Origin of the sequence: Kitasatospora sp. NPDC058444, from assembly GCF_042721415.1 — a bacterium.
GTDB lineage: Bacteria > Actinomycetota > Actinomycetes > Streptomycetales > Streptomycetaceae > Kitasatospora.
The window spans coordinates 1-57,671 of the sequence record NZ_JBHXLL010000005.1 but is presented as its reverse complement, the minus strand read 5'-3'; the positions used below and the strand labels follow the sequence as shown (position 1 = coordinate 57,671).

General features: G+C 76.8%; 11 protein-coding genes (1 of these 11 running past the window's edge). 7 read left to right on the top strand and 4 right to left on the bottom strand.

Annotated elements, in window-relative coordinates:
• The 3 genes in view from ACFWP2_RS07995 to ACFWP2_RS07985 are tightly spaced (at most 19 nt apart) and all read left to right on the top strand, a layout consistent with a single transcriptional unit that may run on beyond the window.
• A protein-coding gene (locus ACFWP2_RS07995; protein WP_380449409.1) for a type I polyketide synthase crosses the window boundary here: on the top strand, positions 1-13,389 show its 3' portion. Its footprint begins 3,063 nt before the window's first position; only the last 13,389 of its 16,452 coding nucleotides appear in the window; its start codon lies beyond the left edge, outside the window; it ends in the stop codon at positions 13,387-13,389.
• Positions 13,386-18,032, top strand: a complete 4,647-nt coding sequence (locus ACFWP2_RS07990) for an SDR family NAD(P)-dependent oxidoreductase (RefSeq protein ID WP_380449408.1) — start codon at positions 13,386-13,388, stop codon at positions 18,030-18,032. The genes ACFWP2_RS07995 and ACFWP2_RS07990 overlap by 4 nt, the downstream gene beginning before the upstream one ends.
• A 19-nt stretch (positions 18,033-18,051) precedes the next feature.
• The gene (locus ACFWP2_RS07985) at positions 18,052-29,001 is read left to right on the top strand and encodes a type I polyketide synthase (protein WP_380449407.1); all 10,950 of its coding nucleotides are present in this window, start codon (positions 18,052-18,054) and stop codon (positions 28,999-29,001) included.
• Positions 29,002-29,056: 55 nt separating this feature from the next.
• Here ACFWP2_RS07985 and ACFWP2_RS07980 read toward each other — a convergent pair whose 3' ends face one another.
• The 4 genes from ACFWP2_RS07980 to ACFWP2_RS07965 all read right to left on the bottom strand — a co-directional run bounded on the left by ACFWP2_RS07980 (position 29,057) and on the right by ACFWP2_RS07965 (position 32,741).
• On the bottom strand, positions 29,057-29,695 hold the full coding sequence (locus ACFWP2_RS07980; protein ID WP_380449406.1) for a response regulator: 639 nt from the start codon (positions 29,693-29,695) through the stop codon (positions 29,057-29,059).
• Positions 29,692-30,927, bottom strand: coding sequence for a sensor histidine kinase (locus ACFWP2_RS07975; protein ID WP_380449405.1), 1,236 nt, complete (start codon positions 30,925-30,927; stop codon positions 29,692-29,694). The genes ACFWP2_RS07980 and ACFWP2_RS07975 overlap by 4 nt, the downstream gene beginning before the upstream one ends.
• 112 nt (positions 30,928-31,039) lie before the next feature.
• Positions 31,040-31,768, bottom strand: coding sequence for an ABC transporter permease (locus tag ACFWP2_RS07970; protein WP_380449595.1), 729 nt, complete (start codon positions 31,766-31,768; stop codon positions 31,040-31,042).
• Positions 31,769-31,823: 55 nt separating this feature from the next.
• Positions 31,824-32,741: an ABC transporter ATP-binding protein gene (locus ACFWP2_RS07965; protein WP_380449404.1), complete on the bottom strand. Its 918-nt coding sequence runs from the start codon at positions 32,739-32,741 to the stop codon at positions 31,824-31,826.
• A gap of 272 nt (positions 32,742-33,013) precedes the next feature.
• Here ACFWP2_RS07965 and ACFWP2_RS07960 point away from each other — a divergent pair, with 272 nt between their 5' ends.
• The 4 genes from ACFWP2_RS07960 to ACFWP2_RS07945 form a co-directional block, all read left to right on the top strand.
• Positions 33,014-34,252, top strand: a complete 1,239-nt coding sequence (locus tag ACFWP2_RS07960; protein ID WP_380449403.1) for a cytochrome P450 — start codon at positions 33,014-33,016, stop codon at positions 34,250-34,252.
• Positions 34,253-34,352: 100 nt separating this feature from the next.
• On the top strand, positions 34,353-35,384 hold the full coding sequence (locus ACFWP2_RS07955) for an ATP-binding cassette domain-containing protein (RefSeq protein ID WP_380449402.1): 1,032 nt from the start codon (positions 34,353-34,355) through the stop codon (positions 35,382-35,384).
• Complete coding sequence (locus ACFWP2_RS07950) at positions 35,384-36,223, top strand: ABC transporter permease (protein ID WP_380449401.1); 840 nt, start codon at positions 35,384-35,386, stop codon at positions 36,221-36,223. The genes ACFWP2_RS07955 and ACFWP2_RS07950 overlap by 1 nt, the downstream gene beginning before the upstream one ends.
• 340 nt (positions 36,224-36,563) lie before the next feature.
• Positions 36,564-57,671, top strand: a 21,108-nt coding sequence (locus tag ACFWP2_RS07945) for a type I polyketide synthase (RefSeq protein WP_380449400.1), incomplete at its 3' end; no start/stop codon positions are given.

The window sequence follows — 57,671 nt, the reverse complement described above, 5'->3', positions numbered from 1 at the left end:
GAGCGCGGCGCCGTCCAGGTCCAGGTGGCCGTCGGCGCCGCGGGCCCGGACGGCCGGCGCACCGTCTCGGTGCACGCCCGCCCCGAGGAGCGGGCCGACGGCACCTGGCCGGACGGGCCGTGGACCCGGCACGCGACCGGCGTGCTGGCCCCCGTCGACGACGGCGCGGCGGCCGAGCCGGCCCCCCGGCAGTGGCCCCCGGCCGACGCCGACCCGGCCGACGTGGACGCCGTGTACGAGCTGCTGGAAGCCGCCGGACTGGCGTACGGCCCGGCCTTCCGCGGCCTGACCGCCGCCTGGCGGCACGGCGACGCCATCCTGGTGGAGGCCCGGGCCGGTGAGCCCGAGGAGGCCCGCCGCTACGGCCTGCACCCGGCACTGCTGGACGCCGTCCTGCACGCGCTCGCGGCCCGTTCCACGGCCACCGGGGGAGCCGCGGGCACCGCGCTCACCGCCGGACTGCCGTTCTCCTGGGCCGGCGTCGCCCTGCGGGCCTCGGGCGCCCCCGGCCTGCGGGCCCGGATCACCCCGCTGGGCGAGGACGCGCTCTCCCTGGCGGCCTGGGACGGCGACGGCCGACCGGTCGTCACCGTCGAGCGCCTCGTGCTGCGCGCCGCCGCCCCCGCCGGGCCGTCCGCCGACACCGCCGGGCTGTACCGGGTGGACTGGCGGCGCCTGACCGACGCGGGCGCGAACGTCGCCGTGCCCGCGGACCTCGCCCTGCTGGACGCCGAGGACGCCCTGGCCGAAGCCGTCGACCAGGACGGCCACGTGCCGGGCGTCGTGGTGCTGCCCTGCCCGGCCGGCTCGGCCGAGGCGGCCGTCACCCGCGTCCTGACCGTGCTCCAGGACTGGCTGGCCGACGACCGCTTCACCGCCTCCCGGCTGGTGGTGCTCACCCGCGACGCGGTCGCCGCCGCCCCCGGGGACCCGCTCGCCGACCCGGCCGGCGCGGCCGCCTGGGGCCTGGTGCGCACCGCGCAGACCGAGCACCCCGACCGCTTCGTCCTGCTGGACGCCCCCACCGGGGCGCCGGTGCCGGCCGAGGCGCTGACCGCCGCCGTCGCCTCCGGCGAACCCCAGCTGGCGCTGCGCGACGGCGCACTCGCCGCCGCCCGCCTGGTCCGCGCGGCCCTACCCGCCGGCCTGCCGGCCCCGGCCGGCGCCGGGGCCTGGCGGCTGGACACCCGGAACCCGGGCACCCTGGAGGCACTCGAACTGCTGCCGGTCGACCCGGCCGCACCGCTCGCCCCCGGCACGGTGCGCCTGGGCGTGCGCGCGGCGGGCCTGAACTTCCGCGACGTGCTGGGCGCGCTCGGCATGTACCCGGGCGAGGTCGTGCTCGGCGGCGAGGCCGCCGGCGTGGTGCTGGAGGTCGGCCCGGACGTCGACGGCCTGCGGCCCGGCGACCGGGTGTTCGGCCTCTGCCCGGCCGCGTTCGGCCCCACCGCCGTCACCGACCACCGGCTGCTCGCGCCGATGCCCGCGCACTGGTCCTTCGCCGAGGCCGCGGCCGTCCCGATCGCCTACGCCACCGCCTACTACGCCCTGGTCGACCTGGCCGGCCTGCGGGCCGGCGAGTCGGTGCTGATCCACGCCGCCGCGGGCGGCGTCGGCACCGCCGCCGTCCAGGTCGCCCGGCACCTGGGCGCCGAGGTCTACGGCACCGCCAGCGCGGCCAAGTGGGACGCGGTGCGCGCCCTCGGCGTCGCCGCCGACCGGATCGCCTCCTCCCGGGACACCGGCTTCGCCCGGCGCTTCGCCGAGGCCACCGACGGCCGCGGCATGGACGTGGTGCTGGACTCCCTGGCCGGCGAGTTCGTCGACGCCTCGCTCGGCCTGCTGCCGCGCGGCGGCCGCTTCCTGGAGATGGGCAAGACCGACGTCCGCGACCCGGAGGAGGTCGCCGCCCGCCACCCCGGGGTGCGCTACCAGGCCTTCGACCTGATCGAGGCCGGGCCCGAGCGGATCGGCGAGATCCTCACCACCCTGCTGGAGCTGTTCCGCGCCGGCGAGCTGCGGCTGCCGCCGCTGCGCGCCTGGGACCTGCGCACCGCCCCCGAGGCGTTCCGCCACCTCAGCCAGGCCCGCCAGATCGGCAAGGTCGTCCTCACCGTGCCGCGCGCCTTCGACCCGGAGGGCACCGTCCTGGTCACCGGCGGCACCGGCGGCCTCGGCCGGGTGCTCGCCGAGCACCTGGCCGCCGTCCACGGCGTGCGCCACCTCACCCTGCTCAGCCGGAGCGGCCCCGCCGCCGAGGGCGCCGCCGCGCTCACCGAGGCGCTGGCCGGACACGGCGCGCAGGCCGAGCTGATCGCCTGCGACACCGCCGACCGGGACGCGCTCGCCGCGGTGCTGGCCGGGCTCACCCGCCCGCTGACCGGGGTGTTCCACCTGGCCGGCGTGGTGGACGACGCCGTGGTCACCGGCCTGACCCCGCAGCGCGCCGCCGCCGTCCTGCGCGCCAAGGCGGACGCCGCCGCGCACCTGGACGAGCTGACCCGGCCCGCCGACCTGGCCGCGTTCGTGCTGTACTCCTCCGCCGCCGGCACCCTGGGCAGCGCCGGACAGGCCGGCTACGCCGCCGCCAACGCCTACCTCGACGCCCTCGCCCACCGCCGCCGCGCCGCCGGGCTGCCCGCGCTGTCGCTGGCCTGGGGCGCCTGGCAGGACACCGCCGGCATGACCAGCCGGCTCACCGGGGCCGAGCGCGAGCGCATCGCCCGCTCCGCCTTCCCGCCGCTCTCCGTCGAACGCGGCCTCGCGGCCCTGGACGCGGCGCTCGCCCTGCCCCACCCGGCGCTGGTCCCCACCGAGCTGGACCAGGCCGCCCTGTCCGCCGCCGCGGGCTCGCTGCCGCCCCTGCTGCGCGAACTCGTCCGCGGTGGCACCCGCCGCGTCGCCGGCGCCGACCCGGCCGCCGCCGGTTCGGCCCTCGGCCGCCGGCTGGCCGGACTCGGCGCGGAGGACCGGGCCCGGCTGCTGCTGGAGCAGGTGCGCGGCCAGGCCGCCGCCGTGCTCGGCTTCGCCGGTCCCGAACTGGTCGACCCGAACCGGGCGTTCAAGGAGCTCGGGGTCGACTCGCTGACCGCGGTCGAGCTGCGCAACCGGCTCGCCGCCGCCACCGGCCTGCGGCTGCCGGCCACCCTGGTCTTCGACAACCCGACCCCGGCGCTGGTCGCCGAGGAGCTCGGCCGCGAACTGCTCGGCGAGGCCGAGGCCGAGGCCCGGCCCGCGGGCGCCGGCTCCGCTCCCGCCCCGGCGGCCGCCTCCCCGGCCGACGACCCGCTGGCGATCATCGGCATGAGCTGCCGGCTGCCCGGCGGCGCCGACACCCCCGAGGGCCTGTGGCGGATCGTCAGCCAGGGCGTGGACGCCATGACCCCGGTGCCCGCCGACCGCGGCTGGGACCTCAGCGCCTTCCCGGAGGGCTTCGCGGACGGCCTCGACGGCGGCTTCGTCGAGGGCCTGGCCGACTTCGACCCCGCCTTCTTCGGCATCAGCCCGCGCGAGGCGCTGGCGATGGACCCCCAGCAGCGGCTGCTGCTGGAGACCGCCTGGGAGGCGATCGAGAGCGCCGGGATCGACCCGACCACGCTGCACGGCAGCCCGACCGGCGTCTTCGTCGGCAACGCCACCACCGGCTACAGCGTCGGCGCCACCGAGGTGCCCGAGGGCATCGGCCCGCACCTGATGCTCGGCACCGCCGCCTCCGTCACCTCCGGCCGGGTCGCGTACACCCTCGGCCTGGAGGGCCCGGCGCTGTCCATCGACACCGCCTGCTCCTCCTCGCTGGTGGCGCTGCACATGGCGGGCGAGGCGCTCGGACGCGGCGACTGCTCGCTCGCCCTGGTCGGCGGCGTGACCCTGATGGTCGTGCCGACCATGTTCGTCGAGGGCACCCAGGGCGGCGCGGTCTCCACCGACGGCCGCTGCAAGGCCTTCGCCGCCGCCGCCGACGGCACCGGCTGGGGCGAGGGCGCCGGCATGCTGCTGGTCGAGCGGCTCTCCGACGCCCGCCGCAACGGCCACCGGGTGCTGGCCCTGGTCCGCGGCACCGCCGTCAACCACGACGGCGCCAGCAACGGGCTGACCGCCCCCAGCGGCCGGGCCCAGCAGAAGGTCATCCGGCAGGCGCTGGGCGCCGCCCGGCTCGCCCCCGGCGACGTCGACGCCATCGAGGCGCACGGCACCGGCACCGAGCTGGGCGACCCGATCGAGGCCCGGGCCCTCCAGGCGGTCTACGGCCGGGACCGGGAGGCCGACCGCCCGGTCTGGCTCGGCTCGGTCAAGTCCAACATCGGGCACACCCAGTCCGCGGGCGGCGTCGCCGCCGTGATCAAGATGGTCCAGGCGCTGCGGCACGACCTGCTGCCCGCCACCCTGCACGTGGACGAGCCGACCCCGCACGTGGACTGGTCGGCGGGCGCGCTGCGCCTGCTCACCGAGCCGGTGGCCTGGCCGCGCGGCGGGCGCACCCGCCGGGCGGGCGTCTCCTCGTTCGGCATGAGCGGCACCAACGTCCACGTGATCCTGGAGGAGGCGCCGGAACCGGCCGAGGCCCCGGCACCGCCGGCCGCCCCGTCCCTGGCCGGCGCCCCCACCCCCTGGCTGCTGTCCGCCCGCGGCGAGGCCGCGCTGCGCGCCCAGGCCGCGCGGCTGGGCGAACACCTCACCACCCGGCCGGAACTGACGATCCATCAGGTCGCTGCCGCGCTGGCGTCCAGCCGCTCCGACTTCGACCACCGCGCGGTGCTGATCGCCGACGACCGCGAGGGCTTCACCGAGCTGCTGACGGCGCTCGCCGAGGACGGGACGGCGGAGGGCCTGGTGCGCGGGGTCGCCGCCGCCGGCGGCCGCACCGTGTTCGTCTTCCCCGGCCAGGGCACCCAGTGGGCCGGCATGGCCGCCGAACTGCTGGAGACCTCCGAGGTCTTCCGCGACTCCGTCCGGGCCTGCGACGCGGCCCTGGCCCGGTACGCCGACTGGTCCGTGGAGGACGTGCTGCGCGGCGCCGAGGACGCCCCGCCGATCGAGCGGATGGACGTCGTCCAGCCCGTGCTGTTCACCATGATGGTGTCGCTGGCCGCGCTCTGGCGCTCGCACGGCATCACCCCCGCCGCCGTGGTGGGGCACTCCCAGGGCGAGATCGCGGCGGCCCACGTCGCGGGCGCGCTCACGCTGTCCGACGCGATGCGGATCGTCGCGCTGCGCAGCAAGCTGCTGCTGGCCCTCGCCGGCCAGGGCGCCATGGCCTCGGTCTCGCTGCCCGAGGCCGAGGTGGCCGCCCGGATCGAGGCCTCGCCGGGCGAGCTGCACATCGCCGCCGTCAACGGCCCGCGCTCGATCGTGGTCGCCGGCGACCCGGAGACCGTCGACGGGTTCGTCGAGGCGCTGATCGCCGACGGCGTCCGGGTGCGCAAGGTCCGGGTCAACGGCGCAGGCCACTCGCCGCAGGTCGAGCCGCTGCGCGAGGCGGTGCTGGAGCAGCTGGCCGGCATCGAGCCGCGGCCCGCCCGGACGGCCTTCTACTCCACCGTGACCGGCGGCGCGCTCGACACCACCGAGCTGGGCACCGCCTACTGGTACCGCAACATGCGCGAGCCGGTCCGGTTCGCCCACGCCGTCCGCTCCCTGCTGGAGGACGGCTACCGCACCTTCGTCGAGTCCAGCCCGCACCCGGTGCTCGGCCCCGGCGTGCAGGAGGCGGCCGAGGAGCTCCCGGGCACCGGCGAGGTGACCGTGGTCGGCACCCTGCGCCGCGACGAGGGCGGCCCGGCCCGGTTCCTGCGCTCGCTCGCCGAGGCGCACGCGCACGGCGCCCGCCCGGACTGGTCCACCGTCCTCGGCGGCGCCCCGGCCACCCCCGTCGAGCTGCCCACCTACGCCTTCCAACGGCAGCGCTACTGGCTCGACCTCCCGTCGGCCCGGGACGCGGCCGCCGGCGACGCCCTGCGCGACCCGGCCGAGGAGCGGTTCTGGGCGGCGGTCTCCGAAGCCGACCCGGCCGGACTGGCCGAGGCGCTCGGCGTGGACGACCCGGACGCCCGCGCCGCGCTGGCCGCCGCCGCGCCCGCGCTGCCGGTGCTCTCCTCCTGGCGGGCCCGCCGCCGGGACGGCTCCACCATCGACAACTGGCGCTACCGGGTGCGCTGGCGGCGCATCGCCCGCACCGACGGCGCCGAGCTCTCCGGCACCTGGCTCCTGGTCACCCCGGGCGGGCAGGACGACCCGGCCGCCGCGTTCTGCGCCCGCGCGCTCGGCGCCCACGGCGCCCGCGTGGTGACCGTCTCGCCCGCCGCCGACGACCCCTCCGGCCACGGCCTGGGCGAGCTGATCGCCGGGGCGACGGCCGAGGAACCGGCCGGCGTGCTCTCCCTGCTGGCCCTCGACGAGGAGACCCACCCGGACCACCCGGTGCTCTCCCGCGGACTGGCCCGCACCCTCGCCCTGCTCCAGGCCGTCGAGGCGACCGGCGGCACGGCACCGCTCTGGCTGGTCACCCGGGGCGCGGTCTCGGTCGGCAGCACCGACCCGCTGACCCGCCCGGAGCAGGCCGGCGCCTGGGGCCTCGGCCTGACCGCCGGCCTGGAACTGACCGGCCGTCGGATCGGCCTGCTCGACCTGCCCGCCGAGGCGGACGAACGCGCCCGGGCCCGGCTGGCCGCCGTGGTCCACGGCGGCACCGGCGAGGACCAGGTGGCGCTGCGCGCGGCCGGCGTCTTCGGCCGCCGGATGGTCCGGGCCCCTCGTGAGGACGCCCCGGGCGCGGGCGGCTGGCAGCCCCGCGGCACCGTCCTGGTCACCGGCGGCACCGGCGCGGTCGGCGGCCGGGTGGCCCGCTGGCTGGCCCGGGCCGGCGCCGAGCGTCTGGTGCTGGCGGGCCGGCGCGGACCAGATGCCCCCGGAGCCGCGGAGCTGGCCGCGGAGCTGACCGCGCTCGGCGCCGAGGTCCGGATCGAGGCCCTGGACGTCGCCGACCGCTCCGCCGTCGCCGCCCTGCTGGCGCGGCTGCCGGAACTGACCGCCGTCGTGCACGCGGCCGGCGTCGCCCAGAGCACGCCCGTGCTGCACACCGACGTCGCGGAACTGGCCGCCACCCTGGAGGCCAAGGTCGCCGGCGCCGTCCACCTGCACGAACTCGCCGGGGACGGTCTGGAGGCCTTCGTCCTCTTCTCCTCCGGCGCGGCCGTCTGGGGCGGCAGCGGCCAGGCCGCCTACGCGGCCGCCAACGCCCGCCTGGACGCGCTCGCCCAGTACCGGCGCTCGCTCGGGCTGCGCGCCACCTCGGTCGCCTGGGGCGGCTGGGGCGGAGGCGGCGGCATGGCCACCGGCGAGGCGATGGCCGTCCTCGGCCGGCGGGGCCTGGCCCTGATGGACCCGCAGCTCGCGGTCACCGCGCTCGGCCAGGCGCTCGCCGACGACGAGACCCTGCTGACCGTCGCGGACATCGACTGGGCCGCCTTCACCCCGGCCTACAGCGCCGCCCGCGAGCGGCCGCTGATCGGCGAGATCCCCGAGGCCCGGGAGGCGCTCGCCGACTCCGGGCCGCAGGGCGCCGCCGAGGGCGGGGCCGAGGGCGAGTTCGCCCAGCGGCTGGCCGCCCTCCCCGAGGGCGAGCGCGGCCGGGTCGTCCTCGACCTGGTCCGCACCCACACCGCCGCCGTGCTCGGCTACCCCGGGCCCGGGGACGTCGAGCCCGCCCGGGCGTTCCGCGAGGTCGGCCTGGACTCGATCATGGCGGTCGAGGTCCGCAACCGGCTGCGCACCGCCACCGGGCTGCGGCTGCCGGCCACCATGGTCTTCGACCACCCGACGCCGGCCGCCGTCGCCGACCACCTGGCGACCCTGCTGCTCGGCGCCCCGGCGGCCGCGGCCCGCGGGCCGGAGCAGCACGCGGCCCCGGCGGACGACGACCCGATCGCCATCGTCGGCATCGGCTGCCGCTTCCCCGGCGGCGTCCGCTCCCCGGAGGACCTGTGGGAGCTGGTCCTGGCCCGCCAGGACGCCGTCACCCCGTTCCCCACCGACCGCGGCTGGGACCTGGACGCGCTCTACCACCCCGACCCGGACCGGCCCGGCACCTCCTACGTCCGCGAGGGCGGCTTCCTGGACGGCGCCGGCCACTTCGACGCCGAGTTCTTCGGCATCAGCCCGCGCGAGGCGATCACCCTGGACCCCCAGCAGCGGGTGCTGCTGGAGGCGGCCTGGGAGGCGCTGGAGCGCGCCCGGATCAACCCGGCGACGATGGCCGGCGCCAAGGCCGGCGTCTTCGTCGGCACCTCCTTCCAGGGCTACGGCGTGGACGCCCAGGACGGCATCGCCGCCTCGGAGGGCTTCTTCCTGGCCGGGACGGGCACCGCCGCGGTGTCCGGGCGCCTGGCGTACACGCTCGGCCTGGAGGGCCCGGCGGTCACCGTGGACACCGCCTGCTCGTCCTCGCTGGTGGCGCTGCACCTCGCCTGGCAGGCCGTGCGCAACGGCGAGTGCACGCTGGCCCTGGCCGGCGGCGTCACCGTGCTGCCCACCCCGGTCTCCTTCACCGAGTTCAGCCGCCAGCGCGGCCTGGCGCCGGACGGCCGCTGCAAGGCCTTCGCCGCCTCCGCCGACGGCACCAACTGGGGCGAGGGCGTCGGCGTGGTCGTCCTGGAGCGCCTCTCGGAGGCGCGCCGCAACGGGCACCCCGTCCTCGCCCTGTACACCGGCTCGGCGACCAACCAGGACGGCGCCTCCAACGGCCTGACCGCCCCCAACGGCCCGTCCCAGCAGCGGGTCATCCTGCAGGCGCTGGCCAGTGCCGGGCTGCGGCCGACCGACATCGACCTGGTCGAGGCCCACGGCACCGGCACCTCGCTCGGCGACCCGATCGAGGCCCAGGCCGTGATCGCGACGTACGGTCAGGACCGCCCCGAGGACCGGCCGGTCGGGCTCGGCTCGCTGAAGTCCAACATCGGGCACACCCAGTCCGTCTCCGGTGTCGCCGGCGTGATCAAGACCGTGATGGCGCTGCGCGCCGGCGTGCTGCCGCCGACCCTCTTCGCCGAGGAGCCGACCCCGCACGTCGACTGGAGCGCGGGCCGGGTCGAACTGCTGACCGAGGCCCGCCCCTGGCCGCGGACCGAGGGCCCGCGCCGGGCCGGCGTCTCCTCCTTCGGCGGGACGGGCACGAACGCCCACGCCGTCCTGGAGCAGGCCCCGGAACCCGAGGAGGAACCGCGCCAGGACCGCGAGGCCGGGGCGCTGCCCTTCGTGCTCTCCGCCCGCGGCCCGCAGGCCCTGCGCGAGCAGGCCGAGCGGCTGCTGGCGCACCTGGACGACGAGCCCGCCGCGGACCTCGCCGACCTCGCCTACTCGCTGGCGACCACCCGCACCCCGTTCACCGAGCGCGCCGTGGTGCTCGCCGCCGACCGGGCCGAACTGCGCGACGGCCTCGCCGGCCTGGCCCTGGGCCGGACCCCCGAGGGCACGCTGACCGGCTCGGCCGTGGACGGCCGCACCGTGTTCGTCTTCGCCGGCCAGGGCGCCCAGTGGGCCGGCATGGCCGCCGACCTGATGGAGTCCTCGGAGGTCTTCGCCGAGCACCTCGCCGCCTGCGACGAGGCGCTCGCCCCGTACACCGACTGGTCGCTGGTCGACGCGGTGCGCGGCGTCGAGGGCGCGGCCCCGCTGGACCGGGTGGACGTGGTGCAGCCGGCCCTGTGGGCGATGATGGTCTCGCTCGCCGCCGTGTGGCGCTCCTGGGGCGTCGAACCGGACGCGGTGATCGGCCACTCGCAGGGCGAGATCGCGGCCGCCTGCGTGATCGGCGCGCTGTCCCTGGAGGACGCCGCCCGGGTGGTGGCCGTGCGCAGCCGGGCCCTGACCGCGCTGTCCGGCACGGGCGGCATGGTCTCGGTCGCGCTGCCCGCCGCGGGGGTCGAGGAACGGATCGCCCCGTGGGCGGGGCGGATCTCCGTCGCCGCCGTCAACGGGCCCTCCTCCACGGTGGTCTCGGGCGAGACCGCGGCCCTGGAGGAGTTCCTCGCCGCCGGCGAGGCGGACGGGGTCCGGGTCCGCCGGATCGCCGTCGACTACGCCTCGCACTCGGCCCAGGTCGAGGCTGTGGAGGAGCGGATGGCCGCGGAGCTCGCCGGGATCACCCCGCGCCCCTCGGCGGTCTCCTTCTACTCCACCGCGCTCGGCCGCTGGACGGACACCGCCGAGCTGGACGCCGGGTACTGGTACCGCAACCTGCGCAACCCGGTCGGCTTCGAGCAGGCCGTGCGCGCCGTCGCGGCCGAGGGCTACCGGCACTTCGTCGAGGCCAGCCCGCACCCGATGCACACCGTCGGCATCCAGGAGACCCTGGAGGACCTGGACGAGGCCGTCACCGGCGGCGGCGCCGTGGTCGGCTCGCTGCGGCGGGACCAGGGCGGCCTGGACCGGCTGCGGACCTCCGCCGCCGAGGCGCACCTGCGCGGCCTGGCCGTGGACTGGGCGCGGCTGCTCGACGGCCTCGGCGCCCGCACCGTCGACCTGCCCACCTACGCCTTCCAGAGCAAGCGCTACTGGCTCGGCGGCTCCGGGGCCGGCGGCGGTGCCGCCCGGGCCGGCACGGCCGGGCTGGGCGCCACCGGGCACCCGCTGCTCGGCGCCGCCGCCGACCTGGCCGGGCTGGACGCCGTCCTGATGACCGGCCGGCTCTCCCGCCGCTCCCAGCCCTGGCTGGCCGACCACGCCGTGCTCGGCACCGTCCTGCTGCCCGGCACCGCCTTCGTCGAGATCGCGGTGCAGGCCGGCGAGCAGGTCGGCTGCGGCCACGTCGAGGAGCTCACCCTGGAGACCCCGCTGGTCCTGCCGGAGGACGGCGGAGTGCGCCTTCAGGCCGTCGTCCAGGCCCCGGACGCCGGAGGCCGCCGGACGCTGAGCGTCTACTCCCGGCCGGACGACGGCACGGCCCCCGGCGCCGGTACTGACGGCTGGACCCGGCACGCCACCGCGACCCTCGCCCCGGAGGCCCCCTCCCCGGCGTTCGACCTCGCCCAGTGGCCGCCGCGGGACGCCGCCGCGATCGACCTCGGCGGCTTCTACCAGGAGCTGACCGCCCGCGGCTACGCGTACGGCCCGACCTTCCAGGGCCTGCGCGCCGCCTGGCGCCGCGACGAGCAGATCTTCGCCGAGGTGGCCCTGCCGGAGCCGGGCCCCGACGCCGAGCGCTTCGGCGTCCACCCGGCGCTGCTGGACGCGGCACTGCACGGCATCGGCATGCTGCGGGCGCTGCGCGAGTCCGAGCGCGGTGAACGGGCCCGGGCCGAGCTGCCGTTCGCCTGGCGCGGAGTCGGCTGCCACCAGCGGGGCGTCACCTCGCTGCGGGTCCGGCTGGCCTTCGCCGAGGGGGACGGGATCACCCTCCAGGCCGCGGACGACACCGGGCTGCCCGTCGCCTCCGTCGAGGCGCTGGTCTCCCGGCCGGTCCCGGACGACCTCGGCACCGCCCCGGCCCCCGGGCAGTCGCTGTTCCAGGTCGAGTGGACCGCGGCCGACCCGGCCCGGACCACCGCGCCCGGCCGCCTGCTGCTGGCCGGTGACGACCCGTCCGGGATCGCCGAGCGGCTCACCGCCGCCGGGGCCCCGGCCGAGCGCCACCCGGACCTCGCCGCGGTGGCGGCGGCGCTCGGCGGCTCCGACGAGCCGGCGACCGTCCTGGTCCCGCTCACCGGCACCGCCGGCGGCGACCCGGTGGAGGCGGTGCGCACCGCCACCCACAGGGCGCTGGCACTCGCCCAGCAGTGGCTCGCCGACGACCGCTTCGGCACCTCCCGCCTGGTGCTGGTCACCCGGGGCGCCGTCGCGGCCGATCCGGCCGAGGCCCCCGGCGACCTGCCCGCGGCGGCGGCCTGGGGCCTGCTGAAGTCCGCCCAGTCCGAGCACCCCGGCCGGTTCGTGCTGCTCGACGAGGACGGCCACGAGTCCACCGCCCCCGCGCTGCTCGCCGCGCTGGGCACCGACGAACCCCAGGCCGCGCTGCGGGCCGGCGCCGTCCGCGTTCCGCGGCTGGCCCGACTGTCCGTACCGGCCCCGGCGCAGACGCCGGTGTTCGACCCGGACGGCACCGTGCTGATCACCGGCGGCACCGGCACCCTGGGCCAGGCGCTGGCCCGCCACCTGGTGACCGAGCACGGCGTCCGGCACCTGGTGCTGGCCGGCCGGCGCGGGCCGGACGCCCCCGGCGCCGCCGAACTCGTCGCCGAACTGGCCGACCTGGGCGCCGCCGCCGAGATCGCGGCCTGCGACGTGGGCGACCGCACGGCGGCGGCCGCGCTGCTGGCCGGCATCCCGGCCGAGGCCCCGCTGCGCGCCGTCGTGCACGCGGTCGGCGAACTGGACGACGGGGTGCTCGTCGGGCTCGACCCGGCGCGCGTCGACCGGGTCCTGCACGCCAAGGTCGGCGGCGCGCTGCACCTGGCCGAGCTGACCCGCGGCACCGGGCTCTCCGGCTTCCACTTCTTCTCCTCGGCGGCCGGCACCTTCGGCGGCGCGGGCCAGGCCAACTACGCCGCGGCCAACGCCTTCCTGGACGCCTTCGCCCAGGCCCGCCGGGCGGAGGGGCTCGACACGGTCTCCTTCGCGTGGGGCCCGTGGGCGCAGCCGACCGGGATGACCGGGAACCTCACCGAACTGGACGTCAACCGGGTGCGCCGGCTCGGCATGACGCCGGTGTCCACCGCGGAGGGACTGGCGCTGTTCGACGCGGGTCTGGCCGCCGGCACCGCCGTGGTCGTGCCGATCAACCTGAACACCGCCGCGCTGCGGACCCAGGGCCTGCTGCCCCCGCTGCTGCGCGGGCTGATCCCCGCGGCGCCGGCGGCGTCCGGGACGGGCGGGCCCGCCGCGGCCGCGGCCGGCGACGGGAACCTGTCCGAGCGGCTGTCCGGGCTCTCCGACCGGGAGCGGCTGGAGGCACTGCTCGACCTGGTGCGCACCCAGGCCGCCACGGTGCTCGGCCACGATTCGGCGGGCTCGGTCGGCGCCGAGCGGGGCTTCCTGAAGGTCGGCATGGACTCGCTCACCGGCGTCGAACTGCGCAACCGGCTGGCCCTGGCCACCGGGTTGCGCCTGCCGGCGACGCTGATCTTCGACTACCCCACGCCGCTGGACCTGGCGCGCCACCTCCGGGACGCGCTCGCCCCGGCGCCGGCCGCCCCGGCCGCGAGCGCCCTGGATGAGCTGGCCAGGTTCGAGGAGGCCCTGAAGACCGTCGGAACCGACGAGTCCGAGCGGGCCGCGGTCGGCCGACGGCTGCGTGAACTGGCGGCCCGCTTCGGCGAGTTCGGCACCACCGACAGTGCGGCGAGCCTGCAGACGGCCACCGCGGAGGAGCTGTTCCAGATCCTCGACCAGGCGCAGTGAGATCCGGGGGAGACGAGATGAGCGCGACCAGGGAAGAAGAGCTGCTCAGGTACCTGCGCCAGGCCACGGCCGCACTGCAGGAGACCCGCCAGGAGCTGCGCGAGGCGCACGAGAAGGCCCGGGAGCCGATCGCGATCGTCGGGATGGCCTGCCGGCTGCCCGGCGGGATCGCCACCCCGGAGGAGCTGTGGCGGCTGGTCGCCACCGGCGGCGAGGGCCAGTCGGGGCTGCCCACCGACCGCGGCTGGAACCTCGCGGAACTCGGCGGCGACGGCACCCGGCAGGCCGGCTTCGTGCACGAGGCGGGCTGGTTCGACCCGGCGTTCTTCGGCATCTCGCCGCGCGAGGCGGTGGCGATGGACCCGCAGCAGCGGCTGTTCCTCGAAGCCTCCTGGGAGAGCCTCGAGTACGCCGGACTGGACCCGGAGCGGCTGCGCGGCAGCCGGACCGGGGTGTTCGCCGGGATGATGTACCACGACTACCTCCCCGGCGGGGCCGAGGGCAGCGAGGCCTACCTGGGCACCGCCACCGCCGGCAGCGTGGTCTCCGGCCGGGTCGCGTACGCCCTCGGCCTGGAGGGCCCGGCGGTCACGATCGACACCGCCTGCTCCTCCTCGCTGGTCGCCCTGCACCTGGCCGTGCAGGCGCTGCGGGGCGGCGAGTGCGACCTGGCACTGGCCGGCGGGGTGACCGTGATGGCCGCGCCCGAGGTGTTCGGCTCGCTGGGCGGCGGGCAGGGCGTGGCTGCGGACGGCCGCTGCAAGTCCTTCGCCGCCGCCGCGGACGGGATGGGCTGGGCCGAGGGCGCCGGCGTGCTGCTGGTGGAGCGGCTCTCCGACGCCCGGCGGCTCGGGCACGAGGTGCTCGCCGTGGTCCGGGGCAGCGCGGTCAACCAGGACGGCGCCTCCAGCGGGCTGACGGCGCCCAACGGCCCGTCCCAGCAGCGGGTGATCCGGGAGGCGCTGGCCGCCGCCGGCCTGTCGGCCGCCGAGGTGGACGCGGTGGAGGCGCACGGCACCGGTACCCGGCTCGGCGACCCGATCGAGGCCCAGGCCCTGCTGGCGACGTACGGCCAGGGCCGGCCGGAGGGCAGTCCGCTGCTGCTCGGCTCGGTCAAGTCCAACCTGGGGCACACCCAGGCGGCGGCCGGTGTGGCGGGTGTGATCAAGATGGTGCTGGCGATGCGCCACGGCGTGCTCCCGGCGACCCTGCACGTGGACGAGCCGACGCCGCTGGTGGACTGGTCGGCGGGCGCGGTGGAGCTGGTGACCGAGGCCCGGCCGTGGCCGGAGGCGGACCGTCCGCGCCGGGCGGGGATCTCCTCCTTCGGGGTGAGCGGCACCAACGCCCATGTGGTCATCGAGCAGGGCGAGGCCCCGGTGGCCCCCGAGCCGGTGAGCGTCCCGGCGCTCGTCCCCTGGCCGCTCTCGGCCCGGACGGCCGACGGCCTGCGGGCCCAGGCGCGCCGGCTGCGGGCCTTCGTGGCCGCCACCCCGGAGGCCGGCCCGGTGGACGTCGGGCGCGGACTGCTCGCCCGGACCGCCATGGAGCACCGGGCGGTCCTGCTCGGCGGCGACCGTGAGGCGTTCACGGCCGCGCTCGACGCGCTGGTCGCGGGCGAGGCGGCGGGCGAGGGGCGGACGGCGTTCCTGTTCACGGGGCAGGGTGCGCAGCGGGCGGGCATGGGCGCGGGGTTGTACGAGGCGTTCCCGGTGTTCGCGGACGCGTTCGACGCGGTGTGCGCGGAGCTGGACCCGCTGCTCGGGCGGTCGGTGAAGGACGTGGTGTTCGAGGGCGCCGAGGATCCGGACCGTACGGTCTGGGCGCAGGCCGGGCTGTTCGCGGTCGAGGTGGCGTCGTACCGGCTGCTCGAATCCTGGGGCGTGGTCCCGGACGTGCTGCTCGGGCACTCGATCGGCGAGGTGGCCGCGGCGCACGTCGCCGGGGTGTTCTCGCTGGCGGACGCCTGCGCCCTGGTCGCGGCGCGCGGCCGACTGATGGACGCGCTGCCCGAGGGCGGTGCGATGCTGGCGGTGGAGTCCACCGAGGCCGAGGTGCGGGCCGAGATCGGCGAGCGGCTGGACGTCGCGGCCGTCAACGGGCCTGCCGCGGTGGTGGTTTCGGGACCGGTTGAGGCGGTGGAGGAGTTCGCGGCGCGCTGGTCGGCCGAGGGCCGCAAGACCCGTCGCCTGACCGTCTCGCACGCCTTCCACTCGGCCCTGATGGAGCCGATGCTCGACGAATTCGCCTCCGTGCTGGCGAAGTTGACCTTCACCGAGCCGGACATCCCGATCGTCTCCACCCTGACCGGCGGCCTCGCCGAACCCGGACTGCTCACCACCCCCGACTACTGGCTCCGCCAGGTCCGCGACGCCGTCCGCTTCGCCGACGGCGTCCAGGCCCTGGGCGGACAGGACGTGACCCGCTTCGCCGAACTCGGCCCGGACGGCGTGCTGTCCGCGATGGCCCGACAGGCCGGGGCCGAGGGCACGTTCGCGCCGCTGCTGCGCCGTGACCGCCCCGAGTCCGAGACCGCCCCGGCCGCGCTCGGCGCGCTCTGGACCTCCGGGGCGGCCGTGGACTGGCCGGCCGTGTACGCCGACTGGGGCGGGCACCGGGCGCTGCTGCCCCGGTACGCCTTCGACCGGCAGCACTACTGGGCGCCGCCGCCCCTCGCACGCCACTCCGCCCGGCCGGAGGAGCGCTCCGACGCCTGGCGCTACCGGATCACCTGGAAGCCGCTGCCCACCGCGGCCGTTCCGCCGCTGCTGTCCGGCAGTTGGCTGGCCGTCCTGCCCGCCGGGGCCGCGGAGCCCGCAGCCCCGGGCGCCGACCTGGCCGAGGCCTGCCTGGCCGCCGTGGAGCGGGCGGGCGCCCGCGTGGTGCGGACCACGACCGGGCGGCTCGCCGACGACCTGCCCGGGATCGCGGACCTGGCCGGGGTGTTGGCCTTCCCCGGTACGGCCGCCGACGCCGACCCCGTCGCGGACGCCCTGGACCTGATCGACGCGCTGGCCGCCTCCGACCGGCGGGTGCCGCTCTGGTGGGTCACCTCCGGCGCGGTGACCGTCCGCGAGGAGGAGACCGTCCGGCCCGGCCACGCCCGGATCTGGGGCCTGGGCCGGGTGGTCGGCCTGGAACTGCCCCGGCTGTGGGGCGGGCTGGTGGACGTCGGCGGTCCGGCCGGGCCGGTCCTCGGCGACCGGCTGGCCGAGGTGCTGTCGGGCACCGAGGACCAGGTCGCCGTCCGCGCCACCGGCGCCTTCACCCGCCGGCTGGTCCCGGCCGGCACCGGGTCGGTGACGGCCGACCCGGTGCCCGCCGCCACCGCCAACGCCGCCGGCACCGTACTGATCACCGGCGGCACCGGCGCGCTGGGCGCCGCCGTGGCGCGCCGCCTGGCCGGGCAGGGCGTCCCGCACCTGGTGCTGGTCTCCCGCCGGGGCCCCGCGGCGCCCGGTGCCGCCGAGCTGGTCGCCGAACTGGAGGCGCTGGGCGCCCGGGTGACCGTCGCCGCCTGCGACACGGCGGACCGGGCCGGGATGGCCGGGGTGCTGGCCGCCGTCCCGGCGGAGTTCCCGCTGAGCGGCGTGGTGCACGCGGCCGGCGTCGGCGACCCGACGCCGTTCGGAGCCACCGCGCGCGCCGAGTTCGCCGCGATCGTGGACGGCAAGGCCGAAGGCGCGGCCTGCCTGGACGAGTTGCTGGGCGACACCCCCCTCGAGTACTTCGTGCTCTTCTCCTCCATCGCCGGCGTCTGGGGCAGCGGCGGGCAGTCCGCGTACGCGGTGGCGAACGCCGCGCTGGACGCGCTCGCCGTCGACCGCCGGGCCCGCGGGCTGGCGGCCACCTCCGTCGCCTGGGGCCCGTGGGCCGGCGAGGGCATGGCCGCCGACGCCGACGCCGAGGAGTTCCTGCGCCGCCGGGGCCTGCGGCCGATGGCCCCGGACCTCGCCCTGGACGCGATGGACACCGCGGTCCGGACCGGCGACGTCTGCGTGACCGTCGCGGACGTGGACTGGCCGGCCTTCGTGCCCGGCTTCACCGCCTACCACCCGCAGCCGCTGATCGAGGACGTGCCCGAGGTGCGGCAGGTCCTCACCGGGGCCGCCACCGGCGGCCCGCAGGACGGCACCGCGCTGCGCGAGCGCCTCGCCGGGCTGTCCGGCGAGGACGGCCGCGCCCTGCTGCTGGAGACCGTGCAGCAGCAGGCCGCACTGGTCCTCGGCCACAGCGCGGCCGGGGCGGTCGCCGCCGACCGGGCCTTCCGCGACCTCGGCTTCGACTCGCTCACCGCGATCGAACTGCGCGACCGGCTGACCTCGGCCACCGGGCTGGCCCTGCCGGCCACCCTGATCTTCGACCACCCCACCCCGCGTGAGCTGGCCGAACAGATCACGGCCGAACTGCTCGGCGACGACGCCCCGGACGCCGACGAGGAGGAGCGGCTGCGCCGCGTCCTGCTCACCGTCCCGATGTCCCGGCTGCGCGAGTCCGGACTGCTGGAGCCGCTGCTGCGGCTCGCCCCGCAGGAGTCCGCGCCCGCCGCCGAGGACGCCGCACCCGTGACCGCCATCGAGTCGATCGACGAGATGGACGGCGAAAGCCTGCTGAGGCTGGCCCTCGGCGAACGTGATTCCTGACCGCAGTACGGAGCTTGCGATGGCCTCTACCCAGGACTATGTCGAAGCGTTGCGAGCTTCCCTCAAGGAGACGGAGAAGCTTCGCGCGCGAAACCGGGAACTGACCGCCGCGGTCAGTGAACCCGTCGCGATCGTGTCGATGGCGTGCCGCTACCCCGGCGGCGTCTCCTCGCCGGACGACCTCTGGCGGCTGGTCGAACGGGCCGGCGACGCGATCGCGCCCTTCCCCGAGCAGCGCGGCTGGAACGCGGACGGCCTCGGCGCGGACGCCGCGGCCAGCGACCTCGCCGCCCAGGGCGGCTTCCTCGACGGCGCCGAGCGCTTCGACGCGGCGTTCTTCGGGATCTCCCCGCGCGAGGCCCTCGCCATGGACCCCCAGCAGCGGCTGCTGCTGGAGAGCGGCTGGGAGGCCTTCGAACGGGCCGGGATCGCGCCCGACACCGTACGCGGCAGCCGGACCGGGGTGTTCGTCGGCGCGACCTCCTCCGGCTACGGGGTCGGTGCGGCCGACGCCGACCAGGGGTACGTCCTGGCCGGCGGGGCGACCAGCGTGCTCTCCGGCCGGGTGGCGTACACGCTCGGCCTGGAGGGCCCGGCGGTCACCGTGGACACCGCCTGCTCCTCCTCGCTGGTGGCCCTGCACCTGGCCGTCCAGGCGCTGCGCGCCGGTGAGTGCACGCTGGCGCTGGCCGGCGGGGTGACGGTGCTGACCAACGCGGAGGTCTTCCACGCCTTCAGCGCCCAGCAGGGCCTGGCCTCGGACGGGCGCTGCCGCTCCTTCGGCGCCGGCGCGGACGGCACCGGCTGGGGCGAGGGCGTCGGACTGCTGCTGCTGGAGCGGCTCTCGGACGCGCGCCGCAACGGGCACCGGGTGCTGGCGGTGGTGCGGGGCAGTGCGATCAACCAGGACGGCGCCTCCAACGGGATGACGGCGCCGAACGGGCCCGCGCAGCGCCGGGTGATCCGGCAGGCCCTGGCCACCGCGCGGCTCGCCCCGTCCGAGGTGGACGTGGTGGAGGCGCACGGCACCGGCACGAAGCTGGGTGACCCGATCGAGGCGCAGGCGCTGCTGGCGACGTACGGTCAGGACCGGTCGTCCGAGCGGCCGCTGTGGCTGGGCTCGATCAAGTCGAACATCGGGCACACCCAGTCGGCGGCCGGCGTCGCGGGTGTGATCAAGATGGTGCAGGCGATGCGGCACGGGCTACTGCCCGCCACTCTGCACGCCGAGCAGCCGACGCCCCATGTGGACTGGTCGGCGGGTGCGGTGGAGCTGCTGACGGAGGCCCGGCCGTGGCCGGAGGCGGACCGTCCGCGCCGTGCGGGCGTGTCCTCCTTCGGGATCAGCGGCACCAACGCCCACGTCATCCTGGAGCAGGGCGACCCGCTGCCCGCGCCGCAGACGGGCGGCGCCCCGGGCACGACGCTCTGGCCGGTGTCCGCGAAGACCCCGGACGGGCTGCGCGGACAGGCGCGGCGGCTGCGCGACTTCCTGGCGACCGGGCCCGACCTGGCGGCCGCCGGGCACGCGCTGGCCGTCACCCGGGCGGGGCTGGAGCACCGCGCGGTGGTCCTCGGCGACACGGCCGCCGTCCTCGGCGAGGGGCTGGCGGCGCTGGCCGCCGGCGAGCCGTCGGCGCTGGTGGTCTCCGGTGACACGGCCGAAGGTCGGACGGCGTTCCTGTTCACGGGGCAGGGTTCGCAGCGGGTCGGCATGGGCCGGGAGCTGTACGAGGCCTTCCCCGCCTTCGCGTCGGCGTTCGACGCGGCCTGCGCGGAGCTGGACCCGCGGCTGGACCGGCCGCTCAAGGACGTCGTCTTCGCGGGCGCGGAGGATCTGGACCGTACGGTGTGGGCCCAGGCCGGGCTGTTCGCCGTCGAGGTGGCCTCCTTCCGGCTGCTGGAGTCCTGGGGCGTGGTCCCGGACGTGCTGCTCGGGCACTCGATCGGTGAGGTGGCGGCGGCGCACGTCGCCGGCGTCCTCTCGCTGGCCGACGCCTGCGCCCTGGTCGCGGCGCGCGGCCGGCTGATGGACGCGCTGCCCGAGGGCGGCGCGATGCTGGCGGTGCAGGCCGGCGAGGCCGAGGTCCGCGAGGCGATCGGCGGCCGGCTCGACATCGCGGCCGTCAACGGTCCCACCTCGGTGGTGGTTTCGGGCCCGGTCGAGGTGGTGGAGGAGTTCGCGGCCGAGTGGGCCGCCCAGGGGCGCAAGACCCGTCGGCTGACGGTCTCGCACGCCTTCCACTCCGCGCTGATGGAGCCGATGCTCGCCGAATTCGCCGCTGTGCTGGGCGGGTTGACCTTCGCCGAGCCGCGCGTCCCGGTCGTCTCCAACCTGACCGGGGAACTCGCCGAACCCGGCCTGCTCACCACCCCCGGCTACTGGCTGCGCCAGGTCCGCGAGGCCGTCCGCTTCGCCGACGGCGTCGAGGCCCTGGGCCGCCGGGGCGTGACCCGGTACGCCGAGCTCGGCCCGGACGGCGTGCTGTGCGGGATGGTCCGACAGGCCGGCGTCGAGGGCGCCTTCGCGCCGCTGCTGCGCGGCGCCGGGCACGACGGCGTGCGCACCTTCCACGCCGCCGTCGGCAGGCTCTGGACGGCGGGTGCCGCCGTGGACTGGCCGGCGGCCTACCCGGGGCGGGCCGAGGGCCACGTCGCGCTGCCCACGTACGCCTTCCAGCACCAGTCCTACTGGGCCCGTCCCGCCGCCGCGCCCGCGGCCGGGACGGCGGGCACCGAGACCGCCGCCGAGAGCGGGTTCTGGTCCGCCGTCGAGCGCGAGGACGTGGCCGAGCTGACCGGTGCCCTCGGCGTGGCCGCGGACCCGGGGGAGCTGCGAGCCGTGCTGCCCGCGCTGTCCTCCTTCCGGCGCCGCAGCCAGGACGAGGCCGTCATCGACTCCTGGCGCTACCGGGTCCGCTGGAAGCCGCTCACCGACGCGCCCACCGCCGGGACGCTCACCGGCACCTGGCTGGTCGTCGCGACCCCGGGCGACACCGACGTCCAGCGGCTGCTGACCGCCGCCGGCGCCGAGGTGGTCCCGGTCGAGCTCGGCCCCGGCGACACCCGGGCCGCACTCGCCGCCCGGTTGCGCGAACTCGCGGTCACGCCGGCCGGCGTGGTCGCCTGCCCGGCCCGGCACCCCGAGCCGGTCCCGGCCACCGTCGCGCTGATCCAGGCGCTCGGCGACGCGGGCATCGGCGCCGCGCTCTGGCTGGCCACCCGCGGCGGGGTCTCGACCGGCCGCTCCGACGGGCCGTCCGACCCGGTGGCGGCGCAGCTCTGGGGCCTCGGCCGGGCCGCCGCCCTGGAGCTGCCGGAGCGCTGGGGCGGACTGGTCGACCTGCCGCCCGCCGAGGACGCCAGGACGGCCGCCCGGCTGGCCGCCGTCCTGACCGGCACCGAGGACCAGGTGGCCCTCCGGGGCGCCGGCACGTACGTCCGGCGCCTGGTGCGGGCCGCCCGCCCGGACGGGGCCGAGCCGCTCGGGCGGCCCTCGGGCACCGTCCTGGTGACCGGCGGGACCGGGGCGCTCGGCGCCGAGATGGCCCGCTGGCTCGCCCGCCGGGGCACCCCCCACCTGGTGCTGACCAGCCGGCGCGGCTCGGCGGCCGAGGGCGTCGACGCGCTGGTGGCCGAGCTGACCGGGCTCGGCACCCGGGTGACGGTCGCCGCCTGCGACGCCGCCGACCGGGCGGCGCTGGCGGCGGTGCTCGACGCGATCCCGGCCGAACTCCCGCTGACCGGCGTGGTGCACGCGGCCGGCATCGGCCAGGCGACCCCGCTGATGGACACCTCCGTCGAGGAGATCGCCGCCGTGCTCGGCGGAAAGGCCGACGGCGCCGCGCACCTGGACGAGCTGACCGCCGGCCTGCCGCTGGAGCTGTTCGTCGTCTTCTCCTCGATCTCGGCCACCTGGGGCTCCGGCGCCCAGGCCGTCTACGGCGCCGCCAACGCCTCCCTGGAGGCCCTGGTCGAGCAGCGCCGGGCGGCCGGCCGCCCGGCGCTGGCCGTGGCCTGGGGTCCGTGGGCGGAGGCCGGCATGGCCGTGCAGGGGGAGTCGGAGGACTTCCTGCGCCGCCGCGGGCTCGCCCTGCTCGACCCGGCCCTCGCCGTGCAGGCGCTCGCCCAGGCCGTCGGCGGCGGCGAGGCCTGCGTCGCGGTGGCGGACGTCCGCTGGGAGCGCTTCGCCCCGGCCTTCACGGCCAGCCGCCGCCGTCCGTTGATCGAGGACCTGCCCGAGGTGGTCCGGGCGCTGGAAGCCCCGGCCGCCGCCCCGGCCGAGGGGGTCTCCCCGCTGGCCGGGAGGCTCGCCGCGCTGCCGCCCGTCGAGCAGGAGCGGATCCTGCTCGACCTGGTCCGGCGGCTGGCGGCGGCCGTGCTCGGCCACCGCGAGGCGGGGGACATCCCGCCGGAGACTCCGTTCAAGGGCCTCGGCTTCGACTCGCTCACCGCGCTCGAACTGCGCAACGCCCTGGCGGCCGAGACCGGGCTGCGGCTGTCCGCCACCCTGGTCTTCGACCACCCCACGCCGCGCGAACTGGCCGCCCAGCTGCGCGGCGAGCTGCTCGGCACCGCGGCGGCGGCCGAGACCGTGCAGAGCACCGCCACCGCCCTGGACGAGCCGATCGCGATCGTCGCGATGAGCTGCCGCTACCCGGGCGGGGTCGAGAGCCCCGAACAGCTCTGGCGGCTGGTCGCCGACCGGGTCGACGCGGTCTCCGCGCTGCCCGGCGACCGCGGCTGGCCGGCGCTCCCGGCGCCCTCCGGCGAGGCCGGCGCGGACGCCACCTGGGCCGGCGGATTCCTGTCCGGCGTCGCCGACTTCGACCCGGCGCTGTTCGCGATCTCCCCGCGCGAGGCGCTGGCCATGGACCCGCAGCAGCGGCTGCTGCTGGAGACCGTCTGGGAGGCCTTCGAACGGGCCGGGGTGGACGCCCGCGCGGTGCGCGGCAGCCGCACCGGCGTGTTCATCGGCACCAACGGCCAGGACTACGCGGCGCTGCTCTCCGGCCAGTCCGACAGCGAGGGGCACCGGGGCACCGGCACCGCGGCCGCCGTGCTCTCCGGCCGGATCAGTTACGTGTTCGGGCTGGAGGGCCCGGCCATGACGGTGGACACCGCCTGCTCCTCCTCGCTGGTCGCCCTGCACTCGGCCGCCGAGGCGCTGCGCCGCGGCGAGTGCACCCTGGCCCTCGCGGGCGGCGCCACGGTGATGGCGACCCCGTCGGCCTTCGTGGAGTTCAGCCGCCAGCTGGGCCTGGCCGCCGACGGCCGCTGCAAGGCCTTCGCGGCCGGCGCGGACGGCACGGGCTGGGGCGAGGGCGTCGGCATCCTGCTGCTGGAGCGGCTCTCCGACGCCCGCCGCAACGGGCACCGGGTGCTCGGCGTCGTGCGGGGCAGCGCCGTCAACCAGGACGGCGCCTCGAACGGTCTGACCGCCCCGAACGGCCCCTCGCAGGAGCGGGTGATCCGGCAGGCGCTGGCCAACGCCGGCCTGTCGGCCGCCGAGGTGGACGCGGTGGAGGCGCACGGCACCGGCACCCGGCTCGGCGACCCGATCGAGGCGAAGGCCCTGCTCGCCACCTACGGGCAGGACCGCGCCGGGGAGCCGCTCTGGCTGGGCTCGATCAAGTCCAACATCGGCCACACCCAGGCCGCCGCCGGTATCGCCGGGATCATCAAGATGGTCATGGCGATGCGGCACGGCACGCTCCCGGCGACCCTGCACGTGGACGAGCCCACCCCGCACGTCGACTGGTCCACCGGTGCCGTCGAGCTGCTCACCGAGGAGCGGCCCTGGCCGCGGGCCGAACGGCCGCGCCGGACCGGCGTCTCCTCGTTCGGCATGAGCGGCACCAACGCCCACGTGATCATCGAGGAGGGCGAGCCGGCCCCGGCCGCGCCCGCCGAGCGGCCGCACGGCCCGGTGCCGTGGCCGCTGTCCGGGCAGACCCCGGCGGCGCTGCGGGCCCAGGCCGCCCGGCTCGGCGAGCACCTGACGGCCCGCCCGGAGGACGGGCGGACCGAGGTGGCCCGGGCGCTGTCCGGCCGGACGGCGCTGGAGCACCGCGCGGTGGTGGTCGGCGCGGACCGGGCCGAGCAGGCCCGGGAGCTGGCGGCGCTGGCCGCCGGCGAGCCGAGCGCGGGCGTGGTCGCCGGCGCGGCCGTCGAAGGCCGGACGGCGTTCCTGTTCACCGGGCAGGGCGCGCAGCGGGCGGGCATGGGCCGGAGCCTGTACGAGGCCTTCCCGGTCTTCGCGGACGCCTTCGACGCGGTCTGCGCCGAGCTGGACCTGCACGTGGACCGGCCGGTCAAGGACGTGCTCTTCGAGGGCGCCGAGGACCTGGACCGTACGGTGTGGGCGCAGGCCGGGCTGTTCGCCGTCGAGGTGGCGTCGTTCCGGCTGCTCGAAGCCTGGGGCGTGGTACCGGACTTCCTGCTCGGGCATTCGATCGGCGAGGTGGCGGCGGCTCATGTGGCGGGTGTGTTCTCGCTGGCGGACGCCTGCGCCCTGGTCGCGGCGCGCGGCCGGCTGATGGACGCCCTGCCCGGGGGCGGCGCGATGCTGGCGGTCGAGGCCTCCGAGGCGGAGGTCCGCGAGGCGATCGGTGACCGGCTGGACGTCGCCGCCGTCAACGGCCCCACGTCCCTGGTGGTTTCGGGCCCGGTCGAGGTCGTCGAGGAGTTCGCCGACCGCTGGAAGGCCGAGGGTCGCCGGATCCGCCGGCTGACCGTCTCGCACGCCTTCCACTCGGCCCTGATGGAGCCGATGCTCGCCGAATTCGCCTCCGTCCTGGAGGAGTTGACCTTCGCCGAGCCGCGCCTCCCGCTGCTGTCCAACGTCACCGGGACGATCGCCGAACCCGGGCTGCTCACCGAACCGGGCTACTGGGTGCGCCACGTCCGGGCGGCGGTCCGGTTCGCCGACGACGTCGCCTGGCTGGGCGAGCACGGCGTGACCCGCTTCCTGGAGCTGGGCCCCGACGGCGTGCTCTGCGGGCTGGCCCAGCAGACCCTCCCGGACGCCGTGTTCGCCCCGCTCCAGCGGGCCGGCCGGGACCAGGTGGACGCGCTGTGGCACGGCCTCGGCCGGATCTGGACGGCCGGTGCCCCGGTCGACTGGGCGGCGGCCCTGCCGGCCGGCCCGCGCGCGGAACTGCCCACCTACGCCTTCCAGCGCGCGTGCTACTGGCCTCGGCCGGTCGCCGGGGCCGGCGACGTGGCGGCGCTCGGGCAGGCGCCCGCCGGACACCCGCTGCTGGGCGCCGTCCTGGCCCTGGCCGGGGACGAGGGCGCGGTGCTCACCGGCCGGCTGTCCACGGCGAGCCACCCGTGGCTGGCCGACCACGCCGTGCTGGGCCGGACGGTGGTGCCCGGCACCGCGCTGGTCGAACTGGCCCTGCGGGCCGGCGAGCAGGTCGGCCGCACGGTGCTGGACGAACTGGTGGTGCGCTCCCCGCTCACGCTCCCCGAGCGGGGCGAGGTCCAGGTCCAGGTCCGGGTGTCCGCGCCCGGCGACGACGGTGACTGCCGGCTGGAGATCCACGCCCGGCCCGGCACCGGCGACGGGACGCCCTGGACCTGCCACGCCACCGGCCTGCTGACCGAGGCCGCGCGGGCCGAGCAGGCCGAACAGGCCGAGCAGGCCCAGAAGTTCGAGCTGACGGCCTGGCCGCCGAAGGCCGCCGAGCCGGTGCCGCTGGACGGCTTCTACGAGACGCTGGCCGATGGCGGCTACGGCTACGGGCCGGCCTTCCGCGGCCTGCGCGCCGTCTGGCGGGCCGAGGACGCGGTCTACGCCGAGGTCGCGCTGCCCGAGCGGGCGGCCGAGGACGCGGCCGGCTTCGCCCTGCACCCGGCGCTGCTGGACGCGGCGCTGCACGCCGTCGGCTTCGCCGGCGGGAGCGAGGTCGAGGGCACCGCCCTGCCGTTCGCCTGGACCGGCGTCCGGGTGGACGCGGTGGGGGCCTCCGTGCTGCGGGCCCGGATCACCCGGGCCGCCGACGGGGTCGCGCTGCGGCTGGCCGACGGCACCGGAAGCCCGGTGGCGACGGTGCGTTCGCTGGTGATGCGCGAGGTGTCCCCGGAGGCGCTCGGCGCCTCGGCCGATGCCGGACCGGACGCGCTGTTCGCGGTGGACTGGCGACCGGTGCCCCCGGCGGCCGGTGCGGCCGAGCCGGACCGGGCCGCCTGGGCGGTGGTCGGCGAGACGGCCCCCGCGAGTGGGCCGGCCCGCCGCCACGGCGACGTCGCGGGCCTGGTCGCCGCCCTGGACGAGGGCGCGGCCGTCCCGCCGGTGACCGTCCTGGCCGTCCCCGACGGCGCCGCCGACACCGGCGCGGCCGAGGCCGTGCACGAGCTGACCGCCCGGGTGCTCGGCGAGGTGCGGGCCTGGCTGGCCGAGGAGCGGTTCGCCGACTCCCGGCTGGTGGTGCTCACCCGCGGGGCGACCCCGGCCGGGCCCGGCACCGGTGGCGAGGCCTCCCTGGCCGGCGCCGCCGTCTGGGGGCTGGTCCGCTCCGCGCAGACCGAGAACCCGGACCGGATCGTGCTGGTGGACGTCGAGGCGGAGGGCGGCGCGGCCGACCCGTGGGCCGGCTGGCCCGCGCTGGTGGGCGGTGAGGAGCCCCAACTCGCGGTCCGCGGCGGCGACCTCAGGGTGCCGAGGCTGGTCCGGGAGGCGAGCGTCGCCCGGCTGGCCCCGCCGGAGTCCGCGGGGGCCTGGCGGCTCGGTCTCACGGGGCGGGGCGCCGGACTGGAGGACGTGGCCCTGGTGGCCGCGCCGGACGCCGACGCGCCGCTGGGAGCGGACGAGGTCCGGGTCGCGGTGCGCTCGGCGGGCGTCAACTTCCGGGACGTGCTGATCGGTCTGGGCATGTACCCGGACCGGACGGCCGTGATGGGCTCCGAGGCCTCCGGTGTCGTGCTGGAGGTCGGCTCCGGGGTGACCGACCTCGCCCCGGGCGAGCGGGTCTTCGGCTTCTTCGCCGGAGGGGCGGCCGTGCGGGCCGTCACCGACCGGCGGCTGCTGGCCCGCGTCCCGCAGGGCTGGTCCTTCGCCCAGGCCGCCTCGGTGCCGCTGGTGTTCGCCACCGCCTACTACGGGCTGCGCGACCTCGCCGACGCCGAGCGCGGCGAGTCGGTGCTGGTGCACGCCGCGGCCGGCGGCGTCGGCATGGCGGCCGTCCAACTCGCCCGCCACTTCGGCCTGGAGGTGTACGGCACCGCGAGCCCCGGCAAGTGGGGCACGCTGCGGGAGCTGGGGCTGGACGAGGCGCACATCGCCTCCTCCCGCGACCTCGCCTTCGAGGAGCGGTTCCGCGCCGCGACCGGCGGGCGCGGGGTCGACCTGGTGCTCAACTCGCTGGCCGGCGAGTTCACCGACGCCTCGCTGCGGCTGCTCGCCGAGGGCGGGCGCTTCCTGGAGATGGGCAAGACCGACGTCCGGCAGCCGGCCGGCCTCTGGTACCGGGCCTTCGACCTGGGCGAGGCCGGACCGGCCCGGATGGGCGGCATCCTGCACGAGGTGATCGAGCTGTTCGAGGCCGGTGCGCTGCGGATGCTGCCGATCACCGCCTGGGACGTCCGGGACGCGGTCGGCGCCTTCCGGCACGTCAGCCAGGCCCGGCACGTCGGCAAGAATGTGCTGACCCTGCCGGTGGAACCGGACCCCGAGGGCACGGTGCTGATCACCGGTGGCACGGGGACGCTGGGCGGGCTGCTGGCCCGGCACCTGGCCGCCGTCCACGGGGTGCGTCACCTGACGCTGCTGAGCCGTCGCGGTGCGGACGGTCCGGGTGTTGCGGAACTCCTCACCGAACTGGGCGAGTCGGGCGCGCACGCCGAGGTCGTCGCCTGCGACGCGGCCGACCGCGCGGCCCTGGCCCGGGTGCTGGAGGGCCTCACCTGTCCGCTGACGGGTGTGGTGCACGCGGCCGGCGTGCTGGACGACGGGGTGTTCGGCGCCCTGACGCCCGAGCGCCTGTCCGGCGTGCTGCGCCCGAAGGTGGACGCGGCGCTCAACCTGCACGAGCTGACGGCCCACCTGGACCTGTCGATGTTCGTGCTGTACTCCTCGGTGTCGGGCACGTTCGGTTCCGGCGGGCAGGCCAACTACGCGGCAGCCAACGCCTTCCTGGACGCCCTGGCCGCCCGGCGGACGGCCTCCGGCCGGGCCGGCCAGTCGCTGGCCTGGGGCCTGTGGGAGCAGGCCAGCGGGCTCACCGGCCACCTCGGGAAGGTCGACCAGGCCCGGGCCGGCAGCCTCAGCGCACCGCTGTCCACCACCCGGGCGCTCGCCCTGTTCGACCGGGCGCGCACCGTGGGCCGCTCCCACCTGGTGCCGGTGGACATCGACCTGGGCGTGCTGCGCGCCGCCGCCCACCCGGTGCCCGCGCTGCTGCGGGCGCTGGTGGGCGGACCGGTCCGCCGGGCCGCCGACAACCGGCGCCCGGACGGCCCGGCGCTGGCCGAGCGGCTGGCCGCGATGGCCGACGCCCAGCGCGACGCCGCCCTGCTGGACCTGGTCACCGGGAACGCCGCGGTGGTCCTCGGACACGGCTCGACGGACGCCGTCGCGGCCGACCGGCCGTTCAAGGACCTCGGGTTCGACTCGCTGACCTCGGTCGAGCTGCGCAACCGGCTGAACACCGCCACCGGGCTGCGGCTGCCCCCGACCCTGGTCTTCGACCACCCCACCCCCGCCGCGCTCGCCCGCCACCTGCGGGAGAGCCTGCTGCCGGAGGCCGACCCGGTCGAGGACCTGCTCAGCCGGCTGGCCGGGATGGAGGGCGACCTGGTCGCGCTGGCCGGGGCGGAACGGGCCGGGGCGCGCGCCAGGCTGGAGCAGCTGCTCGACCGGCTGCGGGACGCAGACGCGCCGGCGGCGGAGCACGACGACAGCGACCTGGAGTCGGCGACGGCGGAGGACATCTTCGCCCTGATCGACGACGAGCTGGGGAGCTGACGGAGGGTACGGGAGCCCCCGCCGACCCGCACGGGGTCGGCGGGGGCGTTCCGGCTCAGGTCACCAGACCGCGCCGGAACGCCTCGCCGACCGCGCCCGCCCGGTCGCGCACCCCGAGCTTGTCGTAGATCCGCAGCAGGTGCGTCTTGACGCTGGCCTCGGTGATGAAGAGCTTGCCGGCCACCTCCTTGTTGGAGGAGCCGTGGGCGACCAGCCGCATCACCTCCAGTTCGCGGGCGCTCAGCACGCCGAGGCTGGGCCGGCGCACCCGGTCCATCAGCCGCTTGGTGATGGTGGGGGAGAGCATCGCGTCGCCCCGCGCCGCCACCCGGGCCGCCCGCAGCAGCTCCTCGGTGGGCGCGTCCTTGAGCAGGTAGCCGGTGGCGCCCGCCTCGATCGCGGGCAGCACGTCGTTGTCGGTGTCGAAGGTGGTCAGCACCAGCACCCGCACCTCGGGCGCGCTCTCGCTCAGCCGCTGGATCGCGGTGACGCCGTCCATCACCGGCATCCGCAGGTCCATCAGCACCAGGCCGGGCTTCAGCTCGGCGACCAGGTCGAGCGCCTCGGCGCCGTTGCCGGCCTCGCCGACCACCTCGAACTCGGGGCTGTTGGCGAACGCGCCGCGCAGGCCGTCCCGGACGATCGGGTGGTCGTCCACGATCAGCAGCCGGACGGGGGAGGCCGGGGCGCTCATGCGTCGCCGCCCCGGCGGATCGCGGGCACGCTCGCGTTGACGGCGGTGCCCGAGCCGGGCGCGCTCTCCACGGTCAGCGTCCCGAGCACCCGGTCGAGCCGCCGGCGCAGGCCGTCCAGCCCGTAGCCGCCCTCGCCGTCGACGGGCGGCGGCCCGTCGAGGTCGGTCACGGTGAAGCCGACCCCGTCGTCGTGCACGTCCAGCATGACCGTGTCCTCCAGGTAGGAAATAGTCAGCCTGACCTTACTGGCCGCGGCGTGCTTCGCCGCGTTCGCCAGCGTCTCCTGGGCGACGCGGAACAGCGCGATCTCGATCTCCGTCAGCAGCGGGAGGGGATCGCCGGTGGTCTCCACGCAGGCCGGGACGCCCTCGCGGGCCGACCAGCGCCGGGCGAGGTCCTGGATCGCGTTCGGCAGCTGCGCCTCCTCCAGCTCCACCGGACGCAGCGCGGCCACCGAGCGCCGGGCCGCGGTGAGGCTCTCCCGCGCCAGCACCCGGGCCTGTTCGAGGTGCCACTCGCGCTGCTCGGGCCGCGGCCGGGCCTGGTCGGCGGCCTGGAGCTGGGTGATGATGCCGGCCAGCCCCTGGGCGATGGTGTCGTGGATCTCCCGGGCCATCCGCTGCCGCTCGTCCTGGATGCCCGCCTCCCGGGCCTGGATCAGCAGTTGGGCGTGCAGCCCGTTGTTCTCGGCGATCACCGTCTGCAACTCGGCCACCAGCCGCCGGCGTTCCTCGCTGCGCTCGTTGAAGCGGTGCGACAGGTTGCCGAACAGGCCGATCAGGCAGGTCTGGAGGAAGACCGAGGCGGCCGCGATGGCGATCCGCTTCGAGGTGTCCGGCACCCCGCCGGGGATCAGGTTGACGATCAGCGAGGTGGCGCCGACGCTGACGAAGGCCCACTGCGGCGGGAGCAGGTCGTAGGCCTGGACGAACCCGATCACGGCGAACACGAAGAAGATCGGGTGCTGCGTCATCAGCAGCGCGGCCAGCACCTGCTGGCCCGCCACGTAGGTCAGCATCGGGCCGGTGCGGCCGGTCCACCGCGGCGAGCGCAGGGTGTACATCGCCAGCGTCCACGCGGCGGTCACCACGACCAGCGGGAGGACGGTGGCGCGCGCGGTGGCCGCGCCCTCCTCGGGCTGCACGACGCACAGCAGGGTGGCCACGCTCAGCAGCACGATCGGCAGGGGGGTGAGGAAGCGGCGGAGGTCGATCGGTTCGTCGCTCTTCATGGTGCTGCTCCTCGACCCCCGCTGCTCTCCGGCTCCCCGGCTCCCGGCTCCCCGCCGTTCCGCCGCCCCGCCGTTCCGCGACCGCCCGTGATCACGGAACTCCAGCCTATGCCTACTCCCAGCGGAAGAGGCGCGCCGCCGCGACCCCGAAGACCACCGTGTAGCCGACGAGCACCAACAGCGCCGTGGTGCCCGGCAGATGACCCTTGGCCACGTCGCCGAAGGCCTGGACGGAGGCGCCGAGCGGGGTGAAGTCACCGATCCGGTTGACCGCGGCGGGCATCTGGTCGCGCGGCACGTACAGGCCCGCGAAGAACATCAGCGGGAAGAACAGCATGCTGCCGGCGCCGGTGGCGGCCTTGGTGGTCTTGAGCACCGAGGCCACGAACAGCCCGATGGACAGCACCGCGGTGGCCGAGAGCAGGAAGGTGAGCACGAAGCCGACCGGGTTGTCCGGCAGTTTGACGTCCCACAGCAGGCGGGCGGTCGCGAGCACCAGGACGGTGGTGGCGATCGCCACGGTGATCTGCACCACCAACTGGGCGACCAGCACCCGGGCCGGGCCCACCGGCGTGGTCGACAGCCGGCGCAGGATGCCCTTCTCCCGGTAGCCCACCAGGTAGGTCGGGGTGATGAACAGGCCGGTCATCGCGAAGGCCAGCACCACCGTGACGGGCGTGTAGGAGTCGATGACGCGCTGGCCGAGGTCGGCCTTGAACTCGCGGGAGGACGGGATGCTGCCGATGATCACCACCAGGGCGACCGGGAAGAGCAGCGTCCAGAAGTACGCGGCCGGGTCTCGCAGGAAGAGCTTGAACTCCACGGCCGTCAGCCGGTTCATCGCCCGCACGGGGGGTCTCCTTCTAGGGGTCAGGGGCTTGCTACGGGGCCGGGGATCAATGGGAGGGGTGGTCGAACCGGCGGCCGGTCAGGGCGAGGAACGCGTCCTCCAGACTGGCCAGCTCCGCGCGCAGGTCGGCCGCGACGATCTGGTTGCGGGCGAGCGCCGAGGTGACGGCGTACACCAGGTTGCCGGTGCCGGTGACCTCCACCTGGGAGCCGTGCCGCTGCACCGAGGTCACCTCGGGCAGCGAGGTCAGGATGGCGTCGTCGAGCGGGGAGGTCGGGCGGAAGCGCACCTTCTGCTCGGCGCCCACCCCGGCCACCAGACCGGCGGGGGAGTCCAGCGCGACGATCTTGCCGCCGTCGATCAGGGCCAGCCGGTCGCAGAGCCGCTCGGCCTCCTCCATGAAGTGGGTGACCAGGACGACGGTGATGCCCCGGGCGCGGACCTGCTCGATCAGCTCCCAGGTGTCCCGCCGGGCCGCCGGGTCCAGACCGGTGGTCAGCTCGTCCAGCACGGCGACCTTCGGGTTGCCGACCAGCGCCAGCGCGATGGACAGCCGCTGCTTCTGGCCGCCGGAGAGGCTGGCGAACGGACTGTCCAGCTTGTCCAGCAGGTTCAGCTCGGCGAGCAGCTCCCGCCAGTCCGCGTGGTCCTCGTAGAAGGAGGCGTACAGCTCCATCGCCTCGGCGACCCGGAGCTTGTCCGGCATCTCGCTCTTCTGGAGCTGCATGCCGAGGATGTGGCGCAGCTTGGCGCCGTCGTGCTGCGGGTCCAGCCCGTGCACCGAGATGCTGCCGCCGGACGGCTTGCGCAGCCCGGCGATGCACTCCACCGTCGTGGTCTTCCCGGCGCCGTTGGGGCCGAGGATGCCGAAGATCTCCCCCTCCCGCACCTCGAAGGAGATGTCGTCCACGACGACCTTCTGGCCGTACTGCATCCGCAGGTTCGAAACGACGATCGCTGGCACCGTCTTGGTCTCCGTTCTCCGAGGTCCCACCAGTGTCCGGCCCGCACCGCTCCGCCCGGATCGACCCGGTGATATCCGTACGGTGGAACTTCCCGCGATCGAACGGTTGACACCCGGCCCTCCCGCACCGCCACCGGCCGTCCCGGCGCTCCGCGCGGACCCCCGGACCCCGGCCCCTATTTCGCCTCCCCGGGCCACGGATAGGGGTGTCGGCCCCTTCGCCGCCGTGCCACGCTCGGCCCCATCCGCGGAGGCTGAAGGGGCACAGGACGATGGAGTCGAGTGAGCGGCAACTCCGGGCGCAGATGCGCTTCTTCCACGACCTGGTGCGCAAGCTCGCCGCCCAGGGCGATCCCTACGCCAAGGTGCTGAGCGCGCCCGACAACCCCTACCCCGCGTACGAGGAGATCCGGGCGCGGGGCCGGATCTACCGCAGCCCGCTGGGCACCTGGGTCACCACCGATCACGAGCTCGCCAACCAGGTGCTGCGGGACAAGCGCTTCGGCGTGCGCAAGGCGGACGGCGAGAAGGTGCCGGAGTTCATGAACTTCGACAACTCCATGCTCGGCCTCGACCCGCCGCACCACACCCGGCTGCGCCGGATGACCATGCCCACGCTCAACCCGCGCATCGTCGAGCGCTGGCGCGGCCGGGCCGAGGAGATCTGCCACCGCCTGATCGACGACATCCTGGCCGAGGGCGACCGGTTCGACCTGATGACCGCCTTCGCCCACCACCTGCCGACCGCGGTGATCGGCGACCTGGTCGGCATCCCCGAGGAGGACCGGGAGCACTTCCACCACCTCAGCCGGGAGATCGTCCCGCTGCTGGACGGCGTGGTCACCTACGAGAAGGCGCGCAGCGTGGACGCCGCCATCGCCGGGATGACCGAGCTGTTCACCCGGATCGTCGAGCAGCGCCGGGTCGAGCCACGCGAGGACATGATCAGCCGGATGCTGCCGCTGGTCGACGAGGGCAGCCTCGGCATGGACGAACTGCTGCCGCTGTGCATGTTCCTGCCGCTGGCCGGCACCGAGACCACCGTCAACCTGATCGGCAACGGCATCCTGGCGCTGCTGCGCCACCCCGAGCAGTGGCGGATGGTGGCCGAGAACCCGGACCTGGCCCAGGGCGTGGTCAACGAGACGCTGCGCCACGACCCGCCGGTGCAGACCTACCGGCGGATCGCCCACGAGCCGGTCGAGCTGGGCGGGGTCGTCCTGCCCGTCGACGGCGAGCTGGCGATCGTGGCCGCCGGGGCCAACCGGGACCCGAACGTCTACCCCGACCCGGCCCGCTTCGACATCACCCGGACCAGCCGCAACGACACCCTGGCGTTCTCGGCCGGCATCCACTACTGCCTCGGCGCGCCGCTGGCCAGGTTCGAGGCCGAGGTGGCCTACCGGACCCTCATCTCCCGGATGCCCGGGCTGCGGCAGGCCGGGCCGGTGCGCCGGCGGGGCTCCTTCATCATTCGCGGCCTGCGGGAGTTCCCGCTGTCGGCGAGCTGACCCGGCGTCGGCGAACGGCTCCGCACCGCGGGTCGGCCGCGACCGGACCACGACCGTGTACGGCGCGACCCGCGCACACGGCACACCCAGTGGAGACATCATGGCGGAACCGATCGTCCTCGCCGAAGGACTGCACAAGCACTTCGGTGAGGTCCACGCCCTACGCGGGCTCGACCTCGCCGTCCCGGCCGGGACGGTCTGCGGGGTGCTCGGCCCCAACGGCGCCGGCAAGACCACCGCGGTGAACATCCTCTCGACCCTGATGGACCCGGACGCCGGGCACGCCCGGATCGCCGGGCTGGACGTGGTCCGCCAGGCCGACCGGGTGCGTTCGGTGATCGGCCTGACCGGACAGTACGCCGCGGTGGACGAGAAGCTGACCGGCCGCGGCAACCTGCGGATGTTCGGCCGCCTCCACCACCTGCCCCGTCGGCAGGTGATCCAGCGGGCCGACGAACTCCTGGAGCGCTTCGACCTGGTGGAGGCGGCCGACCGGCAGGTGCGCGGCTACTCCGGCGGCATGCGCCGCCGGCTCGACCTCGTCGCCAGCCTGATCGTGCGCCCCCAGGTGCTCTTCCTGGACGAGCCGACCACCGGCCTCGACCCGCGCAGCCGCGGCGAGATCTGGGACTGCGTGCGCGAGCTCGTCGCCGACGGCACCACCGTGCTGCTCACCACCCAGTACCTGGACGAGGCCGACCAACTGGCCGACGACATCGCGGTGGTGGACGGCGGCCGGGTGATCGCCGAGGGAACTCCCGACCGGCTCAAGTCGATGATCGGCGACCGCTTCGACGTGGTCGTCGAGGACCCGGGGCTGCTGTCGCAGGCCGCCGCCGTGCTGCACCGGCTGGCCGGGGCCGAGCCGACCGAGACCGGTGAGAACAGCCTGAGCGTGCCGTCCGCGGACGGCGGCGTGCGGGTCGCCGAGCTCGTCCGGGAGCTGGACCGGGCGGGGGTCGCGGTCGCCGACGTCAGCCTGCGCCGCCCCACCCTCGACGAGGTGTTCCTGCGCCTCACCGACCGCTCGGCCCCGGCCGACAACGACACCGACGCCTCGGCCGACACCGGAACCGACGGCGACGCCCCGGCCGGCGCCCGAGCCGACGACCGACTCAAGGACCATGCCTGATGACCGTCCAGAGCACCCCCGATGCCCGCCGGAACCCGGTGACCCGCCTGCGCTGGGCCCTGGCGGACGGTTTCGTCCTCGTCGGGCGCGAGTTCAGCCGGCTGCGCCAGGAGCCCGGCTCGCTGATCGCCGCCCTGATCTTCCCCGCCGTGATGGTGCTGCTCTTCGGCTACGTCTTCGGCAGCGCGATCCAGGTGCCGGGCGGCGGTGACTACCGCGCCTTCCTGATGCCGGGGCTGTTCGCCATGGTGACGGCCAGCTCGGTGGTGGCGGTGATCGAGCGGGTCGCCGGCGACGTCTCGCGCGGACTGATGAACCGGTTCCGCTCGATGCCGATGTCGCGGGTCGCCGTCCCCTTCGGGCACACCGCCTCCGACCTGGTCGGCGGCCTGCTCAGCATCGCCATCATGGCGGTGGCCGGTCTGCTCGTCGGCTGGCGCGCCTCCGACGGGCTGCTGAACGCCCTGGCCGGCTTCGGACTGCTGGTGCTGATGCGCTACGCGCTCAGCTGGGTCGGCTGCTTCTTCGGTCTGAAGGTGCCCAACGAGCAGATGGCCCAGCAGCTCACGCTGCTGGTGATGCCGGTGACCGTGCTGTCGAACGCCTTCGTCCCGACCGACGGGCTGCCCGGCTGGCTGCGGTTCATCGCCGAGTGGAACCCGCTCAGCGCCCTGACCGCCGCCTGCCGCGAGCTGTTCGGCAACCCGGGGACGGCGGCGGCCGGCTCGCACGCCTGGCCGGTGGACCACCCGGTGGCCGCGACGGTGCTGTGGTCGGTGGGACTGCTGGTGGTCTTCGTGCCGCTGTCGGTGCGTTCGTTCCAGCGCAAGAACCGCTGACCCGGCGCGGGCCCGTCCGGCGAGGATCCGCCGGACCGGCCCGAGGGCCCGGCGGGAATCCCCGGCGAGGAGCCGGGGTCCCGTCCGGAACCCCAGGACCGGCACCCCTAACTGTGGGGCCGGCCCGCGGGGACCGGCATCCGCCCTGCTTAGGGGTTGGTGCCGGTGGATCCGCTCCCTAAGCTCGCGGATGACTCGCCATCAGGGACGACGGGAATTCCCACCCGGCGGACCGCGGTGGCCCTTGCGAAACGCCAAATCCGCCAGGTCGACGTGGTGGGCGATTCCACCCGTGAATTTCGTACGGCTATTTCCGGCGCATTACGTGTTGAGGTGTCCCATGCCTGAGGTCCATGCCGATGACGCTGCCATCGCCGTCGTAGGAATCGCCTGCCGACTGCCGGGAGCCGAGAACCCGCGCGCCTTCTGGAAGCTGCTGTGCGACGGCGTGGACGCGACCGGGGAGTTCCCCGCCGACCGCGGCGAGCCGGCCGACCGGGACGTGCCCCGCCGCGGCGGCTTCCTCGACCGGATCGACGGGTTCGACCCGGGCTTCTTCGGCATCTCGCCGCGCGAGGCCACCGCCATGGACCCGCAGCAGCGGCTCATGCTGGAGCTGAGCTGGGAGGCGCTGGAGGACGCCCGGATCGTTCCGGACGCCCTGCGCGGCAGCCGCACCGGCGTCTTCGTCGGCGTGATGGCCTCCGACTACGCCACCCTCGCCCAGCGCGGCGGCACCGAGCGGATCGGCCCGCACTCGCTGGCCGGCCTGCAACGCGGCCTGATCGCCAACCGGGTCTCCTACGCCGTCGGCCTGCGCGGCCCCAGCATGACCGTCGACGCCGGACAGTCCTCCTCCCTGGTCGCGGTGCACGTCGCCGCCGACAGCCTGCGGCGCGGCGAGGCCACCCTCGCCCTGGCCGGCGGCGTGCACCTGATCGCGGCCCCGGAGAGCACCGTCAGCGCGGCCCGCTTCGGCGCGCTCTCCCCGGACGGCCGCTGCTACACCTTCGACGAGCGCGCCAACGGCTACGCCCGCGGCGAGGGCGGCGTGGTCGTCGCGCTCAAGACCGTCGCCCGGGCCGTCGCCGACGGCGACCGGATCTACGCCGTCATCCGCGGCAGCGCCGTCAACAACGACGGCGGCGGCGACAGTCTGACCACCCCCAGCCGCGACGCCCAGGCCGACGTGCTCGCCGCCGCCTACCGCCGCGCCGGGATCGCGCCCGACGCGGTGCGCTACGTCGAACTGCACGGCACCGGCACGCCCGTCGGCGACCCGGTCGAGGCGGCGGCCCTCGGCACCGTCCTCGGCGCCGGCCGCACCCCCGACACCGCGTTGCGGGTCGGCTCCGCCAAGACCAACATCGGCCACCTCGAAGGCGCCGCCGGCGCGGCCGGCCTGCTCAAGGCCGTCCTGTCGGTGGCCAACCGGCAGCTCCCGCCGAGCCTCAACTTCGAGCGCCCCAACCCGCGCATCCCGCTGGACGACCTCGGCCTGCGGGTGCAGACCGCCCTCGAACCCTGGCCCGAGGGCCCGCGGATCGCGGGCGTCAGCTCCTTCGGCATGGGCGGCACCAACTGCCACGTCGTGCTCACCGAGTGGCCCGGCCGGGCCGAGGAGCCGCGCGAGCGGACCGCCGCCGGCGCGCCGGTGCTCTGGCCGCTGTCCGGCCGCACCGACGACGCGCTGCGCGAGCAGGCCGCCCGGCTGCGCGCCCACCTGGAGGCCGCCCCCGCCGCCGACCCGGCCGACATCGGCCACTCCCTGGCCACCACCCGCGCCGCCTTCGGCCACCGGGCCGCCGTGCTCGGCCGCGGCCGGGACGAACTGCTGCGCCGCCTCGGCTCCCTGGCCGCCGGCGAGCCCGTGCGCGGGGTGGTCTCCGGCGAGACCGACGAGGGCCGCACGGCCTTCCTGTTCACCGGACAGGGCTCGCAGCGCGTCGGCATGGGCCGGGGCCTGTACGAGGCGTTCCCGGCGTTCGCCGAGGCCTTCGACGCGGTCTGCGCCGGACTCGACCCGCTGCTCGGGCGGTCGCTGAAGGACGTGGTGTTCGAGGGCGCCGAGGACCTGGACCGTACGGTCTGGACCCAGGCCGGGCTGTTCGCGGTCGAGGTGGCGACCTTCCGGCTACTCGAATCCTGGGGTGTGGCACCGGAGTTCCTGCTCGGGCACTCGATCGGCGAGATCGCCGCCGCGCACGTGGCCGGGGTGTTCTCGCTGGCGGACGCCTGCGCGCTGGTCGCGGCGCGCGGCCGGCTGATGCAGGCGCTGCCCGAGGGCGGCGCGATGCTCGCCGTGCAGGCCACCGAGGCCGAGGTGCGCGCGGAGATCGGCGGGCGCCTCGACGTCGCGGCGGTCAACGGCCCCACCGCGGTGGTGGTTTCGGGCCCGGCCGAGACGGTCGAGGAGTTCGCGGCCGGGTGGGCCGCGCAGGGCCGCAAGACCAGCCGGCTGACCGTCTCGCACGCCTTCCACTCGGCCCTGATGGAGCCGATGCTGGACGAATTCGCCGCCGTACTCGCCGAGTTGACCTTCAGTGAGCCGCGGATCCCGGTCGTCTCCGACCTGACCGGCGGGATCGCCGAGCCCGGACAGCTCACCACCCCCGACTACTGGGTCCGCCAGGTCCGCGAGGCCGTCCGCTTCGCCGACGGCGTCCAGGCCCTGCACCGCGAGGGCGTCACCCGCTTCCTCGAACTCGGCCCCGACGGCGTGCTCTGCGCGATGGCCCGGCAGGCCGGCGCCGAGGGCGCGCTCGTCCCGGCCCTGCGCAAGGACCGCGACGACGCGGAGACCCTGCTCGGCGCCGTCGCCCGGCTGCACACCGCCGGCGTGCCGCTGGACTGGGACGCCCTCTTCGCGGGCCACGACCCCCGACCGGTCGACCTGCCCACCTACGCCTTCCAGCGCCGCCGTTTCTGGCTGGACGCGCCCGCGGCCGTCGAGCCCGCTCCCGCCGCGCCGGCCCCGACCGGGACGGCGACCGAGGCCCCGGCCGAGCCCGCCGCCGAGCGCCGGGACGACCGGGCCCTGCTGCACCAGATCCGCGCCCAGGTCGCCACCGTCCTCGACTACGAGACCCCCGCGGACGTGGACGCCCGGCTCACCTTCCGCGACCTCGGCTTCGACTCGCTCACCGCCGTCGAACTGCGCGACCGCCTCGCCGTCGCCACCCGGCTGCGGCTGCCGGACTCCCTGATCTTCGACCACCCGACCCCGCTGCGACTGGCCGAGCACCTCTCCGGCCTGCTCTACGGCGAGCCCGCCGCCGTCGCCCCCGCGGCGCCCGCCCCCGGCGCCGTGAGCGACGAGCCGATCGCGATCGTCGCCATGAGCTGCCGCTACGCGGGCGGCATCGACACCCCCGAGGCCCTGTGGCAGGCCGTCCTCGACGGCCGCGACCTGGTCACCGGCTTCCCCGAGGACCGCGGCTGGGACATCGCCGGCGTCTACGCCGACGAGGGCCGCAACCCGACCGGCGCGCTCACCCCCGCCGGGGCGTTCCTCACCGACGCGACCCGCTTCGACGCGGCGTTCTTCGGCATCTCCCCGCGCGAGGCCCTCGCCATGGACCCGCAGCAGCGGCTCCTGCTGGAGGCCGCCTGGGAGGCCGTCGAGCGCCTCGGCGTCGACCCGGCCGCGCTGCGCGGCAGCCGCACCGGCGTGTTCGTCGGCGCCACCGCCCAGGACTACGGCCCCCGGCTGCACGAGGCCCCGGCCGACCTGGAAGGCCACCTGCTGACCGGCAACACCGCGAGTGTCGCCTCCGGCCGGATCGCCTACGTGCTGGGCCTGGAGGGCCCGGCGGTCACCGTGGACACGGCCTGCTCCTCCTCGCTGGTCGCCCTGCACCTGGCCTGCCAGTCGCTGCGCTCCGGCGAGACCACGATGGCCCTGGCCGGCGGCGCCACCGTGCTGGCGACGCCCGGCATGTTCATCGAGTTCAGCCGGCAGCAGGGCCTGTCGGCCGACGGCCGCTGCAAGGCCTTCGCCGACGGAGCCGACGGCACCGGCTGGGGCGAGGGCGTGGGCCTGCTGGCCCTGGAACGGCTCTCCGACGCCGAACGCCTCGGCCACCCGGTGCTCGCGGTGATCCGCGGCAGCGCCATCAACCAGGACGGCGCCTCCAACGGCCTCGCCGCGCCGAACGGCCCGTCCCAGGAGCGGGTGATCCGCCAGGCGCTGGCCGGCGCCGGACTCACCGCCGCCGACGTGGACGCCGTCGAGGCGCACGGCACCGGCACCGCCCTCGGCGACCCGATCGAGGCCGGGGCGCTGCTGGCCACCTACGGCCGCGACCGCGCCGCCGAGGACCCGCTGTGGCTCGGCTCGGTGAAGTCCAACATCGGGCACACCCAGGCCGCGGCCGGCGTCGCCGGGATCATCAAGATGGTGCAGGCGATGCGCCACGGCACGCTGCCGCGCACCCTGCACGCCGACACCCCCTCCAGCCGGGTCGACTGGAACGCCGGCGGCGTCCGGCTGCTGACCGAGGCCCGGGACTGGCCCGAGCGCGGGCGCCCGCGCCGGGCGGCGGTCTCCTCCTTCGGCATCAGCGGCACCAACGCCCACATGATCGTCGAGAGCGTCCCGCAGGCCGCCCCGGCGGCCCCGGCCGCCCCCGCGACCGGCCCGCTGCCCTTCCCGCTCTCCGCCCACGGCGAGGCCGCGCTGCGCGCCCAGGCCGCCCGGCTGGCCGAGGCCGTCCGGGCCGGCGCCGAGGACGCCGCCGGATCCGCCGCCGCGTCCCTCGCCGACCTCGGCCTGTCGCTGACCGCCCGGGCCGCCTTCGACCGGCGCGCCGTGGTGGTCGCCGCCGACCGCGAGTCCCTGCTGGCCGGACTGGACGCGCTGGCCCGGGAGCTGCCCGCCCCCCAGCTGACCACCGGCACGGCCGGCGCCCCCGACGGCCCCGTGTTCGTCTTCCCCGGCCAGGGCTCGCAGTGGGAGGGCATGGCCGCCGAGCTGTACGCCTCCTCCGAGGTCTTCCGCGCCGAACTCACCGCCTGTGCCGAGGCCCTCGCCCCGCACACCGACTGGTCCCTGATCGACGTGCTGCACGGCGCCCCCGGCGCCCCCACGCTGGAACGCGTCGACGTGGTGCAGCCCGCGCTCTTCGCCGTGATGGTGTCGCTGGCGAAGCTCTGGCGCCACTCCGGCGTCGTCCCCGCCGCCGTGATCGGCCACTCCCAGGGCGAGATCGCCGCCGCGCACGTCGCCGGCGGCCTCACCCTGGCCGACGCCGCCCGGATCGTCGCGCTGCGCAGCCGCTACCTGCGCGCCATCGCGGGCACCGGCGGCATGGCGTCGATCCCGCTGCCGACCGCCGAGGTCGAGGCGCGGATCGCCCGCTTCGACGGCCGGATCGTCGTCGCCGCGCACAACGGCCCGTCCGCCACCGTGGTCGCGGGGGAGGGGGAGGCCCTCGACGAGTTCGTCGCCCAGTGCCAGGCCCAGGACGTCCGGGCCCGCCGCGTCCCGGTCGACTACGCCTCGCACTCGCCGGCCGTCGACCCGCTGCGCGAGGAGCTGGCCGAGGCCCTCGCCGGGATCGAGCCGCGCGAAGGCCACACCGCCTTCTACTCCACCGTCACCGGCGGCCTGCTGCCGACCACCGAACTCGACACCGACTACTGGTTCCGCAACCTGCGCCAGGTGGTGCGCTTCGAGCCCACCGTGCGCGCGCTGCTCGCGGCCGGCCACCGCACCTTCGTCGAGTCCAGCCCGCACCCCGTGCTCACCGTCGGCGTCCAGGAGACGGTGGAGGCCGACGGCCGCGGCGGCGCCGCCCTCGGCACCCTGCGCCGCGACCAAGGCGGCTCCGAGCGGTTCCTCGGCGCGCTCGCCGAGGCGTACGTCGCCGGCCTCGCGATCGACTGGGCGGGCGCCTTCCCCGGCTCCGCCCGGCGGGTCCCGCTGCCCACCTACCCCTTCCAGCGCGAGCGGTACTGGCTGGCGCCCGGCGCCGGAACCACCGACGCCACGGGCCTCGGCCTCGACCCGGCCGGCCACCCGCTGGCCGGCGCCGCCGTCACCCTCGCGGGCGACGACACCCTCGTGCTCACCGGCCGGCTCGCCGCCGCCGACCAGCCCTGGCTCGCCGACCACGTGGTCGGCGGCGCGGTCGTGCTGCCCGGCTCCGCGCTCGTCGACCTCGCGCTGCACGCGGGGCTGCGCGCCGACCACCCGCACCTGGAGGAGCTCACCCTCCAGAACCCGCTGGTCCTCCCGGCCGACGGCGCCGTCCAGGTCCAGGTGGTGCTGCTGCCGCCGGACGAGGCGGGCCGCCGCCCGGTCACCGTCCACTCCCGCCCGCAGGCCGCCGCCGAGGACCGCCCCTGGACCTGGCACGCCACCGGCGCGCTGAGCGCCGCCGCGCCGGCCGCCCCCGCGGCGCACGGCGCCTGGCCGCCGGCCGGCGGCCAGGCGCTCGCCGTCCAGGACGCCTACCCCGGCCTGGCCGAGCGCGGCTACGCCTACGGCCCGGCCTTCCAGGGCCTGCGCGCCGCCTGGCGGCGCGGCGAGGAGCTGTTCGCCGAGGTCACCCTCCCGGACGCGCTCCCGACCGACGGCTTCGGCATCCACCCCGCGCTGCTGGACGCCGCGCTGCACGTGCTGCTGCTCGACGGCGACCCGTCGGCCACCCGGCTCGCCTTCTCCTTCTCCGGCGTCCGGCTGCACGCCTCCGGGGCCACCACCGTCCGGGTCCGCACCACTCCCGCCGGCTCCGAGGGCACCTACGCCGTCACGCTGAGCGACCCGGCGGGCGCCGCCGTGCTGGACGTCGACGCGCTCGTGCTGCGGGCCGTCGACCCCGAGCGGCCGGCCGCCGGGCGGAGCACCGCCGACCCGCTCCACCGGATCGACTGGATCGACTGGATCGACTGGACCGCCGCCGGGGCCGCCCGGCCCGCCGAGCCCGGCCGGACCGTCCTCGCGGACCCCGCCCAGGGCCTGCCGCCGCTCGACGGCGGCCCGGCACCCGTGGCCGTCCTCCTCCCGGTGTCCGGCGACCCGGACGCCCCCGCCGAGAGCGCGCACGCCCTCACCCGCGGCGTCCTCGCGCTGATCCAGGACTTCCTCGCCGACGACGCCCGGGCCGACTCCCGGCTCGTCCTGCTCACCCGGCGGGCGCTCGCCGCCGGCCCGGACGAGGACGTGCGCGACCTGGCCGCGGCCGCCGTCCTCGGCCTGGCCCGCAGCGCCCAGATCGAGCACCCCGGCCGCATCCTCATCCTCGACCAGGACAGCCCGGAGCAGGACAGCGCCGACCAGGACGGCGCCGGGCAGCCCGCCGAGGAGGTCCTGCACGAGGTCCTGCACCGGGCCCTCGCCGGCGACGAGCCGCAGCTCGCCCTGCGGGCCGGCCGACTGCTGGCGCCGCGGCTGGTCAAGGCCGGCCCCGCCCCGCTCGCCGGCGCCGAAGCCGCCCGCACCCCGTTCGACCCGGACGGCACCGTCCTGCTGACCGGCGGCACCGGCGCCATCGGCCGGCTGCTGGCCCGGCACCTGGTCGGCGCGCACGGGGTCCGCCACCTGCTGCTGGTCTCCCGCCGCGGCCTGCCCGCCGGGGAACTCGCGGAGCTGACCGCCGGGCTGGACGCCGAGGTCACCGCCGCCGCCTGCGACGCCGCCGACCCGGACGCCCTGGCCGCGGTCCTGGCCGCCGTCCCGGCCGCGCACCCGCTCACCGCCGTGGTGCACGCCGCCGGCGTGGTCGACGACGCCTCCGTGCAGCGACTGCGCCCCGAGCAGCTGGACGCGGTCCTGCGGCCCAAGGCCGACGCGGCCTGGAACCTGCACCGGCTCACCCGCGACCTCGACCTGAGCGCCTTCGTTCTCTTCTCCTCGCTGGCCAGCACCGTCGGCGCCGCCGGCCAGGCCAGCTACGGCGCCGGCAACGGCTTCCTCGACGCGCTGGCCCAGCACCGGCACGCCCTCGGGCTGCCCGCCCAGGCGCTGCTCTCCGGCCTCTGGGAGCACGGCGAGGGCATGGGCGGGCGGCTCGGCGCGGCCGACCGGGCGCGCCTGGTCCGCGGCGGGCTGGCCCCGATGACCGCCGAACAGGGCCTCGCGCTCTTCGACGCGGCCCTCGCCGACGGCCGCCCGCTGATCGCCCCGGCCCGGATCGCCGTCGCCGAGGCGGCCGGCGCCCCCGAGGCCGTCCCCGCGGTGCTGCGCGGCCTGATCCGCACCCCGCTGCGCCGGGCCTCGGCCGCGGCCGCCGCGAGCGGCCTCGCCGACCGGCTGGCCGTGCTGCCCGCCGCCGACCGCCGGCGCACCCTGCTGGACCTGGTCCGCTCCAGCGCCGCGACCGCGCTGGGCCACGCCGACCCGGCCGGGATCGCGGTGGACGGGGCCTTCAAGGCGCTCGGCTTCGACTCGCTGATCGCGGTGGAGTTCCGCAACCGGCTGAACGCCGCGGCGGGCCTGCGGCTGCCCACCACCGTCGCCTTCGACCACCCCACGCCGAACGCGCTGGCCGACCACCTGCTCGCCCTGCTGACCGACGGCACCGGCCCGGCGCCCACGGCGGCCAGGGCCGCGACCGCCGCCCCGAACGAGCCGATCGCCATCGTCGCGATGGGCTGCCGCTTCCCCGGCGGCATCGGCTCGCCCGAGGAGCTGTGGCAGGTCGTCGCCGAGCGCGGCGACATGATCTCCACCCTGCCCGTCAACCGCGGCTGGGACCTCGACCGGCTCTACCACGCGGACCCCGACGAGGCGGGCCGCTCGTACACCCGCCAGGGCGGCTTCCTGTACGACGCGGACCGCTTCGACGCCGCGTTCTTCGGCATCTCCCCGCGCGAGGCCGCCGCCGCCGACCCGCAGCAGCGGCTGCTGCTGGAGACGGCCTGGGAGGTCGTCGAGCGCGCCGGGATCGACCCGACCACGCTGAAGCACAGCGCCACCGGCGTGTTCACCGGTGTCGCCACCCAGGAGTACGGCCCGCGGATGGACCACGCCCTGGAGAACTACGAGGGGTACCGGGTCACCGGCAACGCGGGCAGCGTCGCCTCCGGCCGGGTGGCGTACGCGCTCGGGCTGGAGGGCCCGGCCGTCACCGTCGACACCGCCTGCTCCTCCTCCCTGGTCGCCCTGCACCTCGCTGTGCAGGCGCTGCGCGGCGGCGAGTGCGACCTCGCCCTGGCCGGCGGCGCCGCGGTGATGTCCACCCCGGGCCTGTTCATCGAGTTCAGCCGGCTGCGCGGACTGTCCGAGGACGGCCGCTGCCGGGCCTTCGGCGCGGGCGCGGACGGCTTCGGACTGGCCGAGGGCGTCGGCCTGGTCATGCTGGAGCGGCTCTCCGACGCCCGCCGCAACGGGCACCAGGTGCTCGCGGTCATCCGGGGCACCGCCATCAACCAGGACGGTGCGTCCAACGGTCTGACGGCGCCGAACGGTCCTTCGCAGGAGCGGGTGATCCGGCAGGCCCTGGCGAACGCCGGGCTGTCGGCCGCCGAGGTGGACGCGGTCGAGGCGCACGGCACCGGGACGAAGCTGGGCGACCCGATCGAGGCCCACGCGCTGCTGGCCACCTACGGCCAGGAGCGGGCCGGCGAGCCGCTCTGGCTGGGCTCGGTGAAGTCGAACATCGGGCACACCCAGGCCGCGGCCGGTGTGGCCGGTGTGATCAAGATGGTGCTGGCGATGCGGCACGGCGTGCTGCCCGCGACCCTGCACGCGGACGAGCCGTCCCCGCACGTGGACTGGGCGACGGGCGAGGTGGAGCTGCTGGCCGAGGCCCGACCCTGGCCCGAGGGCGGGCGTCCGCGCCGCGCGGGCGTCTCCTCGTTCGGCATGAGCGGCACCAACGCCCACCTGATCCTGGAGGCCGCGCCGGCTGCGGCAGCGCTCCCGGCGGCTGTGGCCGTGGACGGGCCGGTGCCGTGGCTGCTGTCGGGTCGGACGCCGGCGGCGCTGGTGGCGCAGGCGGAGCGGTTGCGGGAGTTCGTGGCCGGGCGGCCCGAGGTGGCGGTGGCGGACGTGGCGTCTGCCCTGCTGTCCCGGGCGGGTCTGGAGCAGCGGGCCGTGGTGCTGGGCGGTGACCGGTCCGGGCTGTTGGACGGGCTGTCGGTGCTCGGTGGCGAGGGTGTGGTCCGGGGCCGGGTGGTTCCGGGTGACGTGGTGTTCGTGTTCCCGGGTCAGGGCTCGCAGTGGGTCGGTATGGCGTGGGAGCTGGCGCAGGCTTCGCCGGTGTTCGCCGGGCGGTTGGCGCAGTGTGAGGCGGCGCTGGCGCCGTTCGTGGACTGGTCGCTGACCGAAGTGCTGCGTGAGGGTGCGGAGTTGGACCGGGTGGACGTGGTCCAGCCGGTGCTGTGGGCGGTGATGGTGTCGCTGGCGGAGGTGTGGCGGGCGCACGGTGTCCAGCCCTCGGCGGTGGTCGGGCATTCGCAGGGTGAGATCGCGGCGGCGGTGGTCGCGGGTGCGCTGTCCGTGGCGGACGGCGCCCGGGTGGTGGCGCTGCGCAGCCGGGCGATCACCGAACTCGCCGGTGGCGGCGGGATGGTGTCGGTGGCGGCGGGCAGTGCGGTGGTCGAGGAGCTGATCGGCTCCTTCGACGGCCGGGTGTCGGTGGCGGCCTACAACGGCCCGTCCTCGACGGTGGTTTCCGGTGAGCCGGGCGCGCTGGACGAGCTGATGGCGCTGTGTGAGGCGCGAGAGGTGCGGGCCCGCCGGATTCCGGTGGACTACGCCTCGCACTCGGCGCAGGTGGACCGCCTGCGTGAGCGCATCCTGGAGGAACTGGCCGGCATCAGCCCCGCCACCTCCACCGTCCCGCTCTACTCCACGCTGACCGGCACCCCGATCGACACCGCCCGGATGGACGCCGGGTACTGGTTCGACAACCTGCGCTCCCCGGTGCGCTTCGAGGAAGCCACCCGCGCCCTGCTGGGCAGCGGCCGGTCGGTGTTCGTCGAGTGCAGCCCGCACCCGGTGCTGACCGTCGGCGTCCAGGAGACCGCCGACGCCGCCGCGACCGAGGCGGCCGTCCTCGGCACGCTGCGGCGCGGCCAGGGCGGCCCCGAGCAGCTGCTCGCGGCGCTCGCCGAGGCCTGGACCGCAGGTGTGGCCGTCGACTTCGCCTCGCTACTGCCCGCCGCCGGACACGTCGAGCTGCCCACCTACGCCTTCCAGCGCGAGCACTACTGGCTGGAGCAGGCCGCCGCGCCGACCGCCGGGGCCGACCCGGCCGAGGCCCGGTTCTGGGACGCCGTCGAGCGCGAGGACCTCGCCGAACTGTCCGAGGCACTGCGGCTGGACGACACCCCGGAGCTGCTCGGTTCGGTGCTGCCCGCGCTGGCCGACTGGCGGCGCCGCCGCCGGGACCGCTCGACGCTGGACTCCTGGCGCTACCGGATCGGCTGGAAGCCGGTGGACGGCCCGAACGGCGCCGTCCCCCTGTCCGGCACCTGGCTGGTGGTGGCCGCCGAGGAGGCCGTCGCCGAGGAGGTCGTCGCGGCGATCCGCACCGCCGGTGCGCAGACCGTGACCCTGGCCGTCTCCGACCCGGCCGTCGGCCGTACGGCGCTGGCCGAGGCGCTCCGCGCCGCGCGTTCGGCGTCCGAGCCGTTCACCGGCGTGGTCTCGCTGGCCGGCCTGGCCGAGGAGCCGCTGCCCGGCACCGCGCTGCCCGCCGGGCTCGCCCTCTCGCTGACCCTGGTCCAGGCGCTCGGTGACGCCGGGATCACCGCCCCGCTGTGGACCCTGACCAGGGGTGCTGTCTCCACCGGCCGCGCCGACCGGCTGACGAACCCGGTGCAGGCCCAACTCTGGGGCTTCGGCCGGTCGCTGGCGCTGGAGCACCCGGACCGCACCGGCGGCCTGATCGACCTGCCGCCGGTGCTCGACGAGCGCGCCGGGCGGCGCCTCGCGGCCGTCCTCTCCGGCACCACCGGTGAGGACCAGACCGCCGTGCGCTCCTCCGGGACCTTCGCGGCCCGGCTGCTGCGCGCCCCCGAGCCGGCGCCCGCCGGCGAGGGCCGGCGGCTTTCCGGCACCGTCCTGGTCGCCGGGGCCGACGGCGCCCTCGGCCGCCAGGCCGCCCGCTGGGCGGCCGGCCGCGGCGCGGCGCACCTGCTGCTGGTCGCCGCCGTGCCGTCCGACGGCACCGCCGAAGCCGCCGAGACCACTGAACTCGCCGAACTTACCGAACTCGCCGACTTGGCCGCCGAGTTGACCGAGGCCGGCACCCCGGCCACCGTCGTCGCCCGCGACCTCGGGGACGGCGACGCGCTCGCCGCGCTGCTGGCCGAGCACCCCGTCGCGGGCGTGGTCTTCACCGCCGAGGTCGGCCCGACCGAGGCCCTGGAACTGACCGGCCCGGCCGAGTTCGCGGCCGTCCTCGCCGCCAAGACCGCCGGCGCGGCCCACCTGCACGCCGCCCTCGCGGACGTGCCGCTGGACGCCTTCGTGCTGTTCTCCTCGATCGCCGGGGTCTGGGGCAGCGGCGGCCAGGCCGCCTACGCGGCCGGCAACAGCTACCTGGACGCCCTGGCCGAGCACCGTCGCTCGCTGGGCCTGCCCGCCACCGCCGTCGCCTGGGGCCCGTGGGCCGGCGGCCCGGACGGCCGCGGCGCGGACTTCCTGAGCCGCCGCGGCATCCCGGCCATGGACCCGCGGCTGGCCCTGGCCGCGCTGGACCAGGCCGTCGACCGGGACGAGACCGCGGTCGTCGTCGCCGACGTCGACTGGCCGGTCTTCACCGCCTCCTTCACCTCCGTCCGGCCCAGCCCGCTGCTCGCCGACCTGCCCGGCCCGCGCACCGCCGCGGCCGGGACCGGCACCACCGACGACGGGACCGCCTTCAGCGGCCGGATCGCCGCACTGTCCGCCGCCGAGCGCGAGCGGGAGACCCTGGCCGTGGTCCGCGCCGAGGTCGCCGCGGTGCTCGGGCACGCCGACCCGAGCGGCCTGGAGACCGGCCGGACCTTCAAGGACCTCGGCTTCGACTCGCTGACCGCCGTCGAACTGGGCAAGCGCCTGGCGGCCGGCACCGGCCGCTCGGTCCCCGCCACCGCCGTGTTCGACCACCCGACCATCGGCGAGATGACCCGCTACCTGGTCGGCGGGCTCGACTCCGGCCCGGCCGCGGCGGTCACCGCCGCCACCGACGAGCCGATCGCGATCATCGGCATGGCCTGCCGCTTCCCCGGCGGCGTCGAGGGCCCCGAGGACCTCTGGCGGCTGGTCGCGGCCGGCGGGGACGCCATCGGCGACTTCCCGGCCGACCGGGGCTGGGACGTCGAGGGCCTCTACGACCCCGACCCCGACCGGCAGGGCCACACCTACGTCCGCTCCGGCGGCTTCCTCACCGGTGCGGGCGACTTCGACGCCGGCCTGTTCGGGATCTCCCCGCGCGAGGCGGTGGCGATGGACCCCCAGCAGCGGCTGCTGCTGGAGGCCGCCTGGGAGGCCTTCGAGGACGCCGGAATCGACGCGAGCACCGTGCGCGGCAGCCAGGGCGGCGTCTTCGTCGGCATGACCTCCTCCGGCTACGGGCAGGGCGCGGCGCTGCCGGACGGCGTCGAGGGCCATGTGCTGACGGGCACCACGACCAGCGTCGCCTCCGGCCGGCTCGCGTACACCTTCGGCCTGGAGGGCCCCGCCATCACGGTGGACACGGCCTGCTCCTCCTCCCTGGTCGCCCTGCACATGGCGGCCGGGGCGCTGCGCTCCGGCGAGTGCGGCATCGCCCTCGCGGGCGGCGTGACGGTGATGGTGTCCCCCGACTCCTTCGTCGAGTTCAGCCGGCAGCGCGGCCTCGCCGTCGACGGCCGCTGCAAGCCGTTCTCGGCGGCGGCGGACGGCACCAGCTGGTCCGAGGGCGTGGGCATGCTCCTGGTCGAGCGGCTGTCCGACGCCCGCCGCAACGGGCACCGGGTCCTGGCCGTGCTGCGCGGCAGCGCCGTCAACCAGGACGGCGCCTCCAACGGCCTGACCGCCCCGAACGGCCCGGCCCAGCAGCGGGTGATCCGGCAGGCGCTGGCGAACGCCGGGCTGTCGGCCGCCGAGGTGGACGCCGTCGAGGCGCACGGCACCGGGACGAAGCTGGGCGACCCGATCGAGGCCCAGGCGCTGCTGGCCACCTACGGCCAGGACCGCCCGGCCGACCGGCCGCTGTGGCTCGGCTCGGTGAAGTCGAACATCGGGCACACCCAGGCCGCCGCCGGCGTCGCCGGAGTGATCAAGACGGTCATGGCGATGCGCCACGGCGAGCTGCCCGGCCTGCTCCACCTGGACGCGCCCTCGCCGCACGTGGACTGGTCGGCCGGCGCGGTCGAGCCGCTGGCCGCCGCGCGGCCCTGGCCCGAGAACGGCCGGGCGCTGCGGGCCGGCGTGTCCTCCTTCGGCGTCAGCGGCACCAACGCCCACGTCATCCTGGAGAGCGCCCCGGCCGAGGAGCCGGAGGTCCGGCCCGCCGCGGCGCCCGCCGCACCCGCCGCCGAGGCCCCGCTGCCCTGGCTGCTCTCCGCCGCCGACCCGACGGCGCTCGCGGCCCAGGCCGAGCGGCTGCGGGCCTTCGCCGGAGCCGGCACGGGAGCGGACACCGACCCGGCCGACGTCGCGCTGTCGCTGGCCACCGGCCGCACCGGCCTGGCCCACCGCGCCGTCGTCCTGGCCGCCGACCACCCCGGCCTGCTGGCCGGCCTCGGCGCGCTGGCCACCGGCGCCGAGGCGCCCGGCGTGCTGCGCGGCGAGACGGCCGACGGCCGCTCGGCGTTCCTGTTCTCCGGACAGGGCTCCCAGCGCCCCGGCATGGGCCGCGCCCTCTACGCCGCCTTCCCGGTGTTCGCCGACGCCCTGGACGCCGTCTGCGCCCGGCTCGACACCGCACTGGACCACCCGCTGCGCGAGGTGATGTTCGCCGAGGCGGGCAGCCCCGAGGCGGCCCTGCTGGACCGGACCGTCCACACCCAGGCCGCGCTGTTCGCCTTCGAGGTGGCGCTGTTCCGGCTGCTGGAGTCCTGGGGCGTGCGCCCGGACTTCCTGCTCGGCCACTCCATCGGCGAGATCGCCGCCGCCCACGCCGCGGGCGTCCTCTCGCTCGACGACGCCTGCGCCCTGGTCGCCGCGCGCGGCCGGCTCATGCAGGCGCTGCCCGAGGGCGGCGCGATGCTGGCCGTCGCCATCGACGAGGCCGAGGCCGCCGAGGCGCTCGCCGCCCACGGCGCGCTCGTCGACGTCGCCGCCGTCAACGGCCCGCAGGCGATCGTGGTCTCCGGACCGCGGGTCGCGATCGCCGACCTGGCCGAGCACTGGCGCGCCGAGGGCCGCCGCACCAGTCGGCTGCGGGTCTCGCACGCCTTCCACTCGGCGCTGATGGAGCCGATGCTCGCCGAGTTCCGGGCCGTCGCCGAGGGCCTGGCCTACCACCCGCCGCGCCTGCCCGTGGTGTCCAACCTGAGCGGCACCGCCGTCGGCGCCGAGGAGATCTGCGACCCCGAGTACTGGGTGCGGCACGTCCGCCGGGCCGTCCGGTTCGCCGACGGCGTGCGCTGGCTCGCCGCCCAGGGCACGACCCGCTTCCTGGAGCTCGGCCCGGAGGCCGTGCTCACCGCCATGGCGCGCCTCACCCTGGACGCCGTCGGGCGCGACGACGCCGTGCTGGTGCCCGCCTCCCGGGCCGAGCGGCCCGAGGCCGAGACCCTGCTGGGCGCCGTCGCCGCCGCCTGGACCCGGGGCGCCGCGGTGGACTGGTCCGCCGTGCTCGCCGACCGCGGCGGCCGGCGGATCACCCTGCCCCCGTACGCCTTCCGGCGTCAGCGCTACTGGCTGCGCCCCGGCCGCTCCGGCGCCGACGTGACCACCGCCGGCCTGCTGCGCACCGAGCACCCGCTGCTCACCGCCGCCGTGCCGCTCGCGGACGGCGAGGGCGCGCTGCTCACCGGCCGGCTGTCGCTGGCCGCCCAGCCCTGGCTGGCCGACCACGCCGTGCGCGGCACCGCGATCCTGCCCGGCACCGGCTTCGTGGAACTGGCGCTGCGGGCCGGCCGGGAGGTCGGCCGCACCGAGCTGCGCGAGCTGATGGTCGAGGCCCCGCTGGCCGTCCCCGCCACCGGCGGCGTGCGCGTCCAGGTGCGGGTCGGCGACCCGGACCAGGCCGGCGACCGCCCGGTGTCCGTCCACGCCCAGCCCGACGGCGCGGCCGGCTGGACCCGGCACGCCTCCGGCTCCCTGGCCGCCGGGACGGAGGCCGAACCGTACGACCTCTCCGCCTGGCCGCCGGCCGGCGCCGAGCCGGTGGACCTGGACGGCTACTACGACCGGCTGACCGAGGCCGGCTACGGCTACGGCCCGGCCTTCCGCGGACTGCGCGCGGCCTGGCGGGCCGAGGGCGCCGTCTACGCGGAGATCGCCCTTCCCGCGACCGCCGCCGAGGAGGCCGGCGGGTACGGCGTCCACCCGGCGCTGCTCGACGCGGCCATGCACGCCACCACCGTCGGCGGGTTCCTCGACGACGCGGGCGCGACGCCGCTGCCGTTCGTCTGGTCCGGGGTGTCCCTGCACGCCACCGGCGCCTCCGTGGCCCGGGTCCGGCTCGCCCCGGCGGGCCGGGACGCGATCTCGATCCGCGTCGCCGACGCCACCGGCGCCCCCGTCGCCGACGTCCGCTCGCTGACCCTGCGGCCGGCGCCCACCGAGCAGGCGGCGGACGGCCGCCGCGCGGAGGCCGGCGACGCGCTGTTCGCGGTCGAGTGGACGGCGCTGCCGGCCGGCACCGCCGCCGAGGAGTGCCCGGTCGCCGAGCTGGCCGAGGTCGAGGCCGGCCGGGCCTCCGCCGCCCTGGTGCTGCACCGGGTCGAGGCGGCCGACGGCGACGCCGCCGACCGCGCCCGCACCGCCACCGGCGGGGCACTGGACGCCGCCCAGCGCTGGCTGGCCGGAGACCGGGAGGAGTCCGCCCGCCTGGCGGTCGTCACCCGTGGCGCCGCCGCCGTGCAACCGGGCGAGGAGCCCACCGACCTCGCGGGCGCCGCGGTGTGGGGCCTGCTGCGCTCGGCCCAGTCCGAGCACCCGGACCGCTTCGTGCTGCTCGACGACGACGGCTCCGCCGACTGGGCGCGGGTGCGCCGGGCGGTGGAGCTGGGGGAGAACCAGCTCGCCGCGCGCGGCGGCGCCCTGTACGCGCCCCGCCTGGTGCGGGTGCCCGCCTCCGTCGCGCTGACCGTCCCCGAGGACGCCGCCGCCTGGGTCCTCGAACCCACCGAGCCCGGCATCCTGACCAGCCTGCGGCTGCTGCCCACCGACACCGCCGAGCGGCCGCTGGGCGCCGGCGAGGTGCGGGTCGGCGTCCGCGCGGCCGGGGTGAACTTCCGTGACGTGCTGCTCGCGCTCGGCATGTACCCCGAGCGCGCCGAACTCGGCTCCGAGGGCGCCGGCGTCGTCCTGGAGGTCGGCGCCGAGGTCACCGACCTCGTCCCCGGCGACCGGGTCTTCGGCCTGTTCCCCGGCGGCTTCGGCCCCGCCGCCGTCGCCGACCGGCGCCGGCTCGCCCGGATCCCGTCGGGCTGGTCCTTCGCCGAGGCCGCCTCGATGCCGGTGGCCTTCGTGACGGCCTACTACGGTCTGGTGGATGTGGCCGGTGCCCGGCCGGGTGAGTCGGTGCTGGTGCACGCGGCGGCCGGTGGTGTCGGCATGGCCGCCGTCCAGGTCGCCCGTCATCTGGGCCTGGAGGTGTTCGGCACCGCCGGCCCCGGCAAGTGGGGGGTGCTGCGGTCGGCCGGACTGGACGACGCGCACCTGGCCTCCTCCCGTGACCTCGGCTTCGAGGAGTCCTTCCGTACGGCCACCGGTGGGCGCGGGGTGGACATCGTGCTGAACTCGCTGGCCGGCGAGTTCGTGGACGCCTCGCTGCGGCTGCTCGCCGAGGGCGGGCGCTTCGCCGACATGGGCAAGGCCGACCCGCGCGACCCCGAGCGGGTCGCCGCCGACCACGCGGGCGCGCGCTACCGCGCCTTCGACCCCTCCGAAGCCGGCCCCCGGCGGATGGGCGAGATCCTCACCGAGGTCCTCTCGCTGTTCGAGTCGGGTGCGCTGCGGCTGCTGCCGATCACCGCCTGGGACGTCCGTGAGGCGCCCGCCGTGTTCCGGCACATCAGCCAGGCCAAGCACGTCGGCAAGAACGTGGTGACGGTGCCGGTGCCGCTCGATCCCGAGGGCACCGTGCTGATCACCGGCGGCACCGGCACCCTGGGCGGGCTGCTGGCCCGCCACCTGGTGGCCGAGCGCGGTGTGCGGCACCTGCTGCTGCTCAGCCGGCGCGGCGCCGACAGCCCGGGCGCGGCCGAACTGGTCGCCGAGCTGGGCGACTTGGGTGCCGAGGCGACGGTCGCGGCCTGCGACGCCGCCGACCGCGAGGCGCTGGCCGCGGTGCTCGCCGCGATCCCCGCCGAGCACCCGCTCACCGGCGTCGTCCACACCGCCGGTGTGGTCGACGACGGCGTGGTCACCGCCCTCACCGCCGGGCAGCTCGCCACCGTGCTGCGCCCCAAGGCGGACGCGGCGCTGAACCTGCACGAGCTGACCGCCGACCGCGACCTCGCGATGTTCGTGCTGTTCTCCTCCGTCGCCGCGGTGCTCGGCCCGCCCGGACAGGGCAACTACGCGGCGGCGAACGGCTTCCTGGACGCGCTGGCCGCGCACCGCCGGGCCCGCGGCCTGGCCGGCGCCTCGCTGGCCTGGGGCCTGTGGGCGGAGTCCAGCGGCATCACCGGTCACCTGACCGGCGCCGACCTGGCGCGGGCGGCCCGGGTCGGCGCCCCGCTGACCACCGCGCAGGGCATGGCCCTGTTCGACGTCGCCGGGACGGTGCCGCGCGCCCACCTGGTCACCTCCAACCTCGACGTCGCCGCGCTGCGCGGCGACCCGGCCGGGCCGCCGCCGATCCTGCGCTCGCTGGTCGGCGCCGCCCTGCGCCGGGCCAGCGACGCCCCGACCGCCGCCGGCCTCACCCAGCGGCTCGCCGCCGTCCAGCCGGACGGCCGGCTCCCGCTGCTCGTCGACCTGGTCCGCGAGCAGACCGCCCTGGTGCTCGGCCACGCCTCCCCGGACGCCGTCGCGGCCGGCCGCGCCTTCAAGGAGGCCGGCTTCGACTCGCTGACCTCGGTGGAACTGCGCAACCGGATGCAGGCCGCCACCGGCCTGCGGCTTCCCGCCACCCTGGTGTTCGACCACCCGAGCCCGGCCGCGCTCGCCGAGTACCTGCTCGGCGAACTGCTCGGCGGCCGGGACGTCCCGGTGCGCGCCCAGGCCGCCGTGGCGGCCACCGACCAGGACCCGATCGTCATCGTCGGGATGAGCTGCCGCCTGCCGGGCGGCGCCGACAGCCCCGACCGCCTCTGGGACCTGCTCGCCGACGGCGGCGACGGGATGACCGGCTTCCCCGCCGACCGCGGCTGGGAAGCCGAGACCGCGGACGCGCCGTACGCGCTCACCGGCGGCTTCCTCGCCGACGCCACCGAGTTCGACGCGGCCCTGTTCGGCATCTCCCCGCGCGAGGCGCTGGCGATGGACCCGCAGCAGCGGCTCTCGCTGGAGGCCGCCTGGGAGGCCCTCGAGGCCGCGGGCATCGACCCGACCTCGGTGCGTGGCGCCCAGGTGGGCGTCTTCCTCGGCGCCGGAACCTCCTACTACGGCATCGGCACCGACCTCTCCACCACCGCCGAGGGGCACGTCCTCGCCGGCACCTCGAACAGCGTGATCTCCGGCCGGGTCTCGTACACCTTCGGCCTGGAGGGCCCCGCCATCACGGTGGACACCGCCTGCTCCTCCTCGCTGGTCGCCCTCCACCTGGCGGCGCAGGCGCTGCGCGGCGGCGAGTGCGAGATGGCCCTGGCCGGCGGTGTCACGGTGCTGGCCGGCCCGGAGATCTTCGCCGAGTTCAGCCGGCAGGGCGGCGTCGCCGCGGACGGCCGCTGCAAGCCCTTCTCGGCGGAGGCGGACGGCACCGGCTGGTCCGAGGGCGTCGGCATGCTGGTGCTGGAGCGGCTCTCCGACGCCCGCCGCAACGGGCACCGGGTGCTCGCGGTGGTGCGCGGCAGCGCGCTCAACCAGGACGGTGCGTCCAACGGCCTCACCGCGCCCAACGGTCCCTCGCAGGAGCGGGTGATCCGGCAGGCTTTGGCGAACGCCGGACTGACCACCGCCGACGTGGACGCCGTCGAGGCGCACGGCACCGGCACCCGGCTCGGCGACCCGATCGAGGCCCAGGCGCTGCTGGCCACCTACGGCCAGGACCGGCCCGAGGACCGGCCGCTCTGGCTCGGCTCGGTCAAGTCCAACATCGGCCACACCCAGGCCGCCGCCGGCGTCGCCGGCGTGATCAAGATGGTGCAGGCGCTGCGGCACGGGAGGCTCCCGGCCACCCTGCACGTCGCCGAGCCCAGCGGGCACGTGGACTGGTCGGCGGGCGCCGTCGAGCTGCTGGCCGAGGCCCGGCCGTGGCCCGCCGCGGACCGGCCGCGCCGGGCCGGCGTCTCCTCCTTCGGCATGAGCGGCACCAACGCCCACGTCATCCTGGAAGCCGCCCCGGTCGTCACCGAGGCGGCGGCCCTGCCCGAGCCCGGCGCCGGGGTGCTCCCGTGGTTCCTCTCGGCCCGCACCGGGGCCGGACTGGCGGCGCAGGCCGCGCGACTGGGCGCCTTCGCCGCCGAGCACGCCGAGCTGACCGCGCCGGAGATCGGCCGGGCGCTGCTCTCCCGGGCCGGCCTGGAACACCGCGCCGTGGTGCTCGGCACCGACCGCACCGCCCTGCTGGACGGCCTGGCGGCACTCGCCGACGGGACGGCCAGGGCCGGGGTGGTCACGGGCCTCGCCGAGGAGCGCGACAGCCGCTCGGTGGCCTTCGTCTTCCCCGGCCAGGGCTCCCAGTGGGTCGGCATGGCGCGCGAACTCGCCGACTGGTCGCCGGAGTTCGCCGCGCGGCTGGCCGAGTGCGAGGCGGGGCTGGCGCCGTTCACGGACTGGTCGCTGGCCGAAGTGCTGCGTGAGGGTGCGGAGTTGGACCGGGTGGACGTGGTCCAGCCGGTGCTGTGGGCGGTGATGGTGTCGCTGGCGGAGGTGTGGCGGGCGCACGGTGTCCAGCCCTCGGCGGTGGTCGGGCACTCGCAGGGTGAGATCGCCGCGGCGGTGGTCGCGGGTGCGCTGTCCGTGGAGGACGGGGCCCGGGTGGTGGCCCTGCGCAGCCGGGCGCTGATCGAACTCGCCGGTGGCGGCGGGATGGTGTCGGTGGCCGCCGGGAGTGCGGTGGTCGAGGAGCTGATCGGCTCCTTCGGCGGCCGGGTGTCGGTGGCGGCGTTCAACGGGCCTTCGTCCACGGTGGTTTCCGGTGAGCCGGGTGCGCTGGACGAGCTGATGGCGCTGTGTGAGGCGAGCGGGGTGCGGGCCCGGCGGATTCCGGTGGACTACGCCTCGCACTCGGTCCAGGTGGAGCGGGTG

Excerpts from the sequence above, each read along its gene's own strand:
- ACFWP2_RS07985 (WP_380449407.1), top strand. The coding sequence starts at position 18,052 with ATGGCCTCTACCCAGGACTATGTCGAAGCGTTGCGAGCTTCCCTCAAG.
- ACFWP2_RS07980 (WP_380449406.1), bottom strand. The coding sequence starts at position 29,695 with ATGAGCGCCCCGGCCTCCCCCGTCCGGCTGCTGATCGTGGACGACCAC.
- ACFWP2_RS07975 (WP_380449405.1), bottom strand. The coding sequence starts at position 30,927 with ATGAAGAGCGACGAACCGATCGACCTCCGCCGCTTCCTCACCCCCCTG.
- ACFWP2_RS07970 (WP_380449595.1), bottom strand. The coding sequence starts at position 31,768 with ATGAACCGGCTGACGGCCGTGGAGTTCAAGCTCTTCCTGCGAGACCCG.
- ACFWP2_RS07960 (WP_380449403.1), top strand. The coding sequence starts at position 33,014 with ATGGAGTCGAGTGAGCGGCAACTCCGGGCGCAGATGCGCTTCTTCCAC.
- ACFWP2_RS07955 (WP_380449402.1), top strand. The coding sequence starts at position 34,353 with ATGGCGGAACCGATCGTCCTCGCCGAAGGACTGCACAAGCACTTCGGT.
- ACFWP2_RS07950 (WP_380449401.1), top strand. The coding sequence starts at position 35,384 with ATGACCGTCCAGAGCACCCCCGATGCCCGCCGGAACCCGGTGACCCGC.